General features: G+C 66.8%; 50 protein-coding genes (2 of these 50 cut by a window edge). 26 read left to right on the top strand and 24 right to left on the bottom strand.

Going from position 1 to position 56,650, the window contains the following annotated elements; all coding sequences use genetic code 11:
* From DK254_RS32820 to DK254_RS32800, 5 genes are all read right to left on the bottom strand, one after another.
* A protein-coding gene (locus tag DK254_RS32820) for a RidA family protein (protein ID WP_089390740.1) crosses the window boundary here: on the bottom strand, positions 1–183 show its 5' end (the start). The gene continues 198 nt to the left of window position 1, outside the view; the window shows 183 of its 381 coding nt (coding positions 1–183); its start codon is at positions 181–183; its stop codon lies off the left edge, out of view.
* Positions 184–207: 24 nt separating this feature from the next.
* A complete protein-coding gene (spoT, locus tag DK254_RS32815; protein ID WP_109937166.1) occupies positions 208–2,319 on the bottom strand; it encodes a bifunctional GTP diphosphokinase/guanosine-3',5'-bis pyrophosphate 3'-pyrophosphohydrolase in 2,112 nt (703 codons plus the stop codon).
* A 54-nt stretch (positions 2,320–2,373) separates the two neighbouring features.
* Positions 2,374–2,640, bottom strand: coding sequence for a DNA-directed RNA polymerase subunit omega (rpoZ, locus tag DK254_RS32810; protein ID WP_009614145.1), 267 nt, complete (start codon positions 2,638–2,640; stop codon positions 2,374–2,376).
* A 90-nt stretch (positions 2,641–2,730) separates the two neighbouring features.
* The gene (gene gmk / locus DK254_RS32805) at positions 2,731–3,351 is read right to left on the bottom strand and encodes a guanylate kinase (RefSeq protein ID WP_109937165.1); all 621 of its coding nucleotides are present in this window, start codon (positions 3,349–3,351) and stop codon (positions 2,731–2,733) included.
* Positions 3,352–3,392: 41 nt separating this feature from the next.
* Positions 3,393–4,256 carry a YicC/YloC family endoribonuclease gene (locus tag DK254_RS32800; RefSeq protein WP_109937164.1) on the bottom strand — a complete coding sequence of 288 codons (864 nt, stop codon included), beginning with the start codon at positions 4,254–4,256 and terminating at the stop codon, positions 3,393–3,395.
* A 305-nt stretch (positions 4,257–4,561) separates the two neighbouring features.
* Between DK254_RS32800 and rph the strand changes: the two genes are divergently transcribed.
* Both rph and DK254_RS32790 read left to right on the top strand, forming a co-directional pair.
* Positions 4,562–5,281, top strand: coding sequence for a ribonuclease PH (rph, locus tag DK254_RS32795; protein WP_089390743.1), 720 nt, complete (start codon positions 4,562–4,564; stop codon positions 5,279–5,281).
* A 16-nt stretch (positions 5,282–5,297) separates the two neighbouring features.
* Positions 5,298–5,660, top strand: a complete 363-nt coding sequence (locus DK254_RS32790) for a DUF4870 domain-containing protein (protein WP_109937163.1) — start codon at positions 5,298–5,300, stop codon at positions 5,658–5,660.
* A gap of 104 nt (positions 5,661–5,764) precedes the next feature.
* On the opposite strand, the gene DK254_RS32785 is transcribed toward DK254_RS32790, so the two are convergent.
* On the bottom strand, positions 5,765–6,544 hold the full coding sequence (locus DK254_RS32785) for an exodeoxyribonuclease III (RefSeq protein WP_009614136.1): 780 nt from the start codon (positions 6,542–6,544) through the stop codon (positions 5,765–5,767).
* A gap of 81 nt (positions 6,545–6,625) precedes the next feature.
* Between DK254_RS32785 and pyrE the strand changes: the two genes are divergently transcribed.
* Both pyrE and DK254_RS32775 read left to right on the top strand, forming a co-directional pair.
* The gene (gene pyrE / locus DK254_RS32780) at positions 6,626–7,267 is read left to right on the top strand and encodes an orotate phosphoribosyltransferase (RefSeq protein ID WP_109937162.1); all 642 of its coding nucleotides are present in this window, start codon (positions 6,626–6,628) and stop codon (positions 7,265–7,267) included.
* A gap of 18 nt (positions 7,268–7,285) precedes the next feature.
* Positions 7,286–7,924, top strand: coding sequence for a DUF4124 domain-containing protein (locus DK254_RS32775; protein ID WP_109937161.1), 639 nt, complete (start codon positions 7,286–7,288; stop codon positions 7,922–7,924).
* Between the two features lie 4 nt (positions 7,925–7,928).
* Here the strand turns inward: DK254_RS32775 and DK254_RS32770 are convergent, their stop codons facing one another.
* Genes DK254_RS32770 through coaBC form a run of 5 tightly spaced genes read right to left on the bottom strand, consistent with a single transcriptional unit; the run spans position 7,929 to position 13,679 of the window.
* A complete protein-coding gene (locus DK254_RS32770; RefSeq protein ID WP_089390747.1) occupies positions 7,929–8,372 on the bottom strand; it encodes a thioesterase family protein in 444 nt (147 codons plus the stop codon).
* 57 nt (positions 8,373–8,429) lie between these two features.
* Positions 8,430–9,338: an acetylglutamate kinase gene (gene argB, locus DK254_RS32765; protein WP_089390748.1), complete on the bottom strand. Its 909-nt coding sequence runs from the start codon at positions 9,336–9,338 to the stop codon at positions 8,430–8,432.
* Positions 9,339–9,363: 25 nt separating this feature from the next.
* Positions 9,364–11,970 carry a phosphomannomutase/phosphoglucomutase gene (locus DK254_RS32760; RefSeq protein WP_109937160.1) on the bottom strand — a complete coding sequence of 869 codons (2,607 nt, stop codon included), beginning with the start codon at positions 11,968–11,970 and terminating at the stop codon, positions 9,364–9,366.
* A gap of 37 nt (positions 11,971–12,007) precedes the next feature.
* On the bottom strand, positions 12,008–12,463 hold the full coding sequence (gene dut, locus DK254_RS32755) for a dUTP diphosphatase (protein ID WP_109937159.1): 456 nt from the start codon (positions 12,461–12,463) through the stop codon (positions 12,008–12,010).
* A 7-nt stretch (positions 12,464–12,470) separates the two neighbouring features.
* The gene (coaBC, locus tag DK254_RS32750; RefSeq protein WP_089390751.1) at positions 12,471–13,679 is read right to left on the bottom strand and encodes a bifunctional phosphopantothenoylcysteine decarboxylase/phosphopantothenate--cysteine ligase CoaBC; all 1,209 of its coding nucleotides are present in this window, start codon (positions 13,677–13,679) and stop codon (positions 12,471–12,473) included.
* 140 nt (positions 13,680–13,819) lie between these two features.
* Between coaBC and radC the strand changes: the two genes are divergently transcribed.
* A complete protein-coding gene (gene radC / locus DK254_RS32745) occupies positions 13,820–14,494 on the top strand; it encodes a DNA repair protein RadC (protein WP_089390752.1) in 675 nt (224 codons plus the stop codon).
* 45 nt (positions 14,495–14,539) lie between these two features.
* Here radC and DK254_RS32740 read toward each other — a convergent pair whose 3' ends face one another.
* A complete protein-coding gene (locus DK254_RS32740; protein WP_109937158.1) occupies positions 14,540–16,111 on the bottom strand; it encodes an ABC transporter substrate-binding protein in 1,572 nt (523 codons plus the stop codon).
* Between the two features lie 367 nt (positions 16,112–16,478).
* Between DK254_RS32740 and rpmB the strand changes: the two genes are divergently transcribed.
* On the top strand, positions 16,479–16,715 hold the full coding sequence (rpmB, locus tag DK254_RS32735) for a 50S ribosomal protein L28 (protein WP_009614118.1): 237 nt from the start codon (positions 16,479–16,481) through the stop codon (positions 16,713–16,715).
* 12 nt (positions 16,716–16,727) lie between these two features.
* On the top strand, positions 16,728–16,883 hold the full coding sequence (gene rpmG / locus DK254_RS32730; RefSeq protein WP_009614117.1) for a 50S ribosomal protein L33: 156 nt from the start codon (positions 16,728–16,730) through the stop codon (positions 16,881–16,883).
* Between the two features lie 279 nt (positions 16,884–17,162).
* Here rpmG and DK254_RS32725 read toward each other — a convergent pair whose 3' ends face one another.
* Entirely contained in the window at positions 17,163–17,525 is a 363-nt protein-coding gene (locus DK254_RS32725; protein WP_109937157.1) for a cupin domain-containing protein, read from the bottom strand.
* Between the two features lie 269 nt (positions 17,526–17,794).
* Between DK254_RS32725 and DK254_RS32720 the strand changes: the two genes are divergently transcribed.
* The gene (locus DK254_RS32720) at positions 17,795–19,288 is read left to right on the top strand and encodes an aldehyde dehydrogenase (RefSeq protein ID WP_109937156.1); all 1,494 of its coding nucleotides are present in this window, start codon (positions 17,795–17,797) and stop codon (positions 19,286–19,288) included.
* A gap of 170 nt (positions 19,289–19,458) precedes the next feature.
* Positions 19,459–20,628: an MFS transporter gene (locus DK254_RS32715; RefSeq protein WP_109937155.1), complete on the top strand. Its 1,170-nt coding sequence runs from the start codon at positions 19,459–19,461 to the stop codon at positions 20,626–20,628.
* 148 nt (positions 20,629–20,776) lie between these two features.
* Here DK254_RS32715 and DK254_RS32710 read toward each other — a convergent pair whose 3' ends face one another.
* The 3 genes from DK254_RS32710 to dadR all read right to left on the bottom strand — a co-directional run bounded on the left by DK254_RS32710 (position 20,777) and on the right by dadR (position 24,287).
* Positions 20,777–22,330, bottom strand: a complete 1,554-nt coding sequence (locus DK254_RS32710) for a phospholipase D family protein (protein ID WP_109937154.1) — start codon at positions 22,328–22,330, stop codon at positions 20,777–20,779.
* A gap of 43 nt (positions 22,331–22,373) precedes the next feature.
* A complete protein-coding gene (locus tag DK254_RS32705; protein WP_109937153.1) occupies positions 22,374–23,693 on the bottom strand; it encodes an FAD-binding oxidoreductase in 1,320 nt (439 codons plus the stop codon).
* 105 nt (positions 23,694–23,798) lie between these two features.
* Positions 23,799–24,287, bottom strand: a complete 489-nt coding sequence (gene dadR / locus DK254_RS32700) for a transcriptional regulator DadR (protein ID WP_009614106.1) — start codon at positions 24,285–24,287, stop codon at positions 23,799–23,801.
* Between the two features lie 162 nt (positions 24,288–24,449).
* Here dadR and DK254_RS32695 point away from each other — a divergent pair, with 162 nt between their 5' ends.
* From DK254_RS32695 to DK254_RS32655, 9 genes are all read left to right on the top strand, one after another.
* The gene (locus DK254_RS32695; RefSeq protein WP_109937152.1) at positions 24,450–27,008 is read left to right on the top strand and encodes a YdbH domain-containing protein; all 2,559 of its coding nucleotides are present in this window, start codon (positions 24,450–24,452) and stop codon (positions 27,006–27,008) included.
* A 16-nt stretch (positions 27,009–27,024) separates the two neighbouring features.
* Positions 27,025–27,216 carry a YnbE family lipoprotein gene (locus DK254_RS32690; RefSeq protein WP_089390761.1) on the top strand — a complete coding sequence of 64 codons (192 nt, stop codon included), beginning with the start codon at positions 27,025–27,027 and terminating at the stop codon, positions 27,214–27,216.
* Between the two features lie 11 nt (positions 27,217–27,227).
* On the top strand, positions 27,228–27,572 hold the full coding sequence (locus DK254_RS32685) for a YdbL family protein (RefSeq protein ID WP_109937151.1): 345 nt from the start codon (positions 27,228–27,230) through the stop codon (positions 27,570–27,572).
* 352 nt (positions 27,573–27,924) lie between these two features.
* The gene (gene dadA / locus DK254_RS32680) at positions 27,925–29,220 is read left to right on the top strand and encodes a D-amino acid dehydrogenase (RefSeq protein WP_009614100.1); all 1,296 of its coding nucleotides are present in this window, start codon (positions 27,925–27,927) and stop codon (positions 29,218–29,220) included.
* Positions 29,195–29,548, top strand: a complete 354-nt coding sequence (locus tag DK254_RS32675; RefSeq protein WP_109937150.1) for a RidA family protein — start codon at positions 29,195–29,197, stop codon at positions 29,546–29,548. Before dadA ends, DK254_RS32675 begins: the two co-directional genes overlap by 26 nt.
* 109 nt (positions 29,549–29,657) lie before the next feature.
* Positions 29,658–30,737: an alanine racemase gene (gene alr / locus DK254_RS32670; protein ID WP_109937149.1), complete on the top strand. Its 1,080-nt coding sequence runs from the start codon at positions 29,658–29,660 to the stop codon at positions 30,735–30,737.
* A gap of 165 nt (positions 30,738–30,902) precedes the next feature.
* Positions 30,903–31,451 carry a cupin domain-containing protein gene (locus DK254_RS32665; protein WP_089390766.1) on the top strand — a complete coding sequence of 183 codons (549 nt, stop codon included), beginning with the start codon at positions 30,903–30,905 and terminating at the stop codon, positions 31,449–31,451.
* A gap of 158 nt (positions 31,452–31,609) precedes the next feature.
* Positions 31,610–32,035: a cytochrome c5 family protein gene (locus DK254_RS32660; protein WP_305888143.1), complete on the top strand. Its 426-nt coding sequence runs from the start codon at positions 31,610–31,612 to the stop codon at positions 32,033–32,035.
* 503 nt (positions 32,036–32,538) lie between these two features.
* A complete protein-coding gene (locus DK254_RS32655; protein WP_109937379.1) occupies positions 32,539–34,392 on the top strand; it encodes an acetyl-CoA hydrolase/transferase C-terminal domain-containing protein in 1,854 nt (617 codons plus the stop codon).
* Between the two features lie 133 nt (positions 34,393–34,525).
* Here DK254_RS32655 and DK254_RS32650 read toward each other — a convergent pair whose 3' ends face one another.
* Together DK254_RS32650 and rep are read right to left on the bottom strand one after the other, a co-directional pair.
* Positions 34,526–35,098 (bottom strand): xanthine phosphoribosyltransferase, encoded by a 573-nt coding sequence (locus DK254_RS32650; RefSeq protein WP_109937148.1) that lies wholly within the window; start codon positions 35,096–35,098, stop codon positions 34,526–34,528.
* Positions 35,099–35,367: 269 nt separating this feature from the next.
* Positions 35,368–37,377: a DNA helicase Rep gene (rep, locus tag DK254_RS32645; RefSeq protein ID WP_109937147.1), complete on the bottom strand. Its 2,010-nt coding sequence runs from the start codon at positions 37,375–37,377 to the stop codon at positions 35,368–35,370.
* Between the two features lie 232 nt (positions 37,378–37,609).
* On the opposite strand from rep, the gene DK254_RS32640 reads away from it, so the two are divergent.
* The gene (locus DK254_RS32640; protein ID WP_371921194.1) at positions 37,610–39,334 is read left to right on the top strand and encodes a putative bifunctional diguanylate cyclase/phosphodiesterase; all 1,725 of its coding nucleotides are present in this window, start codon (positions 37,610–37,612) and stop codon (positions 39,332–39,334) included.
* Here DK254_RS32640 and DK254_RS32635 read toward each other — a convergent pair.
* Entirely contained in the window at positions 39,306–40,703 is a 1,398-nt protein-coding gene (locus DK254_RS32635; protein ID WP_109937145.1) for a NorM family multidrug efflux MATE transporter, read from the bottom strand. The genes DK254_RS32640 and DK254_RS32635 overlap by 29 nt on opposite strands.
* Before the next feature lie 142 nt (positions 40,704–40,845).
* Between DK254_RS32635 and DK254_RS32630 the strand changes: the two genes are divergently transcribed.
* The 7 genes from DK254_RS32630 (at position 40,846) to DK254_RS32600 (ending at position 50,964) form a co-directional block, all read left to right on the top strand.
* A complete protein-coding gene (locus DK254_RS32630; protein WP_109937144.1) occupies positions 40,846–41,766 on the top strand; it encodes a LysR substrate-binding domain-containing protein in 921 nt (306 codons plus the stop codon).
* Positions 41,767–41,944: 178 nt separating this feature from the next.
* Complete coding sequence (locus tag DK254_RS32625; protein WP_109937143.1) at positions 41,945–42,997, top strand: phosphorylcholine phosphatase; 1,053 nt, start codon at positions 41,945–41,947, stop codon at positions 42,995–42,997.
* A gap of 207 nt (positions 42,998–43,204) precedes the next feature.
* A complete protein-coding gene (locus tag DK254_RS32620) occupies positions 43,205–44,257 on the top strand; it encodes a haloacid dehalogenase-like hydrolase (RefSeq protein WP_371921193.1) in 1,053 nt (350 codons plus the stop codon).
* Between the two features lie 172 nt (positions 44,258–44,429).
* Positions 44,430–48,098 carry an RHS repeat protein gene (locus DK254_RS32615; protein WP_109937142.1) on the top strand — a complete coding sequence of 1,223 codons (3,669 nt, stop codon included), beginning with the start codon at positions 44,430–44,432 and terminating at the stop codon, positions 48,096–48,098.
* 22 nt (positions 48,099–48,120) lie between these two features.
* Positions 48,121–49,062 (top strand): RHS repeat domain-containing protein, encoded by a 942-nt coding sequence (locus tag DK254_RS32610; protein WP_158546459.1) that lies wholly within the window; start codon positions 48,121–48,123, stop codon positions 49,060–49,062.
* Complete coding sequence (locus DK254_RS32605; protein WP_109937140.1) at positions 49,059–49,307, top strand: hypothetical protein; 249 nt, start codon at positions 49,059–49,061, stop codon at positions 49,305–49,307. Before DK254_RS32610 ends, DK254_RS32605 begins: the two co-directional genes overlap by 4 nt.
* Positions 49,308–49,788: 481 nt before the next feature.
* Positions 49,789–50,964, top strand: coding sequence for an acyltransferase (locus DK254_RS32600; RefSeq protein ID WP_109937139.1), 1,176 nt, complete (start codon positions 49,789–49,791; stop codon positions 50,962–50,964).
* Between the two features lie 25 nt (positions 50,965–50,989).
* Here DK254_RS32600 and DK254_RS32595 read toward each other — a convergent pair whose 3' ends face one another.
* From DK254_RS32595 to DK254_RS32575, 5 genes are all read right to left on the bottom strand, one after another.
* Positions 50,990–51,802, bottom strand: coding sequence for a redoxin family protein (locus tag DK254_RS32595; RefSeq protein ID WP_109937138.1), 813 nt, complete (start codon positions 51,800–51,802; stop codon positions 50,990–50,992).
* A 715-nt stretch (positions 51,803–52,517) separates the two neighbouring features.
* Complete coding sequence (locus DK254_RS32590) at positions 52,518–53,249, bottom strand: dienelactone hydrolase family protein (protein WP_109937137.1); 732 nt, start codon at positions 53,247–53,249, stop codon at positions 52,518–52,520.
* Between the two features lie 72 nt (positions 53,250–53,321).
* The gene (gene htpG / locus DK254_RS32585; RefSeq protein ID WP_109937136.1) at positions 53,322–55,226 is read right to left on the bottom strand and encodes a molecular chaperone HtpG; all 1,905 of its coding nucleotides are present in this window, start codon (positions 55,224–55,226) and stop codon (positions 53,322–53,324) included.
* Positions 55,227–55,324: 98 nt separating this feature from the next.
* Positions 55,325–56,554 (bottom strand): MFS transporter, encoded by a 1,230-nt coding sequence (locus tag DK254_RS32580; RefSeq protein WP_109937135.1) that lies wholly within the window; start codon positions 56,552–56,554, stop codon positions 55,325–55,327.
* Between the two features lie 13 nt (positions 56,555–56,567).
* On the bottom strand, positions 56,568–56,650 hold the 3' end of the coding sequence (locus DK254_RS32575) for a PaaI family thioesterase (RefSeq protein WP_089390398.1). 364 nt of this gene lie beyond the right edge of the window; 83 of the gene's 447 nt are visible here — the last part of the coding sequence; its start codon lies beyond the right edge, outside the window; it ends in the stop codon at positions 56,568–56,570.

Raw genomic sequence — 56,650 nt, 5'->3', positions numbered from 1 at the left:
CACCGCCTTGAGGTTCTCGAACACCTGCACGGTCTGCTCCTCGAAGCCCTCGACCAGCTCCATGGTCTGCGGGTTCAGCGGGATCTGGCCGGAGACGTAGACGGTGTTGCCGGCCTTGATCGCCTGGGAGTAGGTGCCGATGGCCGCGGGGGCCTTGTCGGTGTGGATAACGGTCTTGGTCATGTCGACTCCTTGCGAGGGGTGGGATCAGCTGCGCACGCGGGTGATCCGGACCACCCCCTTGAGCGCGCGCAGCTTCTTGATGACGCGGGCCAGGTGCACGCGGTCGTGCACGCTGACCACCAGTTGGACCACGCTGACGCGACCGTCGCGCTCGTCCATGCTGATCTTCTCGATGTTGCCGTCGGCGGCGTTGACGCTGGTCGCCAGCAAAGCGATCAGGCCGCGCTGGTGTTCCAGCTCGACGCGCAGCTCGACGTTGAACTCGCCGGTGACATCCTTGGCCCAGCTGAGCTGGATGCATTTTTCCGGGTTGTTGCGGATTTCGCTGATGTTCTTGCAGCTTTCCAGGTGCACCACCATGCCCTTGCCGGCCGACAGGTGGCCGACGATGGGGTCGCCGGGGATCGGCGTGCAGCACTTGGCGTAGCTCAGCACCAGGCCCTCGGTGCCGCGGATCGCCAGCGGCCCCTCGGCGTTGGTGGCGGCGGCGTTGCCTTCGCTGGAGAGCAGGCGGCGGGCGACCACGTAGGCCATGCGGTTGCCCAGGCCGATCTCTTCCAGCAGGTCCTCGAAGACCTCCATGCGGTACTCGTTGAGCACGCCCTGGATGCGTTCGGCGGGGATCTTCTCCAGGTGGCTGTCGAAGCCGGCGAGGGTCTTGTTCAGCAGGCGCTCGCCGAGGCTGATGGACTCGGAGCGGCGCTGCTGCTTGAGCGCATGGCGGATGTGCGTGCGCGCCTTGCCGGTGACCACGAAGTTGAGCCAGGCCGGGTTCGGCCGGGTGCCCGGCGCGGTGACGATCTCCACCGTCTGGCCGCTTTGCAGCGGCTCGGACAGCGGCGCCAGGCGGCGGTTGATGCGGCAGGCGATGCAGCTGTTGCCGACGTCTGTGTGCACCGCGTAGGCGAAGTCCACCGCCGTGGAGCCCTTGGGCAGCTCCATGATGCGGCCCTTGGGCGTGAAGATGTAGACCTCGTCCGGGAACAGGTCGATCTTCACGTTCTCGATGAATTCCAGCGAGTTGCCGGCGCGCTGCTGCAGTTCGAGGATGCCCTTGACCCACTGGCGGGCGCGGGCGTGGGTGCCTTTCTGCACCTCGTCCTCGTTGGACTTGTACAGCCAGTGCGCGGCGATGCCGTGGTTGGCCATCTCTTCCATCTCGCGGGTGCGGATCTGGATCTCGATGGGCACGCCGTGCATGCCGAACAGGGTGGTGTGCAGCGACTGGTAGCCGTTGGCCTTGGGAATCGCGATGTAGTCCTTGAAGCGGCCGGGGAACGGCTTGTACAGGTTGTGCACGGCGCCGAGCACGCGGTAGCAGGTGTCGACCTTGTCGACGATGATGCGGAAGGCGTAGACGTCCATGATCTCGTTGAACGCCTTGCGCTTGCCGCGCATCTTCTTGTAGATGCTGAACAGGTGCTTCTCGCGGCCCAGCACCTGGCCTTCCATGCCTTCGCGGGCGAGGCAGTTGACCAGCGATTCCTGGATCTTGCCGACGATCTCGCGGCGGTTGCCGCGGGCCTTCTTGACCGCCTGGCGGATGCGCTCGGAGCGCATCGGGTGCATGGCCTTGAAGCCCAGGTCCTCGAATTCCACGCGCATGCTGTGCATGCCCAGGCGGTTGGCGATGGGCGCGTAGATTTCCAGGGTTTCCTTGGCGATGCGCCGGCGCTTCTCGCCGGACAGCACTTCCAGGGTGCGCATGTTGTGCAGGCGGTCGGCCAGCTTGACCAGGATCACGCGGATGTCGCGGGCCATGGCCATGGCCATCTTCTGGAAGTTCTCGGCCTGGGCCTCGGCCTTGGACTCGAAGTTCATCTGGGTCAGCTTGCTGACCCCGTCCACCAGTTCCGAGACGGTCTCGCCGAACTGCGCGGTGAGCGCTTCCTTGGCGATGCCGGTGTCCTCGATCACGTCGTGCAGCATGGCCGCCATCAGGCTCTGATGGTCCATGTGCATGTCGGCGAGGATGTTGGCGACGGCGAGCGGATGGGTGACGTAGGCCTCGCCGCTGCGGCGGCGCTGCCCGTCATGGGCCTGCTCGGCGTAGTAGTACGCACGGCGGACCAGGTTGACCTGGTCCGGGCCGAGGTAGCTCGAGAGCCGGTCGGCGAAGGCGTCTATGCTCGGCAAGGCATCACCCCCTGCCGAGTGGACGGCGCCTGTGGTCGTCGGCCGGTCATCGAATTACAGGGCCTCGTTGTTGGCCTCGTCCTCGAAGGCGGCGAACAGCGGTTCTTCTTCAACCACGTCCTCCTGCTGAACGACTTCAGCATCGACCAGGCCGGAAGCGATCTCGCGCAGGGCGACCACGGTGGGCTTGTCGTTTTCCCAGGCTACCTTCGGCTCCTTGCCGCCGGTGGCCAGCTGGCGCGCGCGCTTGGTGGCGAGCATGACCAGCTCGAAACGGTTATCGACGTTGTCCAGGCAGTCTTCGACGGTGACGCGGGCCATGGTGTTCCTCGTTGCGGAAAAATGGAGCCCGGGTTTCCGGGCGGACTGAATAGTCTAAAAAATCGCCAATCTTTATGGAAGGGCCGTTTGTTATGCCGACGGCTGCAACAACTCGCCGAGCAACCGCTCGTGGCGCTTCTGCTGGGCGTCCTGGCGCAGCTGGCGGGCCCGGAAGATCGACTTGAGGTCTTCCAGAGCATGGGCGAAATCGTCGTTGATCACCAGATGATCGTACTCGACGTAGTGGCTCATTTCGTTGACGGCCTCGCGCATGCGCCGCTCGATCACCTCGTCGCTGTCCTGGCCGCGGTTGGTCAGGCGCTGGCGCAGGGCGTGCTGGCTCGGCGGGAGGATGAAGATCGACTGCGCGTGGGGCATCAGCCGGCGCACCTGCTGGGCGCCCTGCCAGTCGATCTCCAGGATCAGGTCGAGGCCTTCCTCGAGGGTCTTTTCCACCCAGCGCTGCGAGGTGCCGTAGAGGTTGCCGAAGACTTCCGCGTGCTCGAGGAACTCGTCGCGCTCGAGCATGGCGGTGAAAGTGTCACGGCCGACGAAATGGTAGTTCACCCCGTCCACCTCGCCCGGGCGCATGCCGCGGGTGGTGTGGGAGACCGAGACGCGCACGCTGGGCATGGCCTCGAGCAGCGACTTCACCAGGCTGGTCTTGCCGGCGCCGGAAGGAGCGGAAACGATGTAGAGGGTGCCGGACATGGCTGAATCCTGGGGCTATGGGTGGAAAGCGAGCGTGCGGCTCACTCGATATTCTGGACCTGCTCGCGCATCTGTTCGATGAGCACCTTGAGGTTCACCGCGGCCTGGGTCGAGCGCGGGTCGAAGGCCTTGGAGCCGAGGGTGTTGGCCTCGCGGTTGAGCTCCTGCATGAGGAAGTCCAGGCGGCGGCCGGCGGCGCCGCCGGCCTTGAGCACGCGGCGCACCTCGGCGACGTGGGTGCTCAGGCGGTCGAGTTCCTCGGCGACGTCGCTCTTCTGCGCCAGCAGGACCATTTCCTGCTCCAGGCGCTGCGGGTCGGCTTCCAGCTTCAGTTCGGCGAAGCGGTCGAGGATCTTCTGCCGCTGGTTGCCGAGCATCTGCGGCACCAGTTCACGCAGGTTGGCCACTTCTTCCTGCATGGCGCCCAGGCGCTCGTCGATGATCCGCGCAAGCTCGGCGCCTTCGCGGGCGCGGCCGGCCTTGAGCTCGTCCAGGGCCTGGCTGAAGGCGGCCATGGCCTCGGCGTTGAGCGCCTGCGGGTCGGCGGCGTCGCCCACCAGCACGCCCGGCCAGGCCAGCACGGCCAGCGGGTCGATCGGCGCCGGCTGCTTGATCAGCGCGGCCACGCCCTCGGCGGCGCCCACCAGTTGCGCGGCGCGCTCGCGGTCGACCTGCAGCGGCTTGCCGGCGGTGTCTTCGTTGAAGCGCAGGGTGCATTCCACCTTGCCGCGCGACAGGCCCTGGCGCAGCGCCTCGCGCACCGGGCCCTCGAGGTCGCGGAAGCTTTCCGGCAGGCGCAGGTTCGGCTCCAGGTAGCGGTGGTTCACCGAGCGCAGTTCCCAGCTCAGAGTCCCATTGGTCCCGGCCCGTTCGACGCGGGCGAAGGCGGTCATGCTGTGAACCATGGGGTTACCTCGTAGTGATTCGGCTGAGAGCCTGGTTACGACCTGCTGCGCGTCGGCATGACTGCGTTGAAAGCAGGCGAGTGATGCTCATTTAGCGGACTAAACTGCGCTCCCTCGCCTGCTTTCGCCTTGTCCTGCTCTAGCTCGCGAGATCGTAAACAGGCTCTGAAGCGATGAAATGTCATCGTGAACCGGCAATTGTACCCCAGCGCGGCGGGCCATCGCACGCCGGCGGTGGTTGCCGGCGGGCGCGGGCCTCTATAATGGCCGCCAGTATCCGTTCGAATCTCGCATAGGAAGTCTCGATGAACCGTCCCAGTGGCCGCGCCGCCGACCAGTTGCGCCCGATCCGCATCACCCGCCACTACACCAAGCATGCCGAAGGGTCGGTGCTGGTGGAGTTCGGCGACACCAAGGTGATCTGCACCGTCAGCGCCGAGGCCGGCGTGCCGCGCTTCCTCAAGGGCCAGGGGCAGGGCTGGCTGACCGCCGAGTACGGGATGCTGCCGCGCTCCACCGGCGAGCGCAACGCGCGCGAGGCCAGCCGCGGCAAGCAGGGCGGCCGCACCCTGGAGATCCAGCGCCTGATCGGCCGCTCGCTGCGCGCCGCGCTGGACCTGACCAAGCTGGGCGAGAACACCCTGTACATCGACTGCGACGTGATCCAGGCCGACGGCGGCACCCGCACCGCGTCCATCACCGGCGCCACCGTGGCGCTGATCGACGCCCTGGCGGTGCTGAAGAAGCGTGGCTCGCTCAAGGGCAACCCGCTCAAGCAGATGGTCGCCGCGGTGTCCGTGGGCATCTACCAGGGCGTGCCGGTGCTGGACCTGGACTACCTGGAGGACTCCGCCGCCGAGACCGACCTGAACGTGGTGATGACCGATGCCGGCGGCTTCATCGAGGTGCAGGGCACCGCCGAGGGCGAGCCGTTCCGCCCGGCCGAGCTGAACGCCATGCTGGAACTGGCGCAGCAGGGCATGCAGGAGCTGTTCGAGCTGCAGCGCGCCGCGCTGGCCGACTGACACGGGAGGGGCGGGGATGAACGACGAACTGCAGGTACGGCCGAGCCAGGAAGCACGGCAGTGGGCGATGTTCTGCCACTTCTCCGCCTTCCTCGGCCTGGTCTTCCCCTTCGGCAACCTGCTGGGCCCGCTGATCGTCTGGCAGATCAAGCGCGAGTCCGATCCCTTCGTCGACAGCCAGGGCAAGGAAGCGCTGAACTTCCAGATCACCGTCAGCCTGGCGATGCTGGTGAGCTTCTTCCTCTGCCTGCTGGTGATCGGCTTCCTGCTGCTGGCGCTGGTCTGCGCCGGCGCCCTGGTGCTGACGGTGATAGCGGGGGTCAAGGCCAACGAGGGCCGCGACTACCGCTATCCGTTCACCTGGAGGCCGATCAAATAGGCGGCAGGCTACAGGCGGCAGGCCACAGGCGAAAAGCGGTGGCCGGCGCGGGCTGGGCTCTTCGCTCCTGCCTGCAGCCTGCCGCCTGAAGCCTGCAGCTTGTTCTAGATGCTCAACGTCCAGTCGTAGTCGATGATCAGCGGCGCATGGCGCGAGAAGCGCGGCTGCCGCGGCAGCTTGGCGCTGCGCACGAAGCGGCGCAGACCCGGGGTGAGGATCTGGTAGTCGAAGCGCCAGCCCAGGTTCAGCATCTCGGCCTGCTCGCTGTCCGGCCACCAGCTGTACTGGTCGCCTTCGCGGTTCACTTCGCGCAGGGCGTCGACGTAGCCCATGTTGCCGAACACCTCGTCCATCCAGCCGCGCTCGGGCGCGAGGAAGCCGGGCATCTGCTGGCACTCGCGCCAGTTCTTCACGTCCAGCTTGTTGTGGGCCAGGTACAGCGACCCACAATAGATGTACTCGCGGCGCTTGCGGCGCTGCTTGTTCAGGTAGGCGGCGAAGTCTTCCATGAACTTGAACTTCTGGTTCAGGTTCTCGTCACCCTCCTGCCCGCTCGGCAGCAGGATGCTGGCAATACTCACCTTATCGAAATCGGCTTGCAGGTAGCGCCCGTAACGATCGGCCATCTCGAAACCCAGCCCGCTTATGACGGCCTTGGGTTGCAGACGACTATAGATTGCGACGCCACCCTGGCTGGGCACTTCTGCATCGCAGGCGTACAGGAAGTAGCCGTCCAGCTGGTAGGACGGGTCATCCAGATCGAAAGCGGAGGCGCGGGTATCCTGCAAGCAGATCACGTCGGCATTCTGGGCTTGCAACCAGCTGAGCAATCCCCGCTCGGCTGCAGCCTGAATACCATTCACGTTCACACTGATGATCCGCATAAATGGCCCCCAAAATCACGTGTGTGTATGATACCCGAGCTCAAACGGTTTAGCTAAATTCATACCGGCCGGTTCTCTCCCATGCAGGCATATCAACGCGATTTCATTCGTTTCGCCATCGAGCGCGGTGTACTGCGCTTCGGTGAGTTCACCCTCAAGTCCGGGCGCACCAGCCCCTATTTCTTCAATGCCGGCCTGTTCAACAGTGGCCTGGCATTGGCCAGGCTGGGGCGCTTCTACGCCGCCGCGGTGGTCGACAGCGGCATCGATTTCGACGTCCTGTTCGGCCCGGCCTATAAAGGAATCCCGCTGGCTGCCGCTACAGCTGTGGCCCTGGCCGAGCAGCACGGCCGCGACCTGCCCTGGTGCTTCAACCGCAAGGAAGCCAAGGACCACGGCGAAGGCGGTACCCTGGTGGGCGCGCCGCTGGCCGGCCGGGTGCTGATCGTCGACGACGTGATCACCGCCGGCACCGCGATCCGCGAGGTCATGCAGATCATCGAGGCCCAGGGCGCCAGGGCGGCCGGCACGCTGATCGCGCTGAACCGCCAGGAGCGCGGCAAGGGCGAGCTGTCGGCGATCCAGGAAGTGGAGCGTGACTTCGGCATGCCGGTGGTCAGCATCGTGTCGCTGGAGCAGGTCCTCGAGTACCTGGCCGGCGACGCCGAGCTCAAGCGCCACCTGCCGGCGGTCGAGGCCTATCGCGCGCAGTACGGAATCTAACCAAACAGGGTGTCCGGCATGGCCAAGCAGGGTGCTTTTCGCCGTGGTGCATTGATCGGGTTGCTGGCCGTCGGGCTGGCTGGGCCGGTGCTGGCGGCGAATTCCGCCGGCAATCCCGCGTCCGGCGGCGCCGTCGAGATGTACCGCTACGTCAACGACAAGGGCGTGACCGTCATCGACCGCCTGGGCGTGCCGTCGCAGTACATCGGCAAGGGCTACGAGGTGCTCAACGAGCAGGGCCGGGTGGTCCGCGTGGTGCCGCCGGCGCCGACCGCGGAGGAAATCCAGCAGCGCAAGGCCGCTGCCGCCCAGGCCAGCTCGGATGCGCAGCTGCTGCGCCTGTATACCAGCGTCGAGGACGTCGACCGCGCCCGCGAGCGCAAGCTGGCCGAGCTGGATGGCCTGAGCAGCGTGGCCCGGGGCAACCTGCAGTCGGTGAAGACGCAGCAGGGCAACCTGCAGGCCCAGGCCGCCGACGCCGAGCGCGCCGGGCGCCAGGTGCCGCAGCAACTGGTCGAGCAACTGGGCAACCTGAAGGACGAGGAGCAGCGCCTGCTGCGCGACATCGCCCACTACCAGCAGCTGCGCGCCCAGGCCAAGGCCACCTTCGATGCCGACCGCGCGCGCCTGGCGCAATTGCTCGGCGCCTCCCGCTAGCCCGTCAGCTGGCGGGCAATCGCTCGAAAGCCGCGATCCGCTCGCGCAGCCAGTCCGGCAGGGGCTGGCTCTGCCGCTGGTCGTTGGCGTAGGCGTAGATCAGCTCGCCGAGGGTCAGCGGCTGTTCCTCGCACCAGATCGCCACCTGGAAGGTCAGGCTGCTGCGCCCCAGGCGCGCGACGCGCACGCCCATGTCCAGCCAGTCGTCGTAGCGCGCCGGGGCGAAGTACTCCAGGCTGCTCTTCACCGCGAACAGGTCGCCGCCGCCGCGCAGCAGGTCGGCCGGGTAGCGGATCTCCAGGTTGCGGTAGTACTCGGTGGTCGCCACGTCGGCATAGGTCAGGTAGTTGCCGTTGAAGACGATGCCTTGCGGGTCGACCTCCGACCAGCGCACGCGCAGGCCGTGGAAGAAGCGGAATTCGTGGCGTTCGGGGAAGACTGAAGGCATTGCGGCCTCCGGCAGGAAGAGGGGAACCGCCACGGCGGGCGCCGTGGCGGGCAGTGCTCAGTGACGCGGCTTGCGGTTGCTGATCAGGGTGCCGACGCCGCTGTCGGTGAAGATCTCCAGCAGCACGGCGTTGGGCACGCGGCCATCGATGATGTGCGCGCTGGTCACGCCGCCCTGCACCGCTTCCAGGGCGCAGCGGATCTTCGGCAGCATGCCGCCGTAGATGGTGCCGTCGGCGATCAGGCTATCCACCTGCTCGGTGGTCAGGCCGGTGAGCACCTGGCCCTGCTTGTCCATCAGGCCGGCAATGTTGGTCAGCAGCATCAGCTTCTCGGCCTTCAGCGCCTCGGCCACCTTGCCGGCCACAAGGTCGGCGTTGATGTTGTACGACTCGCCGTTGGCGCCCACGCCGATGGGCGCGATCACCGGGATGAAGTCGCCCTTGACCAGCATGTTCAGCAGCTCGGTGTTGACCCCGGTGACCTCGCCGACGTGGCCGATGTCGATGATCTCCGGCTTGGTCATCTCCGGGGTCTGGCGGGTGACGGTGAGCTTCTTCGCGCGGATCAGCTCGGCGTCCTTGCCGGTCAGGCCGATGGCGCTGCCGCCGTGGCGGTTGATCAGGTTGACGATGTCCTTGTTCACCTGGCCGCCGAGGACCATCTCCACCACGTCCATGGTCTGCGCGTCGGTGACGCGCATGCCGTCGATGAAGTGGCTCTCGATCGACAGCCGGTTGAGCAGGTCGCCGATCTGCGGGCCGCCGCCGTGCACCACCACCGGGTTGATGCCGACCGCCTTCATCAGCACCACGTCGCGGGCGAAGCTGTTCTTCAGCTCGTCGGTCTCCATGGCGTTGCCGCCGTACTTGATGACCAGCGTCTTGCCGACGAAACGGCGGATGTAGGGAAGCGCTTCGGCAAGGACGCGGGCTACCTGGGCTGCGTCATCGCGGCTCTGGGACATGGTGCTGGGCTCCGGCATGGTCAGGTCAGAAGGGGATGGTCAGGGCGGGGTCGACCGCCTTGAGCTGGGTACGGAACACGTCCTTGATGCGTTCCAGTTCGGCTTCGGAGTCCGCCTCGAAGCGCAGCACCAGCACCGGCGTGGTGTTGGAGGCGCGTACCAGGCCCCAGCCCTTGGGATAATCGACACGCACGCCGTCGAGGGTGGTGAGGTTGGCCTCGCCCCACTGGCCGTCGCGCTGCAGCGCCTGGATCAGGGCGAACTTGCTCTCGTCGGTGACGGTGATGTTGATTTCCGGTGTTGAGACGTCCAGCGGGAAGGCCGAGAACACATGCTCGCTGTCGCGTTTGTCGAGGCTGATGATCTCCAGCAGGCGGGCGGCGCTGTAGATGCCGTCGTCGAAGCCGAACCAGCGCTCCTTGAAGAAGATGTGGCCGCTCATCTCGCCGGCGAGCAGGGCGCCGGTCTCCTTCATCTTCTTCTTGATCAGCGAGTGGCCGGTCTTCCACATCACCGGGCGGCCGCCGTAGCCGCTGATCAGCGAGATCAGGCGGCGGGTGCACTTGACGTCGAAGATGATGTCGGCGCCGGGGTTGCGCGAGACCACGTCCTTGGCGAACAGCATCAGCAGGCGGTCGGGGTAGATGATGGTGCCTTCGTTGGTCACCACGCCCACGCGGTCGCCGTCGCCGTCGAAGGCCAGGCCGAGGTCGGCGCCGGTTTCCCTGACCTTGGCGATCAGGTCTTCCAGGTTCTCCGGCTTGCCCGGGTCCGGGTGGTGGTTGGGGAAGGTGCCGTCGACGTCGCAGTACAGCGGGATGACGGTGCAGCCCAGGGCCTCGATCAGTTGCGGGGCGATCACGCCGGCGACGCCGTTGCCGCAGTCCACCACCACTTTCAGCGGCTTGGCCAGGGCGATGTCGTCGCGGATCTGCTGGAAGTAGCGCGGCAGGATGTCCAGCTGCTGCACGTTGCCCACGCCGGAGGCGAGGTCGTTGTTCTCGATGCGCTCGCGCAGGGCCTGGATCTGCTCGTTGGCCAGGGTCTCGCCGGCGACGACGATCTTGAAGCCGTTGTAGTTCGGCGGGTTGTGGCTGCCGGTGAGCATCACGCCCGACTTGCCTTCCAGGACGTTGGCCGCGTAGTACAGCACCGGGGTCGGCACCATGCCGATGTCGGTGACCTGGCAGCCGCAGTCGAGCAGGCCCTGGATCAGCTGCTGGACCAGTTCCGGGCCCGACAGGCGGCCGTCGCGGCCGACGCTGACGCAGGGCTCGCCACGGGCCAGGCTCTCGGAACCGATGGCGCGGCCCACCCAGTAGGCGGTTTCGGCGGTCAGGGTGTCGCCGACCACGCCGCGGATGTCGTAGGCGCGGAAGATGCTGGCGGGCAGTTGCGGTGCTTTGGGCGTGCTCATGGCGGGGGTTTGCTCCAATCCCAGGAGGTCCTGGTCTTCATCAAGAATGTCGATGTCCAGAATGTCGGTGTTCTGGAACAGTGGGTCGACCAGCTGCGTCTCGGCGCTGGCCGGCTTGTCGATCTTCGCCGCCACCGGGCGCGGCTCGGGCGCTGGTGCGGGGCTGGCGGGGGCCGGGGGCTCGGCCTTGCGCCTGGGCTGCCGCGCCAGCGCCTGGGCCAGCGGTTGCAGTGCGGCCAGGCCGACTTCAGGTGCTTTGGCAGTGCGCGGGCCACCGAGTTCCTGCAAGTACTGACCGATGGCCTGGGCGTCCTGGCGCAGGCGCCGTTGCAGGGCGCTCTGGGCGAGGTACACGCCCAGCAGCGCGCCGGCCAGGGCCAGCAGCGCGGCGCAGCCCAGCAGAGCCGGGGAGTACAGGGTCGCGGTCAGGGCCGGGCCGGGGGTGAAGCTGAGTTTCCAGTTCGGGTTGCCGCTGGCCAGGTTCAGCGGCGCCCCGTCGCCGGCCTCGCCGCGTTGCAGCAGGACCTGCGCCGGCGAGCTGCCGAACTGCTGGGCCAGTTGCAGCTGGCCGGTGTCGGCGGGCATGTCCGGCAGGGCCTTGAGCAGGCGCTGCAGGTCGAAGACCAGCATCAGGCTGCCCTGGATGGCGTTGTCCGGGCCGCGCAGCGCGGTGGCGCTGTACAGCAGCCAGCGCTGGCCGACGCGGTAGGCCTCGGGGGCGACGTTCTGCCCGCTCTCGGCGCGGCGCAGCATGTCCAGGGCGGCGTAGTTCAGCGGGCCGGGGCGCTGGTTGTCCTGGCTGGCCTGGCCGCTGGCGTTGAGGTGGACGTCCACCAGGCCGTCCTGGCGCCAGTGGGCGAGGGTGGCCTCCAGGGCGCGGGTGCTGTTGGCATCGGCCAGCGCCGGCAACAGCGCGGGGTTGGCCGCCGCGCTACGGGTGTCGGCGGCGAGCTGGAGCAGGGCCTGGCGCAGGGCGCCGGACTGGCTTTCGCCCCAGGCGCCGGCCAACTGCTGGCGGTGCATCTGCTCGGCGCTGCCGAACAGGCTCAGCCACAGCAGGGCGCCGGCGGCGGCCACGCCGAGGGTCGCAACGCCCAGGGCCGGCAGCAGCGACTTCAGTTCCGGCCGGGACGTCGGGCCCGCCGAAACCTTCGGCGGCGGGGCGACTTCCGGCAGGTCGGCCGTTCCCTTGGCAGTGCGTTGGAAAAGTTTCATGCAACATCTCCTCGGCGAATCGTCCTGGAGGATTGTGTCAGTGGCTGCCGGAGTGCCCGAAACCACCGGCGCCACGCTGGCTCTCGTCGAAGCTGTCGACCAGCTCGAAATGCGCCTGCACCACCGGCACCAGCACCAGCTGGGCGATGCGCTCGCCAATGGCGATGGTGAAGGGGGTGTCGCCGCGGTTCCAGCAGGAGACCATCAGCTCGCCCTGGTAGTCCGAGTCGATCAGCCCGACCAGGTTGCCCAGCACCACGCCGTGCTTGTGGCCCAGGCCCGAGCGCGGCAGCACCAGCGCGGCCAGGCCGGGGTCGGCGATGTAGATGGACAGGCCGGTGGGGATCAGCAGCGTCTGGCCCGGTTCGAGGACGGTGTCCTCCTTGAGCATGGCGCGCAGGTCCAGGCCGGCGGAGCCGGGGGTGGCGTACTGCGGCAGGGGGAATTCGGCGCCCAGGCGCGGGTCGAGGATCTTGGCTTGCAGGGAATGCATCGGGTTCTCAGTGCTGGTTCAGGCGGTCGGCGATGAAGGCGATCAGCTGGCGGGCGATCTTGCCCTTGCTGGTCTGGGCGAAGGCAGTTTCGTGCAATTCGCGGTCGATCACGGTGATCGCGTTCTCTTCGCTGTTGAATCCGATCGAGGGATTGGCCACGTCGTTGGCCACGATCAGGTCGAGGTTCTTGTCCTTGAGCTTGCGCGAGGCGTACTCCAGCAGGTTCTCGGTCTCCGCGGCGAAGCCCACGCTGAACGGCCGGTCGGCGCGCTGGGCGAGGGTGGCGAGGATGTCCGGGTTGCGCACCAGCTGCAGCAGCAGGCCGTCGCCCTTGGTCGGGTCCTTCTTCAGTTTCTGCGCGGCCACCACCTCGGGGCGGTAGTCGGCCACCGCGGCGGCGGCGATCAGCAGGTCCGCCGGCATCGCGGCCTCGCAGGCGGCGAGCATGTCGCGGGCGCTGACCACGTCGACGCGGCTCACCCGGTCGGGCGTGGGCAGGTGCACCGGGCCGGTCACCAGGGTCACCCGCGCGCCGGCTTCGGCGGCGGCCTCGGCGAGGGCGAAGCCCATCTTCCCGGAGCTGTGGTTGGTGATGTAGCGCACCGGGTCGATGTTTTCCTGGGTCGGGCCGGCGGTGATCAGCACGTGCCGGCCGGTCAGCGAGAGGAACTGGAAGCAGTCGGCGGCGCGCTGGGCCAGCTCCTCGGCCTCGAGCATGCGCCCCGGGCCGACGTCGCCGCAGGCCTGGCTGCCGGCGGCCGGGCCGAAGAAGCGCAGGCCGCGGCCGCGCAGCAGCTCGGCGTTGGCCTGGGTGGCCGGGTCGCGCCACATGGCCTGGTTCATCGCCGGGGCCAGGGCGACCTGGGCGTCGGTGGCCAGCACCAGGGTGGTCAGCAGGTCGTTGGCCACGCCCTGGGCCAGGCGCGCCATGACGTCCGCGGTGGCCGGGGCGATCAGCACCAGGTCGGCCCAGCGGGCCAGCTCGATGTGGCCCATGGCCGCTTCGGCGGCGGGGTCGAGCAGGTCCAGGTGCACCGGGTGGCCGGACAGCGCCTGGAGCGTCAGCGGGGTGATGAACTCACGGCCGCCCTGGGTCATCACCACGCGGACTTCCGCGCCCTGGTCGCGCAGGCGGCGGACCAGTTCGGCACTCTTGTAGGCCGCAATACCGCCGCCCACGCCGAGAACGATGCGTTTTCGATAGAGCCGCTGCATAGGCCCGCCTTATCTTCGGAATTGGATGACGCGCGTCTGGGCCGGAGACGCCTCCCCAGGCCTCCGGTCGCGCGAAAGGGACGGGCTAAGATAGCACAGCGCCCGCCCCGGCACAGCGGGCGGCTCGACAGGGAGGCTGCATGAGCATTCGTCACTGGCCCGCCGCGGAACGCCCGCGGGAAAAACTCCTGGAACAGGGCGCTGGCAGCCTCAGCGATGCCGAGCTGCTGGCGATCTTCCTGCGCACGGGCGTGGCGGGCTGCAGCGCGGTGGACCTGGCCCGGCGCCTGCTGAAGGAATTCGGCAGCCTGCGCGCGCTGCTGGAGGCCGACCAGGCCAGCTTCAGCAGCCACCTGGGCCTGGGCCGGGCGAAGTACGCGCAACTGCAGGCGGTGCTGGAAATGGCCCGCCGCCACCTGGCCGAGCAGCTGCGCCGCGACTCCGCCCTGGAGAGCCCGCAGGCGGTGCGCGACTTCCTCAAGGCGCGGCTGCGCCACGAGGCCCACGAGGTGTTCGCCTGCCTGTTCCTCGACGGCCGGCACCGCGCCCTGGCCTTCGAGGTGCTGTTCCACGGCTCCATCGACAGCGCCAGCGTGTACCCGCGCCAGGTGGTCAAGCGCGCCCTGGCGCACAACGCCGCGGCGCTCATCCTCACCCACAACCATCCGTCGGGCATCGCCGAGCCGAGCCAGGCCGACCGCGTGCTGACGCGGCGCCTGAAGGACGCCCTGGCGCTGGTGGACGTGCGCGTGCTCGACCACTTCATCGTCGGCGACGGCGAGCCGCTGTCGATGGCGGAGATGGGCTGGGTCTGACGCGCGCCGGGCGGCTGGCAGCGGCCACCCGCCCGGCGAGGAGCCTCAGAGGCTGACCTTGGAGAAGTCCTGGCGGCCGAAGGGGTTCACGGCGTAGCCCTTGACCTCCTTGCGCAGCAGCACCGAGGCCGTGGGGTGCGCCAGCGGCAGCCACAGGGCCTGGTCGTGGATCAGCCGCTGGGCGTCGTGGTAGAGCGCGCTGCGCTTGTCCTGCTCGCTGAGCGCCTTGCCCTGGCTGATCAGGCTGTCCAGCTTCGGGTCGCAGAAGCGCGCGAAGTTCAGCCCGGACTTCACGCTGGCGCAGGAGAATTGCGGGGTGAGGAAGTTGTCCGGGTCGCCGTTGTCGCCGGCCCAGCCCATGAACAGCAGGTCGTGCTCGCCGGCCTTGGCGCGGCGGATCAGCTCGCCCCATTCGATCACCCGCACCTCGGCCTTGACGCCGATCTTCGCCAGGTCGGCCTGCAGCAGCTGTGCGCCCAGGCTCGGGTTGGGGTTGAGCAGGCTGCCGCTGGGGCGCGTCCAGATGGTGGTCCTGAAGCCGTCCTTGAGCCCGGCCTTTTCCAGCAGCGCCCGGGCCTGGGCCGGGTCGTAGGGGTAGCCGGGAATGTCCTTGGCGTAGCTCCAGGTGTTCGGCGGGTAGACGCCCTCGGCGGCGCTGGCGCTGCCCTCGAACACCGACTTCAGGTAGGTCTGGCGGTCGAAGGCGAGGTTGATCGCCTGGCGCACCTCGGGCTTGTCCAGCGGCGGGTGCTGGCTGTTCAGGGCGACGAAGGCGGTCATGAATGCCGGCGTCTGCTCGACGCGCAGGGCCGGGTCCTTGGCCGCGGCCTCGACGTCCAGCGGCTTGGGCGACAGGGCGATCTGGCATTCGCCGCGCTTCAGGCGCTGCAGGCGCACGTTGGCGTCGGGGGTGATGGCGAACAGCAGGTTGTCCACCGCCGGCTTGCCGGCGAAGTAGTCCGGGTTGGCTGTGTAGCGGATCTGCGCGTCCTTCTGGAAGCGCTTGAACACGAAGGGGCCGCTGCCGATGGGCTGGGCGTTGAGCTTCTCCGGGGTGCCGGCCTTCATCAACTGGTCGGCGTACTCGGCGGAATAGATGGAGGCGAAGCCCATGCTGAGCATGGGCAGGAAGGTGGCGTCGGGGTGGCTGAGGGTGAAGCGCACCTGGTGTTCGTCGACCTTCTCCAGGCCTTTTATCAGGGCCGGCAGCTGTAGCGACTGGGCGTGGGGGAAGCCGCTCTGCGCCACCTTGTGCCAGGGGTTGGCGGGGTCGAGCATGCGCTGGAAGCTGAACAGCACGTCGTCGGCGCCCAGTTCGCGACCGGGGTTGAAGTAGTCGGTGTGGTGGAACTTCACCCCGGCGCGCAGCCTGAAGTCGTAGGTCAGGCCGTCGGCGGAGACCGTCCAGCTCTCGGCCAGGCTCGGCACCACCTTGCCCTGCGCCGCGTCGAACTCCACCAGGCGGTTCATCAGCACGTCGGCCGAAGCGTTGGTGGTGGTCAGGGCGTTGAACTGCACGACGTCGAAGCCATCGGGGCTGGCCTCGGTGCAGACGCTGAGGGTGCTGGCGCCGGCCAGGGCGGGGGCGAGCAGCAGGGCGAGGGGAAACAGACGCATGACGGACTCCGGAAATGGTGGGAAAATGCCCGTCCCGTGGGCTGGGCGCAGTCATGCAAGGCCGTTGTCGGCCTTGAACCGGCTACCCTAGACCAAGCCGCGGCGGCCGACAACGGTGAAAGGCGACGAACGGCAACGGCGGCGGGCCGCGGCCGCGCGGCGCCGGCATGTGGATAAGCTGCCTGCGCCCTTGCGGCTCTAAGTGCCTTTCTGATATAAAGCTGCGCTCTTTTCTGGGGCCCTGCCCCGTCGACTCGGAATCGAGCGGCGGACGGGCAGGTAAGACCCGGGTGGAAAACCGAGTATCAACGAGTTCAAGCAGCCAACCCATGCCGGGTTTGGCATGTGGTTTACAGAGGGCTGAGCCATGTCGAGAGTTTGCCAAGTGACCGGTAAGGGTCCGGTTACCGGGAACAACATTTCCCACGCACACAACAAAACCCGCCGCCGTTTCCTGCCGAACCTGCAGCACCACCGTTTCTGGGTTGAGTCCGAGAAGCGCTTCGTACGCCTGCGCGTTTCCGCCAAGGGCATGCGTATCATCGACAAGCGTGGCATCGAGGCCGTCCTGAACGACCTGCGCGCCCGCGGCGAAAAATTCTAAGGAGCTGCAATCATGCGTGAACTGATCCGTCTGGTGTCCAGCGCCGGTACCGGCCACTTCTACACCACCGACAAGAACAAGCGCACCAAGCCTGAGAAGATCGAGATCAAGAAGTTCGATCCGGTCGTTCGCAAGCACGTGATCTACAAGGAAGCCAAGATCAAGTAATTGATCCGGCCCTTGCGAAGAAACCCGCCACCTGGCGGGTTTTTTCATGCCTGCGCGTTGGGGTCGTTCGTGCCACCGGGGCGTCCGGCGCGGCCGGTGAATCCCTACGATGAAATATCCGCGCGCACCGACAAACCACTCAGGACAGTCCCCTCTTCCTTCAGGTCGGGGCGCATAGCCGAGGGTTGGGGAGAGGGTGCTCTTCCCCCCAATACATACGCCCCCGGCAAAAACAAAAACGCCGCTTTAGAGAAAGCGGCGTTTTTCGTCGAACGGCTATCAAGCCTTCTGTTCGAAGATCACATAGACCTTGCGGCAGGGCTCCAGCACCTCCCAGGTGCCCTTGAAGCCGGCCGGGATGACGAAGCGGTCGCCGGTGCGCACGGTCTTGGCGCCGCCGTCGGCGTCGCGGATCACCGACACGCCCTGGAGTATCTCGCAGTACTCGTGCTCGGTGTAGCTGACGGTCCAGTGGCCGACCGCGCCTTCCCAGATGCCGACGTTGAACTGGCCGCAGGGGCTGGCGTAGTGGTTGCGCACGCTTTGCTCGGGATCGCCCTTGAGGACCTTCTCCGGCGCCGGGCGGTAGTGCTCGGCGGCGGTGCCGGCCTGGGCGAAGTCGACGATCTGCTCGATGTTCATGCTGACTCTCGTTTTATTGTGGGTTGTGCGAGTGCCGCGCCCCTGCGGGCGGGCCCGGACGGAGGCGGAATCGATCGAGTCTATGTTTAATAAAACGAACGTGACAAGGCGTTTTGGCCCTAAAGTGTCAAAAATATTGAAAATTCGCCCATCCCGGTTTAGGGTGGCGGACAGCGTGGCCCTCGCGCCGCCTTGCAGAATTTCTGACAGCGCGCCCTTCCCCCGGGCGCCGGGACTTCATAAGTAATTCAATAAGAGGACAAGTTGTCATGAGTACCCTCACTCGCGCCGACTGGGAAGCTCGCGCCCAGAACCTGAAGATCGAAGGCCGCGCCTTCGTCGATGGCCAGTACGTCGACGCCGTCGATGGCGCCACCTTCGATTGCATCAGCCCGGTGGATGGCCGCTTCCTGGCCAAGGTCGCCAGCTGCGACGCCGCCGACGCCGAGCGCGCCGTGCAGGTTGCCCGCGCCGCCTTCGAGGCCGGCGTGTGGTCGCGCCAGGCCCCGGCCAAGCGCAAGAAGATCATGATCCGCTTCGCCGAACTGATGATGCAGCACGCCGAAGAGCTGGCCCTGCTGGAAACCCTGGACATGGGCAAGCCGATCAGCGACGCGCTGAACATCGATGTCGCCAGCGCCGCCAACAGCATCCGCTGGAACGCCGAAGCCATCGACAAGGTCTACGACGAAGTCGCCGCCACCCCGCACGACCAGTTGGGCCTGGTCACCCGCGAAGCCGTGGGCGTGGTTGCCGCCATCGTACCGTGGAACTTCCCCCTGCTGATGTCCTGCTGGAAGCTCGGCCCGGCCCTGGCCACCGGCAACTCGGTGATCCTCAAGCCGTCCGAGAAGTCGCCGCTGACCGCCATCCGCGTTGCCCAGCTGGCCATCGAGGCCGGCATCCCGAAAGGCGTGCTGAACATCCTGCCGGGCTTCGGCCATACCGTGGGCAAGGCCCTGGCCCTGCACATGGACGTCGACACCCTGGTGTTCACCGGTTCGACCAAGATCGCCAAGCAACTGATGGTCTATGCCGGCGAGTCCAACATGAAGCGCGTCTGGCTGGAAGCCGGCGGCAAGAGCCCGAACATCGTCTTCGCCGACGCGCCTGACCTGAAGGCCGCCGCCGAATCCGCCGCCAGCGCCATCGCCTTCAACCAGGGCGAAGTCTGCACCGCCGGTTCCCGCCTGCTGGTGGAGAAGTCCATCAAGGCCGAGTTCCTGCCGCTGGTGGTCGAGGCGCTGCAGGCCTGGAAACCGGGCAACCCGCTGGACCCGGAAACCAACGTCGGCGCGCTGGTCGACACCACCCAGATGAACAACGTGCTGAGCTACATCCAGGCCGGCCACGACGACGGCGCCAAGCTGGTGGCCGGCGGCAAGCGCACCCTGGAAGAGACCGGCGGCACCTACGTCGAGCCGACCATCTTCGACGGCGTGACCAACGCCATGCGCATCGCCCGCGAGGAAATCTTCGGCCCGGTGCTGTCGGTGATCGAGTTCGAGGATGCCGAGGAAGCCGTGCGCATCGCCAACGACACCCCGTACGGCCTGGCCGCCGCGGTGTGGACCGGCAACCTGTCCAAGGCCCACCTGATCGGCAAGGCCCTGCGCGCCGGCAGCGTGTGGATCAACCAGTACGATGGCGGCGACATGACCGCGCCCTTCGGCGGCTTCAAGCAGTCGGGCAACGGTCGCGACAAGTCGCTGCACGCCTTCGACAAGTACACCGAGCTGAAGGCCACCTGGATCAAACTGTAAGACGATCCTGGCCTGAAAGCAGGTCGGCCCCGCGCGTTCGCCGGGGCCGGCTCTGACGAAGAGCCATACCCGCGGCCGGGTTTCCCCATGGGGAGCCCGGCCGCTTTGCATTGCGCACCGGGCTCGGCATCTGGCCCGGAGTGCGCTCCGGATGGAACGGGAGAACGACAATGCGTTGGGGTGCCTATTCCGCTGTCTGCCTGTCGGTCATCAGCATCGGCCTGGCCCTCGGCCTGACCATGCCGCTGGTGTCCCTGCGCCTGGAGGGCTGGGGCTACGGCAGTTTCGCCATCGGCGTGATGGCCGCCACACCGGCCGCCGGCGTGCTGCTCGGCGCGCTGATCTCCGGGCGCCTGGCCGCGCGCCTGGGCACGCCGCGGCTGATGCGCTGGTGCCTGCTCAGCGGGGCCTTTTCCGTCGGCCTGCTGGCGTTGCTGCAGAGCTACCCGGTGTGGCTGCTGCTGCGCCTGCTGATCGGCGTGCAACTGACCGTGGTGTTCATCCTCGGCGAAAGCTGGATCAACCAGTTGGCGGTGGAGAAATGGCGCGGCCGCCTGGTGGCCCTGTACGGCACCGGCTATGCGCTGAGCCAGCTGTCCGGGCCGGTGCTGCTGACCTTCATCGGCACCGCCGACGACCGTGGCTTCTGGCTCGGCGTCGGCCTGCTGGTGTTCGGCTCGTCGCTGTTGATAGGTCGCAGCGGCGCGCCCCGGGTCGATCCGCACAGCGCCTCGGGGCGCGGGCTGTTCGCCTTCTGCGCCAAGCTGCCGGCCGTTGCCTGGGCGGTGGTGCTGTTCGCCGGCTTCGAGGCGATGATCCTCACCCTGCTGCCGGTCTACGGCGTGCGCCAGGGCTTCACCCAGGCGGTGGCGCTGACCATGGTCACGGTGGTGGTGGTCGGCGATGCGCTGCTGCAGCTGCCCATCGGCTGGCTGGCCGACCGCGTGTCGCGCCAGGCGCTGTTCAAGGGCTGCGGCATCGTCCTGCTGCTGAGCAGCCTGGGCATCCCGCTGCTGCTGCACGGGCCGGTGATCTGGCCGGTGCTGGTGCTGTTCGGCGCGAGCGCCGGCGGGCTGTTCACCCTGTCGCTGATCCTCATCGGCGAGCGCTACCGCGATGACGCGCTGGTCCGCGCCAACGCGCACATCGCCCAGCTGTGGGGCATCGGCTGCCTGATCGGGCCGCTGACCACCGGCGCGGTCAGCCAGTGGGTGAGCGGCCATGCGCTGCCGCTGATGATGGCCCTGGGCGCCTTCGGCTTCGTCGTGCTGGTGTGGCGCAAGGGCCTGCCGCCGGTGGAGCTGCAAGGCGACGAGCTGCCCGAGGCGAGCGGGCGCTGAGGCCCGCCGATTGCGCCGAGGCGCTCTTCGTAGGGCGCATAACGCCCCAAGCGTTATCTGCCGTCATCCTGGCGCCGATGTGCCAGCCAACGGCGGATAACCGCGAACGGTTATGCGCCCTACGGTTCCGGGGGAGCATCGGCGGGCCCTACAACATCCTCTCCAGGCCGATTGCGCCGGCGATCCAGGCGTTGAAGCGGCGCCACAGGCTGCCCGGCTCGTGGTGCAGCACCCGTGGGTGGCCGTCGATCTCGTCGACCCAGGTCAGCCGCGGGCGGCTGCCGCCGCGGTCGATGCGCACCTGATAGCTGACGCTGGGCGACATCCCGGCCAGCGCCAGCTTGCGCGTCTGTTCCGCCAGCGCCGGGCTGTCGACGATGACGCCGACCTCGGTGTTCCAGATGATCGAGCGCGGGTCGAAGTTGAAGGAGCCGATGAACACCTGGCGCCGGTCGAAGACGATCGCCTTGCTGTGCAGGCTGGCGCTGCTGGAGCCGCGCACCGTCCAGGGTGCGCCGGCCAGGCGCTGGTCCGGCTGGGCGCGCAGCTCGTGGAGCTTCACCCCGTGCTCCAGCAGGGCCATGCGGTAGGGCGCGTAGCCGGCGTGCACGGCCGGCACGTCGGTGGCCTCCAGGGAGTTGGTCAGCAGGCGCACGCTGACGCCCCGGTCGGCGCGGCCGGTGAGGTAGGTGACGCCGCTGTCGGTGGGCACGAAGTAGGCCGAGACCAGGATCAGCTCCTTCGACACCTGGCGGAACAGCGGGTCGAGCTGGGTGCTCAGTTGTTGCTGCGGGCGGCTCTGGCCGCGGTCCAGGACCTTCAGCGGGTCGTCCCAGATGGCCCGGCCGGGGGCCCAGACCAGGTCGTCGAGCCAGCTGTCGAGGTTGGTCGAGGCGCCGCGCAGGTGCAGGCGCTGCAGGTAGGCCGAGTGGCGAACCCGGCTCTTCTCCAGGTAGCTGTCCAGGTGCCGCCGGGCGCGTTCGAGGTCGGCGCGCTCGGGCTTGCCCCACAGGTAGTCCTCGATGGGCCGGCTGATGGCGCTGTTCCAGTACTGGTCGAAGCTCCGTCCCAGCTCCGCGGCCACCGGGCCGACGCCGAGCAGGTCGAGGTCGCTGAAGTTCATTTCCGCCTTGGCGCCGAAGTACTCGTCGCCCAGGTTGCGCCCGCCGACGATGGCCACGCTGTTGTCGGCCAGCCACAGCTTGTTGTGCATGCGCCGGTGCTGCTCGGCGAGGTTGAACAGGCGCCCGAGGTTGCGCGTGATGCCGGTGCTGCGGCCCAGGTGCAGCGGGTTGAACAGGCGCACCTGGATGTTTGGGTGGGCGGCCAGGGTGCCGATCTCGTAGTCCCAGCCGTCGCTGCTGGTGTCGTCGATCAGCACGCGCACGCGCACGCCGCGGTCGGCGGCCTTGAGCAGCTCGTGGATGAGCGCGCGGGTGGTGAGGCCGTCGTGGACGATGTAGTACTGGATGTCCAGGCTGCGCTGGGCGGCGCGGATCAGCTCGGCGCGGGCGAGGAAGGCGTCGCTGCTGGAGGCCAGCAGGCGGAAGCCGGAGGCGCCGGGGTGCGCCGCCGCGCGCCGCTGCACGGCGTCGCCGAGGGCCGTGCCGCTCGGCGACAGGGCGTGGGAGGGCGTGGGCAGGGGAGCGCTGGCGCAGCCGCCGAGCAACAGCAGCGCCAGCAACAGGAAGCGTTGTAGCAAGCGGGAGTCTCCTGGCGTCCCGGTTGGCGGGACTGCGGAGATTCTAGCCGCTCAGCGCCTCCTTGAAGCGATACCAGGCCATGCCCAGCGCCAGCAGCGGCGAACGCAGCAGCCTGCCGCCGGGGAAGGTGATGTGCGGGACCTTGGCGAACAGCTCGAAGCCGCCGCCCTGCTGCCCGGCGATGGCCTCGGCGAGCAGCTTGCCGGCCAGGTGGGTGGCGTTCACCCCGTGGCCGGAATAGGCCTGGGCGAAGTACACGTTGGGCTGGTCGGGCAGGCGGCCGATCTGCGGCAGGCGGTTGGCGCCGATGCCGATCATGCCGCCCCACTGGTAGTCGATGCGCACCTCGGCCAGGTGCGGGAACACCTTGAGCATCTTCGGCTGCATGTAGGCGGCGATGTCCACCGGGTCGCGCCCGGAGTAGTGGCAGGCGCCGCCGAACAGCAGGCGGTTGTCGGCCGAGAGGCGGTAGTAGTCCAGGGCTACGCGCTGGTCGCACACCGCCATGTTCTGCGGCAGCAGCTCGCGGGCCAGGTCGGCGGGCAGCGGCTCGGTGGCGATGACGTAGCTGCCGGCCGGCAGCACCTTGCCGTCGAGGTAGTTGTTCAGGCCATTCTGGTAGGCGTTGCAGCCGATCACCAGGGTCTTGGCGCGCACGCTGCCCTTGGCGGTGCGCACGCGCACCTCGGCGCCGTAGTCGATGTGGGTGACCTGGGAGTCCTCGAACAGGCGCACGCCCAGGGATTGCGCGGCGGCCGCCTCGCCCAGGGCGAGGTTGAGCGGGTGCAGGTGGCCCGAGCCCATGTCGACCATGCCGCCGACGTAGCAGTCGGCACCGACGATGCCGCGCATCTCCTCCTGCGGGACCAGGCGCAGTTCATGGGTGTAGCCCAGGCCCTTGAGCTCCTCGTAGTCCTCGCGGAAGCCCTCGACGTCCGAGGCCTTGTTGGCCAGGTCGCAGTAGCCCCAGGTCAGGTCGCAGTCGATGCCGTACTTCTCCACGCGCTGGCGCACGATCTGCACCGCCTCCAGGCCCATCAGCTTGAGCTGGCGCACGCCGTCCCTGCCGATCACCGGCTCGAACTGCTCGACGCCGTGGCCGACGCCGCGGATCAGTTGCCCGCCATTGCGCCCGCTGGCGCCCCAGCCAAGCTTGTGGGCCTCCAGCAGGACCACCGAGAAGCCGCGCTCGGCCAGCTCGATGGCGGTGTTCAGCCCGGAGAAGCCGCCGCCGATGATGCACACGTCAGCCTTTTCCTCGCCGGCCAGGGGAGGGCACTCGATGCGACGGTTGACGGTCGCGGCGTAGTAGGAAGGGGCGTGCTGGTCGGTGTGCACCGGGAGGCGAACGCGGGCGTTCATGTGCGATATCCTGATTATTGTGTTGTTAAAATTTTACGCAGGATAAACGCCGACTTCCCGCCACGCCAAGGGGGGAAGCCGCAAAAGTTCGACAGGCTGTTGCGATCAGTCGGGAATCGGCAGGGTCAGGCTTTCCTTGACCTCTTCCATGACGATGTAGCTCTTCGACTCGCGCACGTGGGGCAGCTTCAGCAGGATGTCGCCGAGCAGCTTGCGGTAGGAGGCCATCTCCGAGATGCGCGCCTTCACCAGGTAGTCGAAGTGGCCGGACACCAGGTGGCACTCCAGCACGTGGGGCAGCTTGAGCACCGCGCGGCGGAAGTCCTCGAAGGTGTCGCCGGACTTGTAGTCCAGGCTGATCTCGACGAACACCAGCAGGCTGGCCTTGAGGTACTGCGGGTTCAGCCGGGCGTTGTAGCCCATGATGATCCCTTCGCGCTCCAGGCGCCGCACGCGCTCGGTGCAGGGGGTGGTGGAGAGGCCGACGCGCTCGCCCAGCTCGGTGAAGGAAATGCGCCCTTCTTCCTGGAGGATGCGCAGGATATTGCGGTCGATCTTGTCCAGTTCGCGGCGGCTTTGGTGCTGGGTTCTCATGGAGGCTGCTCGGGGCGGTGCTTATGGTTGGTGATTGTCGCCAAATATAGACGTTAAGCCAGTGGATATCACTGCCCCTTGATCTTCTGCGGGCACGCCGCCAGCCTGTTCCCAGGTCCGCGCCGGATGCGCGGGCCTTCCATTCCGCCGCTGGAGCCTGGCATGCGCTCGACCCGTACCCGAATCCTGCTGTTGCTGGCGCTGCTCGTGGTGCTGCTCGCCGTCTGGGCGGGGCAGGCCTGGCAGCGGCTGCTCGCGGAGCAGGGCGTCACCCGCCTGGACTGGCAGGGGCCGGGGATTTCATTGGACGGCCTTGCACTGAAACAGCTGGCCGTGACGCGGGAAAAATCCGCTTCGCGCCTGGATATCCAGGCCGACCAGCTGCGCCTGGGTTGGCCGCGGCGCATCGACGGGCGCTGGCGCCTGGGTGGCCTGGAACTGCAGCGGCTGCACGTGGGGTCCTGGCCCTCCGCCGCGGCGACGGACGCGCCGGGGGAGTGGCCGACGCCCGACCAGGTGGGCCTGTGGCTCGGCCTGCTGCCGCAGCGGGCCGTCTTGCAGCGCGCCGAGTTCGAATTGCCCTGCGCTGGGCAGCAGCGCTGCACCCTGGTCGGTAGCCTGCATTGGCAGCAACTGCCCGGCAATGCCGCGTCCCTGGCCGCCGAACTGCAGCAAGGCGGCCAGCGCCTGGCCCTCGACGGCACTCTGCGCCCGGAACAGGACGCCTGGCGGCTGGCGCTGAAGGCCGATCTGGATGGCGAACGCCTGGCCGACCTCGACGCCAGCTGGGCGCCGGCCGAGCGCCATTGGCGCGGCAGCCTGGCCAGCCCTGGAGTGCCGCCGCTGGATGCCGTGCGCGCCTGGCTGGCGCCCTGGTTGCCGACGCCGACCCTGCCGGTTTCCCTGCCCGAGGCCGGGCGCCTGCGCCTGAGCTGGGACAGCACCCTGGGCGGCGACGGCCCCTGGCCGGACTGGCCCGCCCTGCGCGACAGCCAGGGCGAGCTGGAGCTGGCCATGCAACTGCCGCAGCCCTGGCCGCTGCCGGGCCTGGGCGCCCTGCAGGGCGACCTGCAGCTGCGGGCGGCGGCGACCCAGCCGGGGCAATGGCGGCCGCGGGTGCTGGACGGCGACCTCTACCTGGCCGACCTCTATGGCGACTGGTTGCAGGCGCTGCCGGTGGGCCTGCGCCCGGCCAGCCTGCGCCTGGGCCTGCAACCGGACGACAGCGCCCCCGGCGCGGTACGCCTGGACCTGCGCGGCAAGGGCGCCAGCGAGCTGCGCCTGCAGGGCGTGCTGGCGCTGGTCGAGGGCGAAGCCTTGTCCCTGGCCCTGAGCCAGGCCCGCCTGCAGGCCCAGGTGCCGGACCTGCAACTGCCCGGCCTGCGCCTGGGCAAGGCGGCGCTCGACCTGCCGCTGGACGGCGAGATTGGCCAGGCCGCGGCCAGCCTGCGCCTGGGCAAGGGCGCCAAGCTGAGCCTGGGCAGCCTGGCCGGCCCCCAGGGGCTGAAGGCCAGCAAGCTCAGTGCGACGGCGGACAAGGCCAGCCTGGCGCTGGGCTACGCCGCCGGCCAGCCCTTCAGCCTGGGCTTCGACGGCGCCGTGCAACTGGCGGTCGGCGAGCTGCGCCAGGCGCACCTCAGGCCGCTGGCCTGGAGCTACCAGGGCCAGCTCGGAGCCGGCCTGGCCCAGCAGCAGCTCAAGGGCCGGTTGCAGAATAGCGGGGGCCTGGCCGCCGACGTCGAGTTGCGACACCAGGCCGATGGCGCCCTGGACGTTACGGCGCAACTGCCGGAATTCTTCCTGCGCAGCGGCAACCCGCTGGCGGCCAGCCTGGCCGACTGGCCGGCGCTGCTCAGCCTGAACAACGGCCGCCTGCAGGCCCGCGCGCAGTGGCGCCTGCCGCCGGGGCAGGGCGCCCAGCAACTGGACCTGACGCTGAACGGCCGCGGCCTGGAAGGCGTCTACGACCGCAGCGAAATCCACGGCCTGGACGGCGAGGCGAAGCTGCAGCTGCGCGGCTCGCAGCTGACGCTGCAGTTGCCCGGCCTGCGCGTGGCGCAGCTCAACCCCGGCGTGCTGCTCGGGCCCCTGCAGTTCCAGGGCGGCTACAGCGCCGGCCTGGACCAGCCGCTGGCCGGCCGCCTGGACTGGCGCCAGGCCGAGCTGAAGCTGTTCGGCGGCCGCGCCTGGCTGGACGCCGGCGTGCTGCAGCTGGCCCGCGACAACCCGGCGCAGAGCCTGCACCTGCAGGGCGTGCTGCTGGAGGAAATCCTCAAGGCCTACCCCGCCGAGGGCCTGGCCGGCAACGGCATCCTCGACGGCGAGCTGCCGCTGCTGATCGGCCCGGCCGGGCTGCGCATCCAGGGCGGCCAGGTGGCCGCGCGGCAGCCGGGCACCCTGCAGTTCCGCTCGGAGAAGATCCGCGCCCTCGGCCAGAGCAACCCGGCCATGCAACTGGTGGCGACCATGCTCGACGACTTCCGCTACGAGCGCCTGGCCAGCCGCGTGGATTATGCTGAGGGCGGCCGCCTGCTCCTGGCCCTGGCCATCAGCGGCCGCAACCCGGCGCTGGAGCAGGGGCGGCCGGTGAACCTCAACGTCAACCTGGAGGAGAACATCCCGGACCTGCTGACCAGCCTGCAGCTGAGCGACCGGGTCAGCGACACCATCCGCAAGCGCGTGCAGGAACGCCTGCGCAACCCGCCACCTGCCGCGCCCTGATCGCAAGGAGAACCGCATGCGCCCAAGCGCACTCATCGCCGTCCTGGCCCTGCTCGGGCTCAGCCAGGGCTGTACGCCGACGGTACAGCTGGCGGCGCCCAAGGAGCCGATCAACATCAACCTCAACGTGAAGATCGAGCACGAGATCTACATCAAGGTCGACAAGGCCCTGGATGGCATCATCAACGAGAACAGCGGTCTGTTCTGAGGAGCTTCTACATGACACTGCGCAGCAAACTCGGCGTCGCCCTGCTGGCCCTTTGCGTCAGCCTGCCGGCCCTGGCCATGAGCCTGGAGCAGGCCATGTCGGCCCTGGGCGGGGCCAAGGCCCAGGGCCTGGTCGGCGAGCAGCCCGACGGCTATCTCGGGGTGGTCAGCAACAGCGGCCAGGCGGCCGACATCGCCGCCCAGATCAACGCCGCGCGCCGCGCCGAGTACCAGAAGGTGGCCGGCCAGAGCGGCGCCAAGCTCGGCGACGTGGAGGCCCTGGCCGGGCAGAAGGCCATGGACCGCACCCCGGCCGGGCAATACATCCAGCTCAACGGCAAGTGGGTGCGCAAGTAAGGGGATTTCCCTGGTGGCGCCGCCTGTCGGGCGGCGCCTGCGACCCGCCGTCGCGGCAGCGCTTATTCCTGCCGGCCCCGCCCCCGGCGGGAGTAATTCCCGTGTTCGCCGAAGCCCACCGAATTAGTTGCTGAAAACCGCGATCCGACATAGTTGCATGGCTATGGGTTTTTCAGGTGTTTTTGTGGATTGTCTGGTGGATGCGCCTCCATGAAAGGCCTTTCTGCCAAGAATTTTCTTCAATTACAGCCTGTTAAATAGTGATTATTTCTGCGCTCGAATTCCTATACTGCGCGCATCTGACGTTCAAAATAAGAAACGTCGCGTGCCCCACGCGACGTAGGAGGCAGCGATGCGCGTTCTGGTCCTTGGCAGCGGTGTGATCGGCACCGCCAGTGCTTACTATCTGGCCCGTTCCGGCTTCGAAGTGGTGGTGGTCGACCGCCAACCCGGCCCGGCCCTGGAAACCAGCTTCGCCAACGCCGGCCAGGTTTCCCCCGGCTACGCCTCGCCCTGGGCCGCCCCGGGCATCCCGCTCAAGGCCATGAAGTGGCTGCTGGAGAAGCACGCTCCGCTGGCCATCAAGCTCACCGGCGACCCCAGCCAGTACGCCTGGATGTGGCAGATGCTGCGCAACTGCAACGCCGCCAGCTACGCGGTGAACAAGGAGCGCATGGTGCGCCTGTCCGAGTACAGCCGCGATTGCCTCGACGAGCTGCGCGCCGAGACCGGCATCGCCTACGAAGGCCGCACCCTGGGAACCACCCAGCTGTTCCGCACCCAGGCCCAGCTCGACTCCGCCGCCAAGGACATCGCCGTGCTGGAAAGCTCCGGCGTGCCCTATGAAGTCCTCGACCGCGCCGGCATCGCCCGCGTCGAACCGGCCCTGGCCAAGGTGGCCGACAAGCTGGTCGGCGCCCTGCGCCTGCCCAACGACCAGACCGGCGACTGCCAGATGTTCACCACCAAGCTGGCCGAGCTGGCCCAGGGCCTGGGCGTGGAGTTCCGCTTCAACCAGAACATCCAGCGCCTGGACTTCGCCGGCGACCGCATCAACGGCGTCTGGATCGATGGCCAGCTGGTCACTGCCGACCACTACGTGCTGGCCCTGGGCAGCTACTCGCCGCAGATGCTCAAGCCGCTGGGCATCGACGCCCCGGTCTATCCGCTCAAGGGCTACTCGCTGACCGTGCCGATCACCAACCCGGACATGGCGCCGACCTCGACCATCCTCGACGAGACCTACAAGGTCGCCATCACCCGCTTCGACCAGCGCATCCGCGTCGGCGGCATGGCCGAGATCGCCGGTTTCGACCTGTCGCTGAACCCGCGCCGCCGCGAAACCCTGGAAATGATCACCACCGACCTCTACCCCGAGGGCGGCGACGTCAGCCAGGCGACCTTCTGGACCGGCCTGCGCCCGGCCACCCCGGACGGCACCCCGATCGTCGGCGGCACCCGCTACCGCAACCTGTACCTGAACACCGGCCATGGCACCCTGGGCTGGACCATGGCCTGCGGTTCGGGCCGCTACCTGGCCGACCTGATGGCGAAGAAGCGCCCGCAGATCAGCACCGACGGCCTGGACATTTCCCGCTACAGCAATGCCTCGGAGGCCCAGAATGGTCATCCAGCGCCTGCACACTAATGGCCGCATGAGCCAGATCGTCGTCCACAACGGCACCGTCTACCTGGCGGGCCAGGTGGGCGACGACATGGGCGCCGGCATCGAACAGCAGACCCGCGAGGTCCTGGCCAGCATCGAGCGCCTGCTCGAGGAGGCCGGCAGCGACAAGACGCGCATCCTCTCGGTGACCATCTACCTGAAGGACATCGATGCGCACTTCGCTGGCATGAACGCCGTCTGGGACCAGTGGCTGCCGCAAGGCACCGCCCCGGCCCGCGCCACCGTGGAGGCCAGGCTCTGCGAGCCGGAGATCCTGGTGGAGATGTCGGTGGTCGCGGCGCTGCCGTAAACCTTTGCGTGGGGCCTGGTCGGATTGCCAGGCCTTTTTTTGCTTCATGGCCTTCGCCGGGCGAGTCCGCCCGCGAATCGTCGTACCCGAATAACAGAGAGTTCCCGCCATGCGTCCAGCCCGTGCCCTGATCGACCTCCAGGCCCTGCGCCACAACTACCGCCTGGCCCGCGAAGTCAGTGGCGCGCGTGCGCTGGCGGTGGTCAAGGCCGATGCCTACGGCCACGGCGCGGTGCGCTGCGCCAGGGCCCTGGAGGCGGAAGCCGACGGCTTCGCCGTGGCCTGCATCGAAGAGGCCCTGGAGCTGCGCGAAGCCGGCATCCGCGCGCCCATCCTGCTGCTGGAAGGTTTCTTCGAGGCCAGCGAGCTGGAGCTGATCGAGCGCCATGACTTCTGGTGCGTGGTGCACTCGGCCTGGCAACTGGAGGCCATCGAGCGAGCGCGCCCGGCCAGGCCGCTGACGCTCTGGCTGAAGATGGACTCGGGCATGCACCGCGTCGGCTTCTTCCCGCAGGACTACGCCGCCGCCCTGGCGCGCCTGCAGGCCCTGCCGCACGTGGCCAAGGTGGTGCTGATGAGCCACTTCGCCCGCGCCGACGAGCTGGACTGCGCGCGCACCGAGGAGCAGGTCGCCGCCTTCGAGGCCGTGCGCGCCGGCCTGGGCCAGCCGTTCGAGGTCAGCCTGCGCAACTCCCCCGGCATCCTCGGCTGGCCGGGCGTGCCCAGCGACTGGGTGCGCCCGGGCATCATGCTCTACGGCGCCACCCCCTTCGAACAGGCCCAGCCGCTGGCCGACCAGCTGCGCCCGGTGATGACCCTCGAGTCGCAGGTCATCGGCGTGCGCGAACTGCCGGCGGGCGAGCCGGTGGGCTATGGCGCGCGCTACGTCGCCGAGCGCCCGGTGCGCGTCGGCGTGGTCGCCATGGGTTACGCCGACGGCTACCCGCGCCATGCGCCGGACGGCACCCCGGTGTTCATCGACGGCCAGGCCAGCCGCATCATCGGCCGGGTGTCCATGGACATGCTCACCGTCGACCTCACCGACCTGCCCGGCGCCGGCCTTGGCAGCCGCGTCGAGCTGTGGGGGCCGAACGTCCCGGCCAGCGCACTCGCCAGCCTGTGCGGCAGCATCCCCTACCAATTGTTCTGCAACCTCAAGCGCGTACCGCGTGTCTACAGCGGCGACTGAGCGACGAACTGTGTAAAGTTTGCGCAGTATCTGAGACCGATCTGTTGTAAATACTGAACGGTGTTGCCATGATACGGAGCACTTCGGAACCCGCTCGCCGCAAGGCGCAGGCGGGTTCCGGCCGTTAGAGCCTGGCAGAACAAGAAATTAAGGAGGACTCCACCCTTGGACGTTGGCGCTCGTCTGCAAGCCATCCGCAAACTCAAAGGGCTGTCCCAGCGTGAACTCGCCAAGCGCGCGGGCGTCACCAACAGCACCATCTCGATGATCGAGAAGAACAGCGTCAGCCCGTCGATCAGCTCCCTGAAGAAGGTGCTGGGCGGCATTCCCATGTCCCTGGTGGAATTCTTCTCGCTGGACATCGAGCAGGACAGCAACACCCAGGTGGTCTACAAGGCGGACGAACTCAGCGACCTGTCCGATGGCGACATTGTCATGAAGCTGATCGGCAAGGCCTACCCCAGCCGCGCCATCACGCTGCTCGACGAGACCTACCCGCCAGGCGCCGATACCGGCAACGACATGTACTCCCACGAAGGCGAGGAGACCGGCGTGCTGGTCGAAGGCCGCCTGGAACTGACCGTCGGCGACGAGGTGTACATCCTCGAAAGCGGCGACAGCTACTATTTCGACAGTACCCGCCCGCACCGCTTCCGCAACCCCTTCGAGGCGCCGGCGCGGCTGATCAGCGCGACGACTCCGGCAAATTTTTAGAGGCGGCTGAGCCGCCTGCGACCGTATGACGCAAGGCCTCCGCGGCCCTTGCAATTGTTTCAGGCGCGCGGTCTTCCGTTATACTTGCGCCCGCCCGCGCCGCCGAGACTGCGATGGATACCGTGCCCGGGCGTACAAGCCACGATGAGGGTAAAAGGGTGAACCTGATAAAGAAAATCCTGGTGGCCCAGGCCGCCGTACTGGCCCTGCTGGCCGCTGGCGCCCAAGCCACGACCAATGACGACATCGCCAAGCGCCTGGAACCGGTGGGCAAGGTCTGCGTCCAGGGCAAGGAGTGCGAAGGCGTCGGCGCCGTCGCTTCCGCCGGAGGTGGCGGTGCGCCGCGTTCGGGCGAAGAGATCGTCGGCAAGGTCTGCACCAACTGCCACGGCACCGGCCTGCTGGGCGCGCCCAAGGTGGGCGACAAGGGCGAGTGGGGCAAGCGCGCCAAGGAGCAGGGCGGCCTCGACGGCCTGCTGGCCAAGGCCATCTCCGGCATCAACGCCATGCCGCCGAAAGGCACCTGCGCCGACTGCTCGGACGACGAGCTGAAGGCCGCCATCGAGCACATGTCCGGCCTCTGATCCACGGCCTGACCTGACAGGAAAAGCCGCTTACGGGCTGATGCTGTCCGCTTAAGAAAGAATGCCGTTTCTCTGTTTGGGGAAACGGCATTTTTCATAGGGGGCTTCGTTTGCGGTTATGGCCCTGCGCTCCGATCCCCAACCCGTCATTCCCGCGAACGCGGGACGCGGCGCCATCGCGAACAGAGTCTCCTACGGTTCAGGGAAGCACGGGCGTAGGAGCGGACTTTGTCCGCGATTGGATTCACCGGCCACGCCGGACACCCCGGTGGCACGAACGGCCCCCTCTCCCTCCGGGAGAGGGCTGGGGTGAGGGCGCGGAGGCAGGTTGAGCGCCTTCGCTGAACCACCGCATCGCTTGAATGAAAAGACGGCGGAGCGTCCCCGGCGGTTTCCGGTCCAAACTGGACAGGGAACCCACGGAGGATCGCACCTTGGCGCACCGCTGCACCCTCGACGAAGCCGTCGACCGACTGCTGGCCGGGCTCGATGGCCCGATACGCCTGGGCCTGCCCCTGGGCCTTGGCAAGCCCAACCACCTGGTCAACCAGCTCTACCGGCGCCTGGGCGAGCAGCCGGCGCGCCAGCTGACGCTCTACACCGCGCTGTCGCTGGGCCGGCCCCGGGCCGGCAGCGAGCTGCAGCGGCGCTTCCTCGAGCCCTTCGTCGAGCGCCTGTATGGCGACTACCCTGAGCTCGACTACCTGCGCGACCTGCGCCAGGGCAGCCTGCCGCCGAACGTGCGCGTCGAGGAGTTCTACCTGCAGCCGGGCAGCCTGCTGGACAGCGCGCCGGCGCAGCAGAACTACATCAGTTGCAACTACAGCCACGTCGCCCGCGACCTCGACGCCAAGGGCATCAACGCCGTGGCCCAGCTGGTCGCCCGCGACCCGGCGCGCCCCGGCAGGCTGAGCCTGTCGTGCAACCCGGACATCACCCTCGACCTGCTGCCCATGCTGCGCCGCCGCCGCGCGGCCGGCGAGCGCATCCTCTGTATCGCCGTGGTGCACCGCGACCTGCCGTACATGCCGGGCGACGCCGAGGTCGACGAGGACGTCTTCGACCTGCTGGTGGAGCAGCCGGCGGACGCCAGCACGCTGTTCTCCACGCCCTACATGCCGGTGGGCTGGCAGGACCACTGCATCGGCCTGCACGCCAGCGCCCTGGTGCGCGACGGCGGCACCCTGCAGGTCGGCATCGGCGCCATGGGCGATGCCGTGACCTCGGCGCTGCTGCTGCGCCAGCGCGACAACGCCGCCTACCGCGACCTGCTGGCGGCCCTGGCGGTGCCGCAGCGCCACGGGCAATTGATCGACCGCGAGGGCGGGCTGGGCCCCTTCAGCGAAGGCCTCTACGGTTGCAGCGAGATGTTCGTGCCGGGCCTGCTGGACCTGGCCGAGGCCGGCGTGCTGGGGCGGCGGGTCCATCCACAGGTACAGCAGCAGCGTGCGGACGCCGGCGAGGCCGTGCCCGGCGGCGTCTGGCTGCATGGCGGCTTCTTCCTCGGCCCGCGGGCTTTCTACCAGCGCCTGCGCGAGCTGCCGGCCGAACGCCTGGCCGGCATCGGCATGACCGGCATCGGTTTCGTCAACAACCTCTACCGCGACGAGGAGCTCAAGCGCCAGCAGCGCCGCGACGCGCGCTTCATCAACAGCGCCTTCACCGTGACCCTGCTCGGCGCCGGGGTGGCCGACCAGCTGGAGGACGGCCGCGTGGTCAGCGGCGTCGGCGGGCAGTACAACTTCGTCGCCCAGGCCCACGAGCTGCACGGCGGGCGTTCCATCCTGCTGCTGCGCAGCTGGCGCGAGAACGGCGGCGAGGTCAGCTCGAACATCGTCTGGAACTACGGCCACACCACCATCCCGCGGCACCTGCGCGACATGGTGGTGACCGAGTATGGCATCGCCGACCTGCGCGGCAGGAACGACGCCGAGGTGATCGAAGCACTGCTGGCCATCGCCGACTCGCGCTTCCAGGACGGCCTGATCGCCGAGGCCAAGGCGGCGGGCAAGCTGCCGGCGGACTTCGAGCTGGACCGGCGCCACCGCGACAACCTGCCCGAACGCCTGCAGGCGGTGTGCGCGCAGCACCGCGAGGCGTTGCCGGAATACCCGCTGGGCTGCGATTTCACCCCGGAGGAACGCGACCTGCTGCGGGCGCTGACCTGGCTGAAGAGCAAGCTCAGGCTCAGCGAGATCCTCGAACTGGGCAAGGCCACCCTGGACGCGCCGGAGCCGGAAGCCTTCCCGGCGCACCTGGCGCGCATGGGCCTGGAGCAGCCCGACGGACTGCGCGAGGAGCTCTACCAGCGGCTGATCCTCGCCGGCCTGCACGCCACCCGGAACGGCTTTGTGTAGGAGCGAGCTTGCTCGCGAACGACCCCGCTGCGGAATCCGTTCGCGAGCAAGCTCGCTCCTACGAAGAGAATGGAGGCATGAAAAAGGCGGGAACCCTTGCCGGGCGCCCGCCTTTTTCACAGCGCAGCCTGAATCAGTCGAGGAACTCGACCTCGCCACCCGCCAGGGACTTCACCCGGGCCAGGGATTCGACGCGGTAGCCTTCGCTTTCCAGCAGCTTGCGGCCGTCCTGGAAGGACTTCTCGATGACGATGCCCAGGCCGGCGATGCTCGCCCCGGCCTGCTGGATCAGGTCGATCAGCGCCTTGGCGGCGTGGCCGTTGGCGAGGAAGTCGTCGATCACCAGCACGTGGTCGGCGGCGGTCAGGTGCCGCGCGGAGATGGCGATGGTGCTTTCGGTCTGCTTGGTGAAGGAGAACACCTTGGAGATCAGCAGGTCGTTCTTCAGCGTCAGCGACTGGAACTTGCGGGCGAAGATCACCGGGATGCCCAGCTCGAGGCCGGCCATGACTGCCGGGGCGATGCCCGAGGCCTCGATGGTGACGATCTTGGTGATGCCCTGGCCCTTGAAGCGCTCGGCGAACTCGTGGCCGATCTGCTTCATCAGCAGCGGGTCGATCTGGTGGTTGAGGAAGGCGTCTACCTTGAGGACCTGGTCCGACAGGACGATGCCTTCGCTACGGATTTTGTCTTTGAGGGTGTTCAATTTTGGTGCTTCCTGGCGAAGCTGCTGTCGCGGGTGAAGCGCGCAATTCTACCTCGGAAGCACCGGCCTGCGCGACCTTCCGACAAAAGAAGAAGCTGATCGGGTGGACAGCTTCCGCTGGCCGTCGCCGTGGCATTCCATTGTAGGAGCGCGCCCTGCGCGCGAATCGCGGGCAGGGCCCGCTCCTACAGGTTGGCGGCGCATTTCCCGTCCGTGCCGGACGGCCATCGCGATAGTTGCTCCTACGAAGACGCAGGCCCCGCCGGGCTTCAGCGCTTGAGCAGCGCGCGGATGTCCGCCAGGGCGGCGTTGCCCTTGGCCGCCTTCACTTCCTGGGGCGCGTCCTCCTGGCCTTCCCAGACCAGGTCTTCCGGCGGCAGCTCGTCGAGGAAGCGGCTCGGCGAGCAGTCGATGATCTCGCCGTACTGCTTGCGCTTGGCGGCGAAGGTCATGGCCAGGTTCTTCTTCGCCCGGGTGATGCCGACGTAGGCCAGGCGCCGCTCTTCCTCGATGCTGTCGGCCTCGATGCTGGAGCGGTGGGGGAGGATTTCCTCTTCCACGCCGAGGATGAACACGTAGGGGAATTCCAGGCCCTTGGAGGCGTGCAGGGTCATCATCTGCACGCCGTCGGCGCCTTCCTCTTCCTCCTGCTGGCGTTCGAGCATGTCGCGCAGGACCAGCTTGGCGATGGCCTGCTCGATGGTCATGTCGCCGTCCTCGTCGCGCTCCAGGGTGTTCTTCAGCGCCTCGATGAGGAACCAGACGTTGCCCATGCGGAAGTCGGCGACCTTGTCGCTGGAGGCGTTCTGCCGCAGCCAGTTCTCGTAGTCGATGTCCATCACCATGCTGCGCAGCGCGCCGATCGGATCGCTGCCGGCGCACTGCTCGCGGACCTTGTCGATGAAGCGCTTGAAGCGCTGCAGGCGTTCGACGTAACGGGCATCCAGGTGCTCGCCCAGGCCCAGCTCGCCGGTGGCGGCGAACATCGAGCAGCCGCGCTCGGTGGCGTAGTTGCCGAGCTTCTCCAGGGTCGCCGAGCCGATCTCGCGGCGCGGCACGTTGATCACCCGGAGGAAGGCGTTGTCGTCGTCCGGGTTCACCAGCAGGCGGAAGTAGGACATCAGGTCCTTCACTTCCTGGCGGGCGAAGAAGCTGGTGCCGCCGGACAGGCGATAGGGAATCTGGTGGTGCTGCAGCTTCAGCTCGATCAGCTTGGCCTGGTAGTTGCCGCGGTAGAGGATGGCGAATTCGCTGTAGGGCCGCTCGGTCTTCAGGTGGATGGTGAGAATCTCCATGGCCACCCGCTCGGCCTCGGCTTCCTCGTTGCGGCAGCGGATCACCCGGATCGGGTCGCCTTCGCCCATCTCGCTCCACAGCTGCTTCTCGAACACGTGGGGGTTGTTGGCGATGAGGATGTTGGCGCACTTGAGGATGCGGCTGGTGGAGCGGTAGTTCTGCTCCAGCATCACCACCTTCAGCGAGGGGAAGTCGTCCTTCAACTGCATCAGGTTTTCCGGGCGCGCGCCGCGCCAGGCGTAGATCGACTGGTCGTCGTCGCCGACCACGGTGAAGTGCGCGCGCTGCTGCACCAGCAGCTTCACCAGCAGGTACTGGCTGGCGTTGGTGTCCTGGTATTCGTCCACCAGCATGTAGCGCACGCGGTTGCGCCACTTCTCGAGGATGTCCGGGTGGTCCTGGAACAGCTTCACCGGCTGCAGGATCAGGTCGTCGAAGTCCACCGCGTTGTACGCGCGCAGGGTGCGCTGGTAGTGCAGGTAGACCATCGCGGCGGTCTGTTCCTTGGGGTTGCGCGCCTTGGCCAGGGCTTCCTCGGGCAGGATCAGGTCGTTCTTCCAGGTGCCGATCAGGCCCTTGATCTCGTCCAGGCCGTCGTCGCCGGAGTACTCCTTCTGCATGATGTCCGTCATCAGCGCCTTCACGTCGCTCTCGTCGAAGATCGAGAAGCCGGGCTTGTAGCCCAGGGCGGCGTATTCCTTGCGGATGATGTTCAGGCCCAGGTTGTGGAAGGTGGACACGGTCAGGCCCTTGCCCTCGCCGGGGCGCAGCAGGGTGCTGACGCGCTCCTTCATCTCGCGCGCGGCCTTGTTGGTGAAGGTGACGGCGACGATGTACTGGGCGCGGATGCCGCACTGCTGGACCAGATAGGCGATCTTGCGGGTGATCACGCTGGTCTTGCCGGAGCCGGCGCCGGCCAGCACCAGCAAGGGGCCGCCGACGTAGTTCACGGCCTCTTGCTGCCGGGGATTGAGTCGGGACATGGGGAAGGAGGAAATTTCATGGCGAAGCGGGCGGCCATTCTACCAGCCCCGCCCGGGGCTGCGGAAAAACGGCGATCTGTGACGCCGTCGCGTTTCGCCGTTTTGGATAAATTCATACTTGTATTAGGCTTGTGGCAGCATTAGTTGAAGAAAACTCTGAAGAGTTTCCTTGGTTCCGCGCCGACAGACGGCAACGCACGGGCGCTGGAACGCCAATCCGGATGGCCGGGGCATGGGATGGCGCCCGGGGTATTCCTTTTCTTTTCATGGGGGTCGCTTGGCTGCGTCGGTCGAGTCCACGCGCCTGCTCCTGCTGGCCGAAACGCCGCAGTGGGCCCAGCTGCTGCGCGAGCATCTCGCCGCGCTGGGCAATGCGTATTCGCTGATCACCGCACCTTCCTGGGAGTCCGCCCGCAGCCTGTTCGACGAGGACGAGGTCGGCCTGGTGCTGGCCACCCCGGGCAGGCTGCCCTCGCGGGAGAACTGCCGGCTGCCGGTCATCCTGCTGCTGGAGCGCGAGCCCGCGCAGGCGCCGGCCGGCGTGGCCGACTGGCTGACGCCGCAGCAACTGAGTGCCGAGGTGCTGCGCCGCTCCCTGCGCTACGCCCGCGAGCGCAGCGGCCTGGAGGCCACCCTGCAGCGCCTGGCCGAGCAGGACCCGCTGACCGGCATCGCCAACCGCCAGGGCTTCCAGACGCTGCTGGCCGCGCAGCTGGACGAGTTCCAGGGCCGCGGCCTGGCCCTCGGCCACCTCGATCTGGACAACTTCCGCCACGTCAACGACTCCCTCGGCCACCAGGCCGGCGACCGCCTGATCCTGCAGGTGGTGGCGCGCCTGCGCTCGCAGCTGGAGCACGGCGACCGCCTGGCCCGCCTGGGCAGCGACGAGTTCGCCCTGCTGCTGGACACCCGCCGCGACCCGCGGCGCGCCGAACGCCTGGCCGAGCGCATCGTCGAGGTGCTGGGCGAGCCCTACTGGGTGGAGGGCGAGAGCCTGCTGCTGGGCTGCAGCCTGGGCCTGGCCCATGCCCGTTCCGGCGACAGCGCCGACGCCTTGATGTGGCACGCGCACATCGCCATGCAGCAGGCCAAGATGGGTCAGGGCTGCACCTTCCACCTGTTCGACGAGCGCATCAACCGCGGCGCGCGCAGCCTGGCCGAGCTGGAGAGCGAGCTGCGCCGGGCCCTGCGCCGCGACGAGCTGGAGCTGCACTACCAGCCGCGCCTGGACCTGGAGAGCGACACCATCGTCGGCCTCGAGGCCCTGGTGCGCTGGCGCCACCCCAGCCGCGGGCTGCTCACCCCGGGGGACTTCGTGCCCCTGGCCGAGGAGAGCGGGCTGATCGTGCCGCTGGGCTACTGGGTGATCGCCCGCGCCCTGCGCGACATGCAGTGGCTGCTCGGGCGCGGCCTGCCGCCGCTGCACATGGCCATCAACCTGTCGTTCCGCCAGTTCCAGGACAGCCAGCTGCTGCCCACGCTGCAACGGCTGATCGCCGAGCGCGGGGTGGATGCGCGCTGGCTGGAATTCGAACTCACCGAAACCGCCGTGATGCGCCGCAGCGAGCAGGTCCTGCAGACCATGCAGACGCTGGGGCAACTGGGGGTGCGCTTCTCCCTGGACGACTTCGGCACCGGTTTCTCCTCCTTCGTCCACCTCAACAGCCTGCCGATCACCCTGCTGAAGATCGACAAGAGCTTCGTCGGCGGCATGTCCGAGCGCGCGGAGAACCGCCAGCTGGTGCGGGCCATGATCAACCTGGCGCACAACCTCAACCTGGAAGTGGTCGCCGAGGGCGTGGAAAGCGCCGAACAGCGGCAGCTGCTGCGCCAGTTCGGCTGCGACCAGGTGCAGGGCTACTGGATCAGCCGCCCGCTGCCGCTGGCGGAGCTGGCGCGCTTCCTAGTGTTCGGCGCCGGGCGCGCGCTCAGGCAGCGGGACCCGGCCGGTAACTGAAGCCCGGCGCCACGGCCGGGCGCAGCAGGCGCGCGGTGCGCGCCTCGAAGGCCAGGCACAGGCCCAGCGCGGTGCACGCCAGCCCTGCCGCCAGCCCCCACCAGACGCCGTGCGGGCCCCAGCCGAAGGGGAAGGCCAGCAGCCAGGCCAGCGGCACGCCCGCCAGCCAGTAGCCGGCCAGGCCCACCAGGAAGGTGGTGCGGGCGTCCTTGAGGCCGCGGATGGCGCCCATGGCGATGCTCTGCAGGCCGTCGAAAAGCTCGAACCAGGCGGCGATCGCCAGCAGGCTCACGGCCAGTTGCACCACCGCCTGGTTGGCCGGCTGGTCGAGGTCCAGGAACAGGCCGATGACCTGGCGCGGCGCCAGCCAGAACAGCAGGGCGAAGGCGAACATGCACAGCGCGCCGAAGCCGATGCCCGCCCGCCCGGCGCGGCGCGCCTCGGGCAGGCGGCCGGCGCCGTAGTGCTGGCCGATGCGGAAGGTCACCGCGTAGGAAATCCCCACCGGCACCATGAAGGCCAGGTACACCGACTGGATGGCGATCTGGTGCGCGGCCAGCGCGGTGGTGCCGATGGCGCCCATGCACAGGGTGGCCACGGCGAACATCCCCGACTCCACCGCGTAGGTGCCGCCGATCGGCAGGCCCAGGCGCAGGGTCTCGGCGACCTGCCCGCGCTGCGGCCGGCCCAGGCCGCGCAACAGCGGGTAGCCGGCGTAGGCCGGGTGCCAGCGCAGGTACAGTGCGAGGATCAGCGGCAGGGCGTTCATCACGATGGCGGTGACCAGGCCGATGCCGGCCAGGCCCAGGCGCGGCAGGCCGAACCAGCCTTCGAGGAAGGCGTAGTTCAGGCCCAGGTTGGCCAGCGCGCCGAGCACGCTGATGGCCATCACCGGGCCGGGCCGCTCGATGGCGCTGGTGAAGCCGCGCAGCACCATGAAGGCCAGGTAGCCGGGCAGGGCGAAGAGAATGCTGTGCAGAAAACTCATGGTGCCGTGCACCGTCGCCGGCGCCTGGCCGAGCGCCAGCAGCAGCGCCTCCAGGTTCCACAGCAGGCTGCCGGCCAGCAACGCCAGGCCCAGGCCGACCCATAGCCCGGCGCGGGTGGCAGCGGCCGCGCCGGCGCTGTCGCGCGCGCCATGCCGGATCGCCACCAGGTTGCCGGTGGCCGCCACCACGCCGCTGCACACGGTGGAGACGAGAGCGTAGGTGGAGGCGCCCAGGCCCCCGGCGGCCAGGGCCTCGGGGCCGAGCTTGCCCATCATCAGGGTGTCGGTGAAGACCATGGCGACATAGGCCAGCTGGGCGGCGATCAGCGGCCCGGCCAGGCGCAGGATCGCCCGCAGTTCGGTGTGGTAGGGGGTGTGCATGGCATGAGTCTGGCTTGGGCTGGGCCGCGTCCGGCGCGTCCCGGGTTCGTCGATTGGCCCATTCTGGTGGGGCGCGGGGCCTTCCCACAAAAGGAAAAAAACGATGCAATACATGAGTAAGACTCATGTATGAAGGCCCACCATGTCCCGCCGCCTGCCACCGCTCTATGCCCTGCGCGCCTTCGAGGCGGCCGCCCGGCACGCCTCCTTCACCCGCGCCGCCGAGGAGCTGGCCATCACCCAGAGCGCGGTGAGCCGCCACGTGCGCACCCTGGAGGAGCACTTCGACTGCCAGCTGTTCCAGCGCCAGGGCCGCCAGCTGCGCCTGACCGAGCCGGCGCGCCTGCTGCTGCCGGGCCTGCGCGATGGCTTCGACGCCCTGGAGCGCGCCTGCGCCAGCCTGCACAGCGACGAGGACGTGCTGCGCCTGAAGGCGCCCTCGACCCTGACCATGCGCTGGCTGCTGCCGCGCCTGAGCATCTTCCGCATGGCCAACAGCGATATCGAGGTGCAGCTGACCAGCGCCTGGATGGACGTCGACGCGGTGGATTTCGCCCGCGAGCCCTTCGACTGCGCGGTGCTGCTCGGCGATGGGCATTTCCCCGCGGAATGGGAAAGCTGCCTGCTGTTCCCCGAATGGCTGATCCCGGTCGGCGCCCCGCAGCTGCTCGACGACGGCCCCTGGGACGTCGGGCGGCTGGCCGCCGCGGAACTGCTGCACCCCACGCCGGACCGCCGCGACTGGCGCCGCTGGCTGCAGCGCATGGGGCTGTGCGACCAGGTGTCGCTCAAGGGCGGCCAGGTGTTCGACACCCTGGAGCTGGGCATAGTCGCGGCCACCCGTGGCTACGGCCTATCCATCGGCGACCTGGTGATGGTCGCCGAGGACGCCGCCGCCGGCCGCCTGGCCCTGCCCTGGCCCAGCGCTGTGGCCAGTGGCGAGAGCTACTACCTGGTGTGGCCGAAGGCGCGCCGGCAGCAGGAGCGCCTGCGCCGTCTGAGGGGCTTTCTTCTCGCCGAAGTCAGCGCAATGCGACTGCCCCAGGTGGAAGTGCTGGAGTAGGTTGTAGGACGTTTCCAGGCCCCCTGCGGCCGGAATGCGCATGCGACGCCCAGCCGCCTGTCTGGCCCTTTTCCCCCTTGCTACGGTCGCGGAGGAGGGGGAAACGCCCGGCGCCAATGATGGGCCACAGCCCGCATCGCCGCGCCTTCCCCGACATTCGCAACCGGGGGAACATTCGATGAAAACCTGTGGACTACTGTTCGGCATCCTGTTGCTCGGCGGCCTGGCCAACGATGCCGTGGCCACCACCGAACTCCAGCACTGGCCGGCGCCCGCGGCGAAGCAGCTCGACGCGCTGATCGCGGCCAACGCCAACAAGGGCGCCTACGCCGTCTTCGACATGGACAACACCAGCTACCGCTACGACGTGGCCGAGGCGCTGCTGCCGTACCTGGAGAATCACGGCGTGCTGACGCGGGAGAAACTGGACCCGTCGCTGGCGCTGATTCCCTTCAGGGACCGCAAGGAGCATAAGGAAAGCCTGAATAGCTACTACACCCGCCTGTGCGAGTTCGACCACCGCGTCTGCTACCCCTGGGCCGCCCAGGCGCTTTCCGGCCTGACCCTGCGCGAGCTCAAGGGCCACGTCGACGCCATGATGGCGAGCGGCAAGCCGGTCAAGAGCGACTACTACGACGGCGACACCCTGCGCAGTGTCGAGGTGCAGCCGCCACAGTTGTTCAGCGGCCAGCAGGAACTGTTCAACCGGATGATGGAGCACGGCATCGAGGTCTACATCCTCACCGCCTCCCACGAGGAACTGGTGCGCATGGTCGCCAGCGACCCGAAGTACGGCTACAACGTGAAGCCGGAGAACGTCATCGGCGTCAGCACCCTGCTCAAGGACCGCAAGACCGGCGCGGTGACCACCGCGCGCCGGCAGATCGCCGAAGGCAGGTACGATCCCGAGGCCAACCTGGACCTGGAGTTCACCCCCTACCTGTGGACGCCGGGCACCTGGATGGCCGGCAAGACGGCGGCCATCCAGACCTACATCGACCCGTGGAAGAAGCCCATCCTGGTGGGCGGCGACTCGCCCAGCAACGACGGCCACATGCTGTTCCACAGCACCGCAGACGACGGCCTGCACCTGTGGGTGAACCGCAAGGCCAGCTACATGGACCAGCTCGACGCCATGATCAAGGCCAACGCCGACGCCCAGTCCGCCCTCGGCCAGCCGGCCAGCGCCGACAGGAACTGGCTGGTGGTCACGCCCGAGGAGATTCTCTGAGCCACCGGCGGGGCGGCCCGTTGCGCCGCCCCGCCGCTTCCAGGCATGCCCTGTCGCTCCTGGCCAAGTCCTGGCGCGCAGGCAACGCCCGAGGTCGCGTTCATCGCAGGACTGCAACACGGCTTTGCTAGGGTGAAGGCTGGACTAGTCCAGGGAACGGCCCGCGCCGGGTCTTTCCACCCACAAGACCACCTCGGGGGAAACCAGATGAAACCCATGCGCACCCTGCTCGCCGCGCTGCTGCTCGGCGGCCTGGCCAGCACCGCCTTCGCCGCCACGGAACTGGCGCACTGGCCGGCGCCGGCCGCCAAGCAACTGGACGCGCTGATCGCGGCCAACGCCAACAAGGGCGCCTACGCCGTCTTCGACATGGACAACACCAGCTACCGCTACGACCTGGAAGAGTCGCTGCTGCCCTTCCTGGAAATGAAGGGCGTGCTGACCCGCGAGAAGCTCGACCCGTCGCTGAAGCTGATCCCCTTCAAGGACGTGGGCGGCCACAAGGAAAGCCTGAACAGCTACTACTACCGCCTCTGCGAGGTCGACGACCTGGTCTGCTACCCCTGGGTCGCCCAGGTGTTCTCCGGCTTCACCCTCAAGGAACTCAAGGGCTACGTCGACGAACTGATGGCCTACGGCAAGCCGGTCCCCAGCACCTATTACGAGGGCGACGCGGTCAAGACCATCGAGATCCAGCCGCCCAGGGTCTTCACCGGCCAGCAGGAGCTGTACAACAAGCTGATGGAGAACGGCATCGAGGTCTACGTGATGACCGCCGCCCACGAGGAACTGGTGCGCATGGTCGCCAGCGATCCGAAGTACGGCTACAACGTGAAGCCGGAGAACGTCATCGGCGTCACCACCCTGCTCAAGGACCGCAAGACCGGCGCACTGACCACCGCACGCAAGCAGATCAGCGAAGGCAAGTACGATCCCAAGGCCAACCTGGACCTGGAGATCACCCCCTACCTGTGGACCCCGGCGACCTGGATGGCCGGCAAGCAGGCCGCCATCCTCACCTACATCGACCCGTGGAAGCGCCCCATTCTGGTCGGCGGCGACACCCCCAGCAGCGACGGCTACATGCTGTTCAACGGCACCGCCGAGAACGGCATCCACCTGTGGATAAACCGCAAGGCCAAGTACATGGACCAGCTCGACGGCATGATCAAGAAGAACGCCGAGGCCCAGGCCAGGCTGGGCCAGCCGGTCACCGCGGACAAGAACTGGGTGATAGTGACGCCGGAGCAGATCCAGTGATCGCCGGATACCGCCAGCCAGGTGCATAGGTGAAGTTCTTAAGGATTATCCGTTCGCTGTTGCGGACTTGTCCGATCCTTAACGTGGGAATTTCTCCAGGGCACTGCTTGTAGCTTCACCTGAATGGGACCGGGCGGATTGTCCGCCCGGTCTGCATTTCAGGAGAGCGCCCATGCCCGTCGGTTCGCCAGCCTTTCGCGTCCTGGCCGTGCTCGCCCTGCTCGCGCCGATCGGTTCCCTGGCTGCCAGCGAGGATTTCAACGCTGCAGCGGTCGGCTCGTATCAGGAGCCCGGCTTCAACAGCAACCGGCAGTTCGCCGATGGCGAACAGGTCGACAGCATCGACCCCTTCAGCGGAGCGCTGAAGATAGTGACCAGGGACCTGTTCATTCCGGGCAACGGCGGCCTGGATATCGAGGTGCTGCGTAACTATCAGAGTGTCACCAATTCCCGGGGGCCATACAGCAACGGCCACATCGAGAGGACGCCCTTCGGTACGGGATGGGACCTGCACTTCGGGCGTCTCTGGGTTTCGGATACCTACAATCGTCTTGCCCAGTCCGACAACAATCGCGGCTGCCAGATCGGGCAGGTGGCCTCCAACCTCAATCCCATTCTCGAATTGCCCGATGGTTCGCGGCATGTCCTGGCCAATGGCGATGGCAGCGATCATGCCTTCGTCAGCAAGGCGCGCTGGATCGGCCGCTGCCTTCCCACCAAGCAGAACAAGGGGGATGGCGGTCTGCTGGTGTTCTCCCCCGATGGCCGGAAGTACGTCTTCGACCTCCTTGGCACCGTTTCTCCGGACAAGCAACTGCGCAGCTATTTCGTCACGCGCATCGAAGATGCCGACGGAAATGCCCTCGACTTCAGCTACAACATTTCGAAATCCAACAAACTGGCACGGCATCACCTGCTCAAGCGCATCACGGCGACGGATGGACGCGTGGTCGACTTCAGCTACCACGACGAGAATGGCCCGAGGGCCGTGCTGACGGGCGTTTCCGCCAATGGCGTCAGCATCGGTTACGGCTATGCCGACGCCAACTGGAATGTCGGAGCCAAGCCCCACTACCTGACCAGCGTGAACTACCCCGACGGCACTCGCTGGGCGTATGCCTACAACAATGCGAACTCGTTGGTGGGTACCGTGCCCGGTCGTTTCTCGATGACCGGCATGACCAGTCCGCTCGGCCTGCGTGTCGGTTACGCATACGGCTTCCAGCAGATGGGCGTCGATCCTGCGGAGAAGCTCAACGTCGTACAGCGCAGGACCCTGTCCGGGATATTGGGAACGCAGCCGCGCGACCTCGTCTGGGAGTACCAGTACGTCAAGGGCTTCGCTCCCGGGAACGACCAGACCTTCGAGCGAGGGCCGCTGCAGTGCGTCACCTACGAGCATGTAGGTACCAATACCATCGCCAATGGCGCCTCGGGTGTCGACCAGGGCCTGTGGAAGGTCGGCAGCCTGGTGCGCAAAACCATGGCTGGCCGGGCGGGAGCGGGCTGCGGGCCGACATTGCGTGAGGAGACCTACACCTGGGACCGCCAGGAGATTTCCCCGCAGAAGGAAATGCGCCGCTACAACCTGCTCGTCGAGAACAGGACCCGGGCCCCCGTACTGGTCCAACGCGCCATCACCCAGGACGGCGCCACCTATGTGACCCGTTATACCCACGATGCCTACGGCCAGCCGTTGACCGTGGCCGAGCAGGGGCAGGGCAGCAGGACGACCCAGTTTCGCTATACCCGTCCGGGCGGGCGCTGGATGCTCGGCAAGGTTTCCCACCAATCCATTTCGGGTATTCCCGGCGAGATAGCCAACAGCTATACCGGCAGCGGCCGGCTGGCACAGAAATCGATGTTCGGCGTGGTCACTCGCTATGCCTACAGTGCCGGTGGCGACCTGACCAGCGAGACCGATGCCAATGGCCATGTCACCACGTATGCCGACCACTTCCGGGGAATTCCCAGGCTGACTCGCCAGGCCGATGGCGGGCTGGTCCGGCGTACGGTGAACCCTACCGGCACCCTGGCGTCGCTGACCGATCCATTGGGCCGGGTCAGCAGCTATACCTACGACGCGATGAACCGGGTAACCCGCATCCAGTTGCCGAAAAGCAGCCATACCCGCTACGACATCAACTATGCCTTCGGTCCCACGGGCGTCATGCAGACGGCCGTTCGCGCCGGCTATACGCTGGCCAGGCAATACAACTCCCTGGGCCAGCTCATCGTCCAGATCGAGGCCGGCGGTGCATCGACCATCGAGACTGCTGCCATCTACCGGGCGGATGGCCAGAAGATAAGTCTTTCGCTGCCCGGCTACGGGGGGCTGAATCCCCATGCCCAATATTACGAGTACGACGGCCTCGGGCGGCTCACGCGAGTGCGCCATGCCGATGGCAGCGCCGCCACGACCGCCCATGGCGCAGGCAACGTCCAGACGCAGCGGGACGAGAACGGCAACGCGACTACCAGCCATTACCTGGCCTATGGCGACCCGGACCAACGCGAACGGGTACGCATCGAACAGCCGGGGGGCGTCGTCACCCATGTCGGCCGTGATCCCCTGGGGCGTGTCACCGTGCTCGAACAGGGTGGCCTGCGGCGCACCTATGCCTATGACAGCCGTGGTTTCCTGGTGAGCGAATACAACCCGGAAACCCTGACGACCCAGTATGGGTACGATGCTGTAGGCAACCGTATCAGCCGCAAGGTCGGTGCGGCGGCCACCGACCATTTCATCTACGACGCCATGAACCGCCTGGTGTCTAGCAGCTATGGCGGCGTACAGACGTTCACCCGCAGCTACGATCCGGGCGGCCGGCTGGTGCGCCAGACGTCCTATCAGGGCACTGTCTGGGACTTCGCCTACAACGCCCACGACCAGATCATCCGCGAGACCCTCACCGAGCCCGGCGCATCGCGCGCGCTGACCATGGGGTATGGCTACAACTCGCGGGACCAGTTGCACACCATCACCTACCCCAGTGGCCTTGAGGTCTTCTACAACCCCGATGTGTATGGGCGCCCGACCCAGGTGGGTGCTTTCGCCCATGGCGTCAGCTTCCATGCCAATGGCGCGCTACGTTCGCTGACCTACGCCAACGGCAGGACCCTGAGCATCGGCCAGGACCCCCGGCGCCTGCGCCCGACCGACAGGCGCGTGGGCGGGCTACCGCAGTTCAACGTGCCCATGGCGCTGCGCTATGGCTACGACGCTGCCGGTAACCTGACCCAACTGGTCGACGAGGTGGATGGCCGTCACAGTCAGTCGGTACGCTACGACGGGCTGAACCGCCTCGTGTCCGCCAATGGCGCCTGGGGTGAGGCGAGCTATGGCTATAACGGCCGCGGCGACCTGACCTTCCAGCAGACCGGTGGCGCCCGGATCGACTACAGCTACGACGGCCAGGGGCGCCTTGCCGCGCTCAATGGCTCCCTGAATGTCGGTTTCACCTACAACAATCGAGGCAACGTCACCCAGGGACGGTCGCGCTACACCTATAACGGCGCCAGCCAGATGTTGCTGTACTGCGCCAGCCCGCAATGGGACTGTCCCTCCCCCAGCGAAACCTACCGCTACGACCCGCGCGGTTACCGCAGTGCGACCGCATTCGCCGACGGTACCCAGGTGCTTTCCCTGTATGGCCAGGAGGGGCGGCTGCTGCGCGAGGACTTCCCCGCCGATGGCGGGTTCGTCGAGCACATCTACCTGGCGGATGAGCGGATCGCCTCCCGCATGCAATGCGAGTTCGTCGACGACGACGGCAACGGCGTCTCCAACTGCAAGGAAAAGCGCTACCCGGTGAATGGTCGCCAGGGCACCGTTTTCTGACTATCGGCCAGGGGGAACGATCATGCGTCAATGGATAAAGCTGGCTGGCCTTTGCCTGCTGCTGCTCTGCGGCATGGTTAACGCCAACGAGGTCTTCGTCACCTACTACCACAACGACCATCTGGGCTCGCCGGTGGCTGCCACCGACGAAACCGGAAACCTGCTCTGGCGAGAGCATTACCGGCCCTATGGAGATCGCCAGGACCGCCCCGGCTACCAGGGCTACGGCACGCTCGGTTTCACCGGTCATGCGCAGAACCAGGCCAACGGCCTGGTCTATGCCGGGGCTCGCTATTACGACCCCTTGATAGGGCGATTCCTGTCGGTGGATCCGAAGGAGGCCAGCGAGGAAACACCGGGAAGTTTCAATCGCTATGCCTATTCCCTGAACAATCCCTACGGCTACAGCGATCCGGATGGACGTTGGGTGGCCGCCGCGTTGGGTGTGCTGGATGCTGGATTGACGATCCATGGCATCTATTCCGAGTACCGCAGTGGAGGAGTGGAGGCCGCGCAGGCGGAGGTGGGCAAGGCTGTAGCGGCCCACTTGGTGGGAGGCTTGGCCGGGAATGTGCTCAGGCGGGGGTATATTCTGGCAAAGGGTGGTGAGGCAAAAGGAACACTGGCTGCTATTCAAAACTTCGGCGGTCGTACTGTTAATGACCTTACAGCATCAGCTATGAGTACAGTTAATAAGGAAGGGCTAACTGCGTCTGCTAGGGCACTGACAAAACATGCTGCTGGACAGAGAACCACCGGAACATTTCCGAGGCTTTCTGGTGGAATCGAAAAGCAAAATTCTATCGCTCAGATAGTCGTTGGTGAGATCCTTAATAACCCAAAGTCAACATTTTCTAACCTAAGTCGAGGTGGATTGGAGGTCCGGGCGCCAGATGGAAGGGGGCTGCGCTACAATAGTGATGGATCCTTTTCTGGATTTCTAGATCCCAAGGTACGACCATGAAAATTGAAATTGACAAAGATTTCGAGGTATTAGGGTACAGCGATTGTCGCTATGAGAAGCTGACCATCGAGGTCCAATATAAAGGAGAGCCTGTCGCTCAGATTAATCAAGATATGGGGAGGGATAAGTTAGAGTTAGAAATTTTTGTCGGGCTAGGTAGTTCAAGCCTGAAAGTTCCGTTGTCTGGATTTGTAGATGCTTTGATTCTGGCCAGGGACTCAATTTCGAAAAAAATTGAATGCTGAACGTATTCCAAAAGTATTTGATTGTTGGAATAGGTGCACGTGGAAACCCAACTGTGGAATTTGGACGGTCAGTAGGTGTTGACGGAAGAGTTGGTCCAGCTGTTACAAGAGGATAAAGGTTGGCTAGTGATATTTTTTCGGATCGTAATGCTCGGTGAGATAAATCAAGATATAAGAGATATAGTTGTTGGATGTAGTGGTAATGGTGAGTTATTGATCCGCTATTTTCTTGATCGTAAATTAATTTATTTTGATCGATAAGTTTAATATAGATCACCTAAATACAGTCGAACCTAAACGGGATTTTACTCCCCTTTGTAGTTTTGTTTACTCTCGGCGGGAGAGGGTCTAAGTTGCAAGGTTAATCGGATCTAAACTTGGCGTTCAAGCCAGGCTTGGTGATTCTGTTAGTCGTGAGCTGCTTGCAGGGGCTGGAAGTTTTCAGATTTTATATTTTTAGACTTTGTGAGAATTTTACAGTTTGGAAAAAAGAGATAGCTCCCTCCAGTCATTCGACTATCTGCTCATTCTGCGAGGGGCTTGCGCCTTTGCAGTGGTGTTGAGACATTATCCGTTTGAGTTCTATACGGCTCTTGGTACCTCCCACCTGGAGTGGCTGTTGCGACCCTTCGGCTACATACCGGTTCTTGTTTTTTTCTGCTTGAGTGGGTTTCTGATTACCCAGAACTTTATACTCGGTCGTTATGAGCCGGGTTCTATTTTAGGTGTTTGGGGGTACTACAGAAATAGAGCGTTGAGAGTGTTGCCGTTGTATTATTTTTCTATTCTCGCCTGTGTCTTGATCTATTGGCCCGAGTCATTCTATCGCTGGGATGAGGTTCTGGCTTTGTTTGGGTTCGTTGGTGCATATAAGATTGATGGTGGCATAATTTTCAATCATGTTTACTGGAGCCTTCCTGTCGAGGTGGCTTTCTTTGTCCTGGCGCCAGTCTTGTTCTTTTCCATGCGTTGGCTCTGCTTGAGCCTTGGTGTGCTTGGAGCCTTGCTCTTCATTATTCTTGCATACTTTATATACAGCGCAATTGTATTCTGGGATATTCCTTATGACGATGGCTTTGTAATGAGTCGCGCGATATGGAACCGACTGGCTCACCATGATGTGATTTACAATTTCGAAGTGTTTCTTCTGGGCGGGATTGCGGCCTTTTATGTCAATGGTCAATCTCGGAGAGGTACTGTGCGTGGCCAATTGTTTTTCAAGGTTTCACTGGCATCGTTGATTCTGCTGATGTTCGCGAGAACTGGAATTGTAGGAGATGCTCTGTTTCAGAAAGGCAAGGTTGATGCCTTCACTCTCTACCTTCTCTTGCCATTGCTTGGATTCTGGTTCCTGGGCTTTACGATGCTTTACGCCAAGCCGCAGCTTATCCGCGTGTCGCGGATTGGTTTGTTATTCCGACGGGCTCTTGAGGCACTAGGGCATTGGTCATATGGAGTTTATCTCTTTCATATGCCGATTCTTTCCATCGTCGAGAAATTCGATATCCTCTCCGGTAGTGCATACCAGAACTCTGTCATGAGTTTCCTGGCGTTGATTTGCGTAATTGCCTTTTCGGCGATGACTTATCGTTTAATAGAAAAGCCTGTAATGAGGTTCAGGATGCGCTCCGGTCATTTGGTATCGAGTTCGGCGTGAGTTTGGTCGGTTATCACGCCCCGGCTCAGCGCCGGGGCTCGGCCAACTGCTGCAGGCCATGCTCCAGGCTGGCAGCGGACAACTCGCCCATGTGGCTGTGGCGCAGCCGGCCGTCGGCGGCGTAGAAGAACGTGGTCGGCATGCCGTAGGCGCCGGTGGCCTGGCCGAACTGGTTGCCGCTGTCGAGCAGGACTTCCCGGGGCTTCAGGTGCTGGCTGGCGAGGAAGCCGGCCACGGCCTCGGCCGACTCGCCCTGGTTGGCCAGCACGAAGCGTACGTCCGGGCGCGCCTGCTGGGCGGCTTCCAGCACCGGCATCTCGCGCCGGCAGGGTGGGCACCAGGTGGCCCAGAGGTTGACCACCAACGGGCGGCCGTCCAACTGGCCGAGATTCACCGGCCGGCCTTGAAGGTCGCTCAGCGCCAGGGCCGGCAGTCGCTGGCCGCGGTCCAGGGCGGAGACCAGCGCGGTGCCGCCGCCCCAGACGCAGACGCCTGTCACCAGGGCGATGGCCAGCGGCCGGCGCAGGCCGTCGTTGCGCCAGGCCAGCCAGGTGCCGAGCAATGCCGCGGCGAGTGCGCCCGGCCAGGCCAGGAAGCCGCCGTCGCGGATGTCCAGCACGCCCCAGGGCGCCGCCGCGTATTGCCCTGCGTAGCGCGCGACGAAGGCCAGGCGCGCCACCAGCAGGCCGGCCAGGAGCATGGCGAACAGCGCCCCCTCGGGGTTGCCGCCACGCCTGCGCCCGGCCAGCCAGCCGCCCAGCAGTGCGGCGAGGAAGCCCAGGTAGAGCAGGGCCTGGGGCATGGGAATGGCGAGCGGGCCGAGGATCAGGCTGGTCATGGCGGTCTCCGGGAGGCGGGTCGCGAGTATCGCAGTCCCGCGCTGCCGGGCGTGAGCGGTGCTGTGGATAAATGTTTCGACCCCATATTGCCCCGAGGCACGGCGTTCCCCCGTAGGAGCGGACTTCGTCCGCGATAGCCGGAGGTTCCGGCGCGGTTCGCGGATGAGATCCGCTCCTACGCCGCCCACCCACGCCATTCCCCTGTAGGAGCGCGCCCTGCGCGCGAAATCGCGGGCAGGGCCCGCTCCTACAGGGTGGTGTCGTCCGGCTCCCGCAGGGCGGAATACCCATGCCGGACGTCTCGCGCGGCCGGGGACCAATCGCGGACGGAGTCCGCTCCTACGACCGTGCCACCGGATGGTTCCGCGTGGCGGAGGCAGTCGACCGTAGGGCGAATAGCCGTTCGCGGTTATCTGCCGTTGGCCGTGCCATCGGGGTGTCCGGCGTGGCGGGTGAATCCAATCGCGGACAAAGTCCGCTCCTACAGGGAAATGCCACACCTTCCGGCAACCTGTAGGAGCGAGCTTGCTCGCGAACGGACTTCGCAGCGGGGTTTGTTCGCGAGCAAGCTCGCTCCTACGAAGAGCATTTCGGCGCGGGCCGCAAGACAGTTGCTCCTACGTCCGTGCTTCCTGAAACCGTAGGAGCGGACTCTGTCCGCGATTTGGCGGATAACGCCGTAGGCGTTATGCGCCCTACCAACTATACCAGCGCTTATTCGCCGAACTTCTCGTCCAGCAGGTCGTACATCGCCTGGAACGCCCGGCGGGCCACCTTGGCGTCGTACTGCATCTTGCCCGGGATCTGCGCCTGCGGGTCGGTGAAGGAGTGCGCCGCGCCGCCGTAGCTGGTCAGGGCCCAGTCCACGCCGGCGTCGTTCATTTCCCTGGCGAAGTCGGCCAGTTGCTCGCGCGGCACCAGCGGGTCGATGGCGCCGTCGAGGACCAGCACCGAGCCCTTGATGTTCTTCGCATCCGCCGGGTTGGGCGAATCCAGGGTGCCGTGGAAGGACACCGCCGCGGCCAGCGGCGCGCCGTCGCGGGCCAGGTCCAGGGCGCAGCAGCCGCCGAAGCAGAAGCCGAAGGCGGCCAGCCTGGCGCTGTCGAGCGGTGCCTTGCCGGCCTGGGCCTGCAGTGCCTTGAAGGCCCCCTGCATGCGGCGGCGCAGGGCAGCGCGGTCGTTCTTCAGCGGCATCATGGCGGCGCCGGCCTGTTCCGGGCCGTCGGGGCGCACGTCCTTGCCGTAGAGGTCGGCCACCAGCACCACGTAGCCGTGACCGGCGACCTGGCGGGCGATGTCCAGCGCGCCCTGGCTGACACCCAGCCAATTGGGCGCCATCAGCAGGCCGGGGCGCTGCACGGTGCTGGAGGCGTCGAAGACGAGCTGACCTTCGAAGGACACGCCGTCGACTTCATAAGCGACGGGTTGGACGCTGATCTGACTCATGGGTGACTTCCTTCAGTGGGAGTAGGAAAAGCACAAAGCCCGCGTAGGCGGGCTTTGTGTGAGGTTACCGGCTCAGGCGGAAAGTTCCACCAGCAGCTTGTTCAGCCGGCGCACGTAGGCGGCCGGGTCCTTGAGACTGTCGCCGGCGGCCAGGGCGGCCTGGTCGAAGAGGATGTGCGCCAGTTCGCCGAAGCGGTCCTCGTCCGGCTCCGCATCCAGTTTCTCGATCAGCGGGTGGGCCGGGTTGAACTCGAAGATCGGCTTCGATTCCGGCACCTTCTGCCCGCTGGCCTCGAGGATCTGGCGCATCTGCAGGCCGAGGTCGGCCTCGCCGATGGCGAGGATCGCCGGCGAGTCGGTCAGGCGGTGCGACACGCGCACTTCGGCGACTTCCTCGCCGAGGGCGGCCTTCAGGCGCTCCACCAGGCCCTCTTTGGCCTTGGCCACTTCCTCCTGGGCCTTCTTGTCCTCTTCCGAGTCCAGGCTGCCCAGGTCCAGGTCGCCGCGGGCGACGTCGACGAAGGCCTTGCCGTCGAAGTCCGACAGGTAGCTCATCAGCCACTCGTCGATGCGGTCGGTGAGCAGCAGGACCTCGATGCCTTTCTTGCGGAAGACTTCCAGGTGCGGGCTGTTCTTCACCTGCGCGTAGCTCTCGCCGGTGAGGTAGTAGATCTTGTCCTGGCCTTCCTTCACCCGGCCCAGGTAGTCGGCCAGCGACACGCTCTGCTCGCCGGATTCGTCGCTGGTGGACGAGAAGCGCAGCAGGCCGGCGATCTTCTCCTTGTTGGCGAAGTCTTCCGCCGGACCTTCCTTGAGCACCTGGCCGAAGTTCTTCCAGAAGCCCTTGTAGGCCTCGGCGTCGTTGCTCGCCAGCTTCTCCAGCATGTCCAGCACGCGCTTGGTCAGCGCCGACTTCATCGAGTCGATCACCGGGCCGGACTGGAGGATCTCGCGGGAAACGTTCAGCGACAGGTCGTTGGAGTCGACCACGCCCTTGATGAAGCGCAGGTACAGCGGCAGGAACTGCTCGGCCTGGTCCATGATGAACACGCGCTGCACGTACAGCTTCAGGCCGCGCGGGGCTTCGCGGTGGTACAGGTCGAACGGGGCGCGACCGGGCACGTAGAGCAGCGAGGTGTATTCCAGCTTGCCTTCGACCTTGTTGTGGCTCCAGCTCAGCGGGTTCTCGAAGTCGTGGGCAATGTGCTTGTAGAACTCCTGGTATTCCTCGTCCTTGATCTCGGTGCGCGGACGGGTCCACAGGGCGCTGGCGCGGTTGACCACTTCCCATTCCGGCTCGGCCGGCTTGTCCTTCTCTTCGCCGTGGAATTCCTTCGGCAGCTCGATGGGCAGGGCGATGTGGTCGGAGTACTTCTTGATGACGTTGCGCAGGCGCCAGCCATCGGCGAACTCGTCTTCGCCATCCTTCAGGTGCAGGACGATACGGGTGCCGCGCTCGGCCTTGTCGACGGTGGCGACTTCGAACTCGCCCTCGCCTTTCGACGACCAGTGCACGCCCTCGCTGGCCGGGGCGCCGGCGCGACGGCTGAACACGTCGACCTTGTCGGCGACGATGAAGGCGCTGTAGAAGCCCACGCCGAACTGGCCGATCAGGTGCGAATCCTTCTTCTGGTCGCCCGACAGGTTCTTCAGGAAGTCGGCGGTGCCGGACTTGGCGATGGTGCCCAGGTGCGCGATCACTTCCTCGCGGCTCATGCCGATGCCGTTGTCTTCGAGGGTGACGGTCCTGGCGTCCTTGTCGAAGCTGACGCGGATCTTCAGTTCGGCGCCGCCTTCGAGCAGTTCCGGCTTGGCCAGGGCCTCGAAGCGCAGCTTGTCGGCCGCGTCGGAGGCGTTGGAAATCAGTTCGCGGAGGAAGATTTCCTTGTTCGAATACAGGGAATGGATCATCAGGTGAAGCAGTTGCTTCACTTCGGTCTGAAAGCCCAGGGTCTCTTTCTGCGTCTCCACGCTCATAGGTTCTCGCTCCGAGGATGACAAAAGCCGCAGCGGGCGGCGGATGTCAGCGAGATGGGGGCTTCCTGAAGCTTTTCAAGGGTTTGCCGCGACGGACGTCACTGCGGCAGCAACTCGATGGCGCTGATCTCCGAGGGCCGCAGGCTGTAGCTGGCCTGGCCGGCGCCGGTGAGCAGGTGGCGGATGACCACCCGGCCGTTCGGGTCGAGGCCGGTGAACACGCCTTCGGCCACGCGTCCGCGCTCGGTGGTCACGCGCATGCCGCGGTTGACGTAGCGCTGCGGCTCGGCCTGCAGGCGCTCCAGGCTCAACGGCCGCGCCGCGTTGCCGGGCGGGGGCGCGACGGGCTGGGGTTCGGCCGCCGGAGCGCTGGCCTCGGCGCGCTGCGCCAGCTTCGGGTAGCGGTCGCCGCGCACCGTCCAGCCACGGCTGGCGCTGCGCCTGAGTTCCAGGTCCAGGTGCTGGGGCTCGCCGTCCAGGCTGAAGTCCAGCGGCACCTGCAGGATCGGGCCCAGGGGCTCCAGGCGCGTCTCGGGCAGTTCCAGCTGGCGGTCCGGGAAGCGCCGCTGCAGGTAGTCGCGCAGGACGTAGGCCAGGGTGTCGGCGGAGTCGAAACGGGTATCCACCTGGCCGTCGCGGTAGCGCAGGCGGTCGGTGTACAGCTCGATGCGGCCGCTGAGAGTGGTGTGGTACTCCGTCGGCAGTACCAGGTGGAAGTCGCCACGCAGGCGATTGGGCGCCTCGGGCCGCAGGTCCAGGTGCAGGCTGTAGCCGCTGCCCAGGCGCACGGCCTCGGGCAGGTCGGCGCCCGGCGCCAGCCAACTGACCTCCACCGCGGGCCGCGGCCCGCGGTCGTCCGGCAGCACGTCCAGGCGCAGCGCGCCCTGCGGCTGGGCCGGCAGGCGGATGCGCACTTCGCGGTGGGCATAGAAGTCCTGGCCCTCGCGCAGGCTGAGCACGCCGTCGATCAGTTCCGCCTGCTGCGGCGCGAAGGCCTGGCCGTCGAGCTCGCCGCGCAGGGCGATGTCCAGCTCCGGCGCCGCCACGGGCCCGCTGCGCAGCCATTGCAGGCTGAGGATGGCTTCCAGCCGCGCGCTGTCGTGGCTGGCGAGCATGGCCAGGCCGACGACCAGGGGGATGCAGCCCAGGGCGCCGAGGAACAGCGCCTTGCGCGCGAAGCCCCAGTGCCGCGCCAGGAACACCGGCGCCAGGGGCGGCAGCAGGCAGGCCAGGCCCCACAGCGGGCCGCGCTCGAATGCCAGCATGACCAGCCAGGCGTAGCCGGCCAGCGCCAGCAGCAGCCCGCCGAGGATCAGCAGCGTGTCCATCGCGCCCCGGGCCTCAGGCGCCGTCGACCTTGAAATGCGCCCGCGCGGTGGCGATCGGCTCGGCGCGGCTGGTCTGCCAGGCGGTGATGGCGACGT

The organism is Pseudomonas sp. RW407 (assembly GCF_003176655.1).
GTDB classification, from domain to species: domain Bacteria; phylum Pseudomonadota; class Gammaproteobacteria; order Pseudomonadales; family Pseudomonadaceae; genus Pseudomonas; species Pseudomonas delhiensis.
This window is presented reverse-complemented; position numbering and strand designations above follow the sequence as displayed.

Excerpts from the sequence above, each read along its gene's own strand:
- DK254_RS32705 (WP_109937153.1), bottom strand. The coding sequence starts at position 23,693 with ATGAACGCCCGCGTTCGCCTCCCGGTGCACACCGACCAGCACGCCCCT.
- coaBC (WP_089390751.1), bottom strand. The coding sequence starts at position 13,679 with ATGCAGCGGCTCTATCGAAAACGCATCGTTCTCGGCGTGGGCGGCGGT.
- rph (WP_089390743.1), top strand. The coding sequence starts at position 4,562 with ATGAACCGTCCCAGTGGCCGCGCCGCCGACCAGTTGCGCCCGATCCGC.
- DK254_RS32760 (WP_109937160.1), bottom strand. The coding sequence starts at position 11,970 with ATGAAACTTTTCCAACGCACTGCCAAGGGAACGGCCGACCTGCCGGAA.
- htpG (WP_109937136.1), bottom strand. The coding sequence starts at position 55,226 with ATGAGCGTGGAGACGCAGAAAGAGACCCTGGGCTTTCAGACCGAAGTG.
- dadR (WP_009614106.1), bottom strand. The coding sequence starts at position 24,287 with ATGAGAACCCAGCACCAAAGCCGCCGCGAACTGGACAAGATCGACCGC.
- argB (WP_089390748.1), bottom strand. The coding sequence starts at position 9,338 with ATGTCCCAGAGCCGCGATGACGCAGCCCAGGTAGCCCGCGTCCTTGCC.
- DK254_RS32615 (WP_109937142.1), top strand. The coding sequence starts at position 44,430 with ATGCCCGTCGGTTCGCCAGCCTTTCGCGTCCTGGCCGTGCTCGCCCTG.
- dadA (WP_009614100.1), top strand. The coding sequence starts at position 27,925 with ATGCGCGTTCTGGTCCTTGGCAGCGGTGTGATCGGCACCGCCAGTGCT.
- rpoZ (WP_009614145.1), bottom strand. The coding sequence starts at position 2,640 with ATGGCCCGCGTCACCGTCGAAGACTGCCTGGACAACGTCGATAACCGT.
- DK254_RS32640 (WP_371921194.1), top strand. The coding sequence starts at position 37,610 with ATGGGATGGCGCCCGGGGTATTCCTTTTCTTTTCATGGGGGTCGCTTG.
- pyrE (WP_109937162.1), top strand. The coding sequence starts at position 6,626 with ATGCAGGCATATCAACGCGATTTCATTCGTTTCGCCATCGAGCGCGGT.
- DK254_RS32625 (WP_109937143.1), top strand. The coding sequence starts at position 41,945 with ATGAAAACCTGTGGACTACTGTTCGGCATCCTGTTGCTCGGCGGCCTG.
- rpmB (WP_009614118.1), top strand. The coding sequence starts at position 16,479 with ATGTCGAGAGTTTGCCAAGTGACCGGTAAGGGTCCGGTTACCGGGAAC.
- DK254_RS32800 (WP_109937164.1), bottom strand. The coding sequence starts at position 4,256 with ATGGTTCACAGCATGACCGCCTTCGCCCGCGTCGAACGGGCCGGGACC.
- DK254_RS32790 (WP_109937163.1), top strand. The coding sequence starts at position 5,298 with ATGAACGACGAACTGCAGGTACGGCCGAGCCAGGAAGCACGGCAGTGG.
- DK254_RS32590 (WP_109937137.1), bottom strand. The coding sequence starts at position 53,249 with ATGAGTCAGATCAGCGTCCAACCCGTCGCTTATGAAGTCGACGGCGTG.
- dut (WP_109937159.1), bottom strand. The coding sequence starts at position 12,463 with ATGCATTCCCTGCAAGCCAAGATCCTCGACCCGCGCCTGGGCGCCGAA.
- DK254_RS32620 (WP_371921193.1), top strand. The coding sequence starts at position 43,205 with ATGAAACCCATGCGCACCCTGCTCGCCGCGCTGCTGCTCGGCGGCCTG.
- DK254_RS32695 (WP_109937152.1), top strand. The coding sequence starts at position 24,450 with ATGCGCTCGACCCGTACCCGAATCCTGCTGTTGCTGGCGCTGCTCGTG.
- alr (WP_109937149.1), top strand. The coding sequence starts at position 29,658 with ATGCGTCCAGCCCGTGCCCTGATCGACCTCCAGGCCCTGCGCCACAAC.
- rep (WP_109937147.1), bottom strand. The coding sequence starts at position 37,377 with ATGTCCCGACTCAATCCCCGGCAGCAAGAGGCCGTGAACTACGTCGGC.
- DK254_RS32785 (WP_009614136.1), bottom strand. The coding sequence starts at position 6,544 with ATGCGGATCATCAGTGTGAACGTGAATGGTATTCAGGCTGCAGCCGAG.
- DK254_RS32720 (WP_109937156.1), top strand. The coding sequence starts at position 17,795 with ATGAGTACCCTCACTCGCGCCGACTGGGAAGCTCGCGCCCAGAACCTG.
- rpmG (WP_009614117.1), top strand. The coding sequence starts at position 16,728 with ATGCGTGAACTGATCCGTCTGGTGTCCAGCGCCGGTACCGGCCACTTC.
- DK254_RS32715 (WP_109937155.1), top strand. The coding sequence starts at position 19,459 with ATGCGTTGGGGTGCCTATTCCGCTGTCTGCCTGTCGGTCATCAGCATC.
- DK254_RS32770 (WP_089390747.1), bottom strand. The coding sequence starts at position 8,372 with ATGCCTTCAGTCTTCCCCGAACGCCACGAATTCCGCTTCTTCCACGGC.
- DK254_RS32580 (WP_109937135.1), bottom strand. The coding sequence starts at position 56,554 with ATGGACACGCTGCTGATCCTCGGCGGGCTGCTGCTGGCGCTGGCCGGC.
- radC (WP_089390752.1), top strand. The coding sequence starts at position 13,820 with ATGAGCATTCGTCACTGGCCCGCCGCGGAACGCCCGCGGGAAAAACTC.
- DK254_RS32630 (WP_109937144.1), top strand. The coding sequence starts at position 40,846 with ATGTCCCGCCGCCTGCCACCGCTCTATGCCCTGCGCGCCTTCGAGGCG.
- DK254_RS32775 (WP_109937161.1), top strand. The coding sequence starts at position 7,286 with ATGGCCAAGCAGGGTGCTTTTCGCCGTGGTGCATTGATCGGGTTGCTG.
- DK254_RS32675 (WP_109937150.1), top strand. The coding sequence starts at position 29,195 with ATGGTCATCCAGCGCCTGCACACTAATGGCCGCATGAGCCAGATCGTC.
- DK254_RS32595 (WP_109937138.1), bottom strand. The coding sequence starts at position 51,802 with ATGACCAGCCTGATCCTCGGCCCGCTCGCCATTCCCATGCCCCAGGCC.
- DK254_RS32725 (WP_109937157.1), bottom strand. The coding sequence starts at position 17,525 with ATGAACATCGAGCAGATCGTCGACTTCGCCCAGGCCGGCACCGCCGCC.
- DK254_RS32610 (WP_158546459.1), top strand. The coding sequence starts at position 48,121 with ATGCGTCAATGGATAAAGCTGGCTGGCCTTTGCCTGCTGCTGCTCTGC.
- DK254_RS32605 (WP_109937140.1), top strand. The coding sequence starts at position 49,059 with ATGAAAATTGAAATTGACAAAGATTTCGAGGTATTAGGGTACAGCGAT.
- DK254_RS32685 (WP_109937151.1), top strand. The coding sequence starts at position 27,228 with ATGACACTGCGCAGCAAACTCGGCGTCGCCCTGCTGGCCCTTTGCGTC.
- DK254_RS32740 (WP_109937158.1), bottom strand. The coding sequence starts at position 16,111 with ATGCGTCTGTTTCCCCTCGCCCTGCTGCTCGCCCCCGCCCTGGCCGGC.
- DK254_RS32690 (WP_089390761.1), top strand. The coding sequence starts at position 27,025 with ATGCGCCCAAGCGCACTCATCGCCGTCCTGGCCCTGCTCGGGCTCAGC.
- DK254_RS32635 (WP_109937145.1), bottom strand. The coding sequence starts at position 40,703 with ATGCACACCCCCTACCACACCGAACTGCGGGCGATCCTGCGCCTGGCC.
- gmk (WP_109937165.1), bottom strand. The coding sequence starts at position 3,351 with ATGTCCGGCACCCTCTACATCGTTTCCGCTCCTTCCGGCGCCGGCAAG.